At 73.6% G+C, this 57,671-nt stretch carries 46 protein-coding genes (2 of these 46 only partly in view); 31 read left to right on the top strand and 15 right to left on the bottom strand.

Annotation, left to right across the window (positions count from 1 at the left end):
- Window positions 1-144 carry the 5' portion of a class I SAM-dependent methyltransferase gene (locus GXW83_RS29935; protein ID WP_182446159.1) on the bottom strand. It extends 1,059 nt beyond the left edge of the window, so the window shows 144 of its 1,203 coding nt (coding positions 1-144); its start codon is at window positions 142-144; its stop codon lies off the left edge, out of view.
- 230 nt (window positions 145-374) lie between these two features.
- Here GXW83_RS29935 and groES point away from each other — a divergent pair, with 230 nt between their 5' ends.
- Both groES and groL read left to right on the top strand, forming a co-directional pair.
- On the top strand, window positions 375-683 hold the full coding sequence (gene groES / locus GXW83_RS29930; RefSeq protein ID WP_182446158.1) for a co-chaperone GroES: 309 nt from the start codon (window positions 375-377) through the stop codon (window positions 681-683).
- Window positions 684-800: 117 nt separating this feature from the next.
- Window positions 801-2,432: a chaperonin GroEL gene (gene groL / locus GXW83_RS29925; protein WP_182446157.1), complete on the top strand. Its 1,632-nt coding sequence runs from the start codon at window positions 801-803 to the stop codon at window positions 2,430-2,432.
- 101 nt (window positions 2,433-2,533) lie between these two features.
- On the opposite strand, the gene GXW83_RS29920 is transcribed toward groL, so the two are convergent.
- Window positions 2,534-3,196: an MOSC domain-containing protein gene (locus GXW83_RS29920; RefSeq protein ID WP_182446156.1), complete on the bottom strand. Its 663-nt coding sequence runs from the start codon at window positions 3,194-3,196 to the stop codon at window positions 2,534-2,536.
- An 88-nt stretch (window positions 3,197-3,284) separates the two neighbouring features.
- Between GXW83_RS29920 and GXW83_RS29915 the strand changes: the two genes are divergently transcribed.
- Window positions 3,285-4,376, top strand: coding sequence for a LysR family transcriptional regulator (locus GXW83_RS29915; RefSeq protein WP_182446155.1), 1,092 nt, complete (start codon window positions 3,285-3,287; stop codon window positions 4,374-4,376).
- Between the two features lie 60 nt (window positions 4,377-4,436).
- On the opposite strand, the gene GXW83_RS29910 is transcribed toward GXW83_RS29915, so the two are convergent.
- Window positions 4,437-4,751 (bottom strand): WhiB family transcriptional regulator, encoded by a 315-nt coding sequence (locus GXW83_RS29910; protein WP_182446154.1) that lies wholly within the window; start codon window positions 4,749-4,751, stop codon window positions 4,437-4,439.
- A 396-nt stretch (window positions 4,752-5,147) separates the two neighbouring features.
- Between GXW83_RS29910 and GXW83_RS29905 the strand changes: the two genes are divergently transcribed.
- From GXW83_RS29905 to GXW83_RS29890, 4 genes are all read left to right on the top strand, one after another.
- A complete protein-coding gene (locus GXW83_RS29905; protein ID WP_030251459.1) occupies window positions 5,148-5,759 on the top strand; it encodes a response regulator transcription factor in 612 nt (203 codons plus the stop codon).
- 195 nt (window positions 5,760-5,954) lie between these two features.
- Entirely contained in the window at window positions 5,955-6,593 is a 639-nt protein-coding gene (shbA, locus tag GXW83_RS29900) for an RNA polymerase sigma factor ShbA (RefSeq protein WP_225447330.1), read from the top strand.
- 185 nt (window positions 6,594-6,778) lie between these two features.
- Window positions 6,779-8,281, top strand: a complete 1,503-nt coding sequence (gene guaB, locus GXW83_RS29895) for an IMP dehydrogenase (protein WP_182446152.1) — start codon at window positions 6,779-6,781, stop codon at window positions 8,279-8,281.
- 107 nt (window positions 8,282-8,388) lie between these two features.
- Entirely contained in the window at window positions 8,389-9,504 is a 1,116-nt protein-coding gene (locus GXW83_RS29890; RefSeq protein WP_182446151.1) for a GuaB3 family IMP dehydrogenase-related protein, read from the top strand.
- An 84-nt stretch (window positions 9,505-9,588) separates the two neighbouring features.
- Here GXW83_RS29890 and GXW83_RS29885 read toward each other — a convergent pair whose 3' ends face one another.
- Entirely contained in the window at window positions 9,589-10,221 is a 633-nt protein-coding gene (locus tag GXW83_RS29885; RefSeq protein ID WP_182446150.1) for a hypothetical protein, read from the bottom strand.
- Between the two features lie 258 nt (window positions 10,222-10,479).
- On the opposite strand from GXW83_RS29885, the gene GXW83_RS29880 reads away from it, so the two are divergent.
- From GXW83_RS29880 to GXW83_RS29860, 5 genes are all read left to right on the top strand, one after another.
- A complete protein-coding gene (locus tag GXW83_RS29880; protein WP_182446149.1) occupies window positions 10,480-12,189 on the top strand; it encodes a glycerol-3-phosphate dehydrogenase/oxidase in 1,710 nt (569 codons plus the stop codon).
- A 47-nt stretch (window positions 12,190-12,236) separates the two neighbouring features.
- Window positions 12,237-13,886, top strand: a complete 1,650-nt coding sequence (locus tag GXW83_RS29875) for a serine/threonine-protein kinase (RefSeq protein WP_182446148.1) — start codon at window positions 12,237-12,239, stop codon at window positions 13,884-13,886.
- A gap of 64 nt (window positions 13,887-13,950) precedes the next feature.
- Window positions 13,951-15,165: a hypothetical protein gene (locus GXW83_RS29870; protein WP_182446147.1), complete on the top strand. Its 1,215-nt coding sequence runs from the start codon at window positions 13,951-13,953 to the stop codon at window positions 15,163-15,165.
- A gap of 150 nt (window positions 15,166-15,315) precedes the next feature.
- Window positions 15,316-17,130 (top strand): serine/threonine-protein kinase, encoded by a 1,815-nt coding sequence (locus tag GXW83_RS29865; RefSeq protein ID WP_225447329.1) that lies wholly within the window; start codon window positions 15,316-15,318, stop codon window positions 17,128-17,130.
- Between the two features lie 110 nt (window positions 17,131-17,240).
- On the top strand, window positions 17,241-18,632 hold the full coding sequence (locus tag GXW83_RS29860; protein WP_182446146.1) for an NAD(P)/FAD-dependent oxidoreductase: 1,392 nt from the start codon (window positions 17,241-17,243) through the stop codon (window positions 18,630-18,632).
- A gap of 29 nt (window positions 18,633-18,661) precedes the next feature.
- Here GXW83_RS29860 and GXW83_RS29855 read toward each other — a convergent pair whose 3' ends face one another.
- Together GXW83_RS29855 and GXW83_RS29850 are read right to left on the bottom strand one after the other, a co-directional pair.
- Complete coding sequence (locus GXW83_RS29855; protein WP_182446145.1) at window positions 18,662-19,825, bottom strand: hypothetical protein; 1,164 nt, start codon at window positions 19,823-19,825, stop codon at window positions 18,662-18,664.
- An 88-nt stretch (window positions 19,826-19,913) separates the two neighbouring features.
- Complete coding sequence (locus tag GXW83_RS29850; protein WP_182446144.1) at window positions 19,914-21,233, bottom strand: UDP-glucose/GDP-mannose dehydrogenase family protein; 1,320 nt, start codon at window positions 21,231-21,233, stop codon at window positions 19,914-19,916.
- A 403-nt stretch (window positions 21,234-21,636) separates the two neighbouring features.
- On the opposite strand from GXW83_RS29850, the gene GXW83_RS29845 reads away from it, so the two are divergent.
- The 3 genes from GXW83_RS29845 (at window position 21,637) to GXW83_RS29835 (ending at window position 25,626) form a co-directional block, all read left to right on the top strand.
- The gene (locus GXW83_RS29845; protein ID WP_182446143.1) at window positions 21,637-22,956 is read left to right on the top strand and encodes a glycosyltransferase family 2 protein; all 1,320 of its coding nucleotides are present in this window, start codon (window positions 21,637-21,639) and stop codon (window positions 22,954-22,956) included.
- A 67-nt stretch (window positions 22,957-23,023) separates the two neighbouring features.
- Window positions 23,024-24,172 (top strand): glycoside hydrolase family 26 protein, encoded by a 1,149-nt coding sequence (locus tag GXW83_RS29840; protein ID WP_182446142.1) that lies wholly within the window; start codon window positions 23,024-23,026, stop codon window positions 24,170-24,172.
- The gene (locus tag GXW83_RS29835; RefSeq protein ID WP_182446141.1) at window positions 24,169-25,626 is read left to right on the top strand and encodes a glycosyltransferase family 39 protein; all 1,458 of its coding nucleotides are present in this window, start codon (window positions 24,169-24,171) and stop codon (window positions 25,624-25,626) included. The genes GXW83_RS29840 and GXW83_RS29835 overlap by 4 nt, the downstream gene beginning before the upstream one ends.
- 95 nt (window positions 25,627-25,721) lie before the next feature.
- On the opposite strand, the gene GXW83_RS29830 is transcribed toward GXW83_RS29835, so the two are convergent.
- A complete protein-coding gene (locus tag GXW83_RS29830) occupies window positions 25,722-26,912 on the bottom strand; it encodes a glycoside hydrolase family 26 protein (RefSeq protein ID WP_182446140.1) in 1,191 nt (396 codons plus the stop codon).
- A 100-nt stretch (window positions 26,913-27,012) separates the two neighbouring features.
- Between GXW83_RS29830 and GXW83_RS29825 the strand changes: the two genes are divergently transcribed.
- From GXW83_RS29825 to GXW83_RS29795, 7 genes are all read left to right on the top strand, one after another.
- Window positions 27,013-28,608, top strand: a complete 1,596-nt coding sequence (locus tag GXW83_RS29825) for a glycosyltransferase family 39 protein (RefSeq protein ID WP_182446139.1) — start codon at window positions 27,013-27,015, stop codon at window positions 28,606-28,608.
- A gap of 103 nt (window positions 28,609-28,711) precedes the next feature.
- The gene (locus tag GXW83_RS29820; protein WP_182446138.1) at window positions 28,712-30,331 is read left to right on the top strand and encodes a succinic semialdehyde dehydrogenase; all 1,620 of its coding nucleotides are present in this window, start codon (window positions 28,712-28,714) and stop codon (window positions 30,329-30,331) included.
- A 71-nt stretch (window positions 30,332-30,402) separates the two neighbouring features.
- Window positions 30,403-32,229, top strand: coding sequence for a GMC family oxidoreductase (locus GXW83_RS29815; protein WP_182446137.1), 1,827 nt, complete (start codon window positions 30,403-30,405; stop codon window positions 32,227-32,229).
- Window positions 32,230-33,445: 1,216 nt separating this feature from the next.
- Window positions 33,446-33,760, top strand: coding sequence for a chorismate mutase (locus tag GXW83_RS29810; protein ID WP_182446136.1), 315 nt, complete (start codon window positions 33,446-33,448; stop codon window positions 33,758-33,760).
- A 112-nt stretch (window positions 33,761-33,872) separates the two neighbouring features.
- The gene (gene guaA, locus GXW83_RS29805) at window positions 33,873-35,477 is read left to right on the top strand and encodes a glutamine-hydrolyzing GMP synthase (RefSeq protein WP_182446135.1); all 1,605 of its coding nucleotides are present in this window, start codon (window positions 33,873-33,875) and stop codon (window positions 35,475-35,477) included.
- A gap of 183 nt (window positions 35,478-35,660) precedes the next feature.
- Window positions 35,661-36,452: a class II aldolase/adducin family protein gene (locus tag GXW83_RS29800; RefSeq protein ID WP_182446134.1), complete on the top strand. Its 792-nt coding sequence runs from the start codon at window positions 35,661-35,663 to the stop codon at window positions 36,450-36,452.
- 119 nt (window positions 36,453-36,571) lie between these two features.
- Window positions 36,572-37,111, top strand: coding sequence for a DoxX family protein (locus GXW83_RS29795; RefSeq protein WP_182446133.1), 540 nt, complete (start codon window positions 36,572-36,574; stop codon window positions 37,109-37,111).
- Between the two features lie 6 nt (window positions 37,112-37,117).
- Here GXW83_RS29795 and GXW83_RS29790 read toward each other — a convergent pair whose 3' ends face one another.
- Together GXW83_RS29790 and GXW83_RS29785 are read right to left on the bottom strand one after the other, a co-directional pair.
- The gene (locus GXW83_RS29790) at window positions 37,118-37,348 is read right to left on the bottom strand and encodes a hypothetical protein (protein ID WP_182446132.1); all 231 of its coding nucleotides are present in this window, start codon (window positions 37,346-37,348) and stop codon (window positions 37,118-37,120) included.
- On the bottom strand, window positions 37,345-38,793 hold the full coding sequence (locus GXW83_RS29785; protein WP_182446131.1) for a PspC domain-containing protein: 1,449 nt from the start codon (window positions 38,791-38,793) through the stop codon (window positions 37,345-37,347). The genes GXW83_RS29790 and GXW83_RS29785 overlap by 4 nt, the downstream gene beginning before the upstream one ends.
- Window positions 38,794-38,946: 153 nt before the next feature.
- Between GXW83_RS29785 and GXW83_RS29780 the strand changes: the two genes are divergently transcribed.
- Both GXW83_RS29780 and GXW83_RS29775 read left to right on the top strand, forming a co-directional pair.
- Window positions 38,947-40,326 (top strand): ATP-binding protein, encoded by a 1,380-nt coding sequence (locus tag GXW83_RS29780; protein WP_225447328.1) that lies wholly within the window; start codon window positions 38,947-38,949, stop codon window positions 40,324-40,326.
- A complete protein-coding gene (locus tag GXW83_RS29775) occupies window positions 40,323-41,099 on the top strand; it encodes a response regulator transcription factor (RefSeq protein WP_225447327.1) in 777 nt (258 codons plus the stop codon). Before GXW83_RS29780 ends, GXW83_RS29775 begins: the two co-directional genes overlap by 4 nt.
- A gap of 50 nt (window positions 41,100-41,149) precedes the next feature.
- On the opposite strand, the gene GXW83_RS29770 is transcribed toward GXW83_RS29775, so the two are convergent.
- Complete coding sequence (locus GXW83_RS29770; protein WP_182446129.1) at window positions 41,150-42,184, bottom strand: C40 family peptidase; 1,035 nt, start codon at window positions 42,182-42,184, stop codon at window positions 41,150-41,152.
- A 354-nt stretch (window positions 42,185-42,538) separates the two neighbouring features.
- Complete coding sequence (locus GXW83_RS29765) at window positions 42,539-43,111, bottom strand: RNA 2'-phosphotransferase (RefSeq protein ID WP_182446128.1); 573 nt, start codon at window positions 43,109-43,111, stop codon at window positions 42,539-42,541.
- Between the two features lie 139 nt (window positions 43,112-43,250).
- Between GXW83_RS29765 and pcrA the strand changes: the two genes are divergently transcribed.
- On the top strand, window positions 43,251-45,857 hold the full coding sequence (pcrA, locus tag GXW83_RS29760; protein WP_182446127.1) for a DNA helicase PcrA: 2,607 nt from the start codon (window positions 43,251-43,253) through the stop codon (window positions 45,855-45,857).
- A 4-nt stretch (window positions 45,858-45,861) separates the two neighbouring features.
- Here the strand turns inward: pcrA and GXW83_RS29755 are convergent, their stop codons facing one another.
- The gene (locus GXW83_RS29755) at window positions 45,862-46,683 is read right to left on the bottom strand and encodes a triacylglycerol lipase (RefSeq protein ID WP_225447326.1); all 822 of its coding nucleotides are present in this window, start codon (window positions 46,681-46,683) and stop codon (window positions 45,862-45,864) included.
- A 332-nt stretch (window positions 46,684-47,015) separates the two neighbouring features.
- On the opposite strand from GXW83_RS29755, the gene GXW83_RS29750 reads away from it, so the two are divergent.
- Window positions 47,016-47,423 (top strand): cobalamin B12-binding domain-containing protein, encoded by a 408-nt coding sequence (locus tag GXW83_RS29750; RefSeq protein WP_182446126.1) that lies wholly within the window; start codon window positions 47,016-47,018, stop codon window positions 47,421-47,423.
- 25 nt (window positions 47,424-47,448) lie between these two features.
- Here the strand turns inward: GXW83_RS29750 and GXW83_RS29745 are convergent, their stop codons facing one another.
- Both GXW83_RS29745 and GXW83_RS29740 read right to left on the bottom strand, forming a co-directional pair.
- Window positions 47,449-48,999, bottom strand: coding sequence for a DUF5691 domain-containing protein (locus tag GXW83_RS29745; protein WP_182446125.1), 1,551 nt, complete (start codon window positions 48,997-48,999; stop codon window positions 47,449-47,451).
- Window positions 48,996-50,372 carry an SWIM zinc finger family protein gene (locus tag GXW83_RS29740; RefSeq protein WP_182446124.1) on the bottom strand — a complete coding sequence of 459 codons (1,377 nt, stop codon included), beginning with the start codon at window positions 50,370-50,372 and terminating at the stop codon, window positions 48,996-48,998. Before GXW83_RS29740 ends, GXW83_RS29745 begins: the two co-directional genes overlap by 4 nt.
- A 198-nt stretch (window positions 50,373-50,570) precedes the next feature.
- Here GXW83_RS29740 and GXW83_RS29735 point away from each other — a divergent pair, with 198 nt between their 5' ends.
- From GXW83_RS29735 to GXW83_RS29725, 3 genes are read left to right on the top strand one after another with little or no spacing between them, the layout of a single operon-like run.
- On the top strand, window positions 50,571-51,719 hold the full coding sequence (locus tag GXW83_RS29735) for an AAA family ATPase (protein WP_225447325.1): 1,149 nt from the start codon (window positions 50,571-50,573) through the stop codon (window positions 51,717-51,719).
- Window positions 51,720-51,752: 33 nt separating this feature from the next.
- On the top strand, window positions 51,753-54,134 hold the full coding sequence (locus tag GXW83_RS29730) for a DUF5682 family protein (RefSeq protein WP_182446123.1): 2,382 nt from the start codon (window positions 51,753-51,755) through the stop codon (window positions 54,132-54,134).
- Window positions 54,131-55,372, top strand: coding sequence for a VWA domain-containing protein (locus GXW83_RS29725; protein ID WP_182446122.1), 1,242 nt, complete (start codon window positions 54,131-54,133; stop codon window positions 55,370-55,372). The genes GXW83_RS29730 and GXW83_RS29725 overlap by 4 nt, the downstream gene beginning before the upstream one ends.
- Window positions 55,373-55,433: 61 nt before the next feature.
- Here GXW83_RS29725 and GXW83_RS29720 read toward each other — a convergent pair whose 3' ends face one another.
- Entirely contained in the window at window positions 55,434-55,952 is a 519-nt protein-coding gene (locus GXW83_RS29720; RefSeq protein WP_182446121.1) for an ATP-binding protein, read from the bottom strand.
- 519 nt (window positions 55,953-56,471) lie between these two features.
- Here GXW83_RS29720 and sucC point away from each other — a divergent pair.
- Together sucC and sucD are read left to right on the top strand one after the other, a co-directional pair.
- Entirely contained in the window at window positions 56,472-57,644 is a 1,173-nt protein-coding gene (gene sucC, locus GXW83_RS29715) for an ADP-forming succinate--CoA ligase subunit beta (RefSeq protein ID WP_182446120.1), read from the top strand.
- 21 nt (window positions 57,645-57,665) lie between these two features.
- Window positions 57,666-57,671 carry the start of a succinate--CoA ligase subunit alpha gene (gene sucD / locus GXW83_RS29710; RefSeq protein ID WP_182446119.1) on the top strand. The gene runs 876 nt beyond the window's last position, so 6 of the gene's 882 nt are visible here — the first part of the coding sequence; the start codon lies at window positions 57,666-57,668; its stop codon lies beyond the right edge, outside the window.

The raw sequence follows: 57,671 nt of genomic DNA, 5'->3' as shown, positions 1-57,671 counted from the left end.
GGCGGCCGACACCAGCGCGGCCGGGTGGGTGCGGCGCAGCCGGGTCGCCACCGCCAGCTCCTGCCCGGGCGCGTGGTCGCGCAGCTCGGCCAGCAGTGCCTGGCCCTCGTCGGTCAGCAGCGCCCGGAAGTCGTCGATCTCCACGCGCCCATTGTCCACGGGGGCACCGGAGCGGAGGAGTTCGGGCGCGTCGTTGGCACTCTGGTTGACTGAGTGCTAACGGCGGCCTAGTGTCGTCGTTGGCACTCTCCACTGGAGAGCGCTAACCCGCGAAGAGGGCGCGTCCGGCACCGCGACGACGGCTGCGCCATACCAATCTCTCCGCGACCCAAGACATGAATCACCCCGTGATCTCCGAAGGGGGAGGTCGGAACGTGACGACCACCAGCTCCAAGGTTGCCATCAAGCCGCTCGAGGACCGCATTGTGGTCCAGCCGCTCGAAGCCGAGCAGACCACGGCCTCTGGCCTGGTCATCCCGGACACTGCCAAGGAGAAGCCCCAGGAGGGCGTCGTCCTGGCCGTGGGTCCGGGCCGGTTCGAGGACGGCCAGCGCCTGCCGCTCGACGTCGCCGTCGGCGATGTCGTGCTGTACAGCAAGTACGGCGGCACCGAGGTCAAGTACAACGGCGAGGAGTACCTCGTCCTCTCGGCGCGCGACGTCCTCGCAATCGTCCAGAAGTAAGACCCAGCTGTCTGCAGCTGCGACGCTGACCGCAGAGTCGTGACCAACCCGGGCCCCAGTAGTCACTGAGTGATACCGGGTGCCCGGGTTCGGTTGTTTGAGAGGGAAACCCTAAGCATGGCGAAGATCCTGAAGTTCGACGAGGACGCCCGCCGCTCGCTCGAGCGCGGCGTCAACAAGCTGGCCGACACCGTGAAGGTGACGATCGGCCCCAAGGGCCGCAACGTCGTCATCGACAAGAAGTTCGGCGCTCCGACCATCACCAACGACGGCGTCACCATCGCCCGTGAGGTCGAGCTCGACGACCCGTACGAGAACCTTGGCGCGCAGCTCGTCAAGGAGGTCGCCACCAAGACCAATGACATCGCGGGTGACGGCACCACCACCGCGACCGTCCTGGCCCAGGCGCTGGTCAACGAGGGTCTGCGCAACGTCGCCGCCGGCGCCGGCCCGTCCGGGCTGAAGAAGGGCATCGACGCCGCCGTCAAGGCCGTGTCGGACCACCTGCTCTCGGTCGCCCGCGAGATCGACGGCAAGGAGGACATCGCCGCCGTCGCCGCGCTGTCCGCCCAGGACCAGCAGGTCGGCGACCTGATCGCCGAGGCCATGGACAAGGTCGGCAAGGACGGCGTCATCACCGTCGAGGAGTCGAACACCTTCGGGCTGGAGCTCGAGTTCACCGAGGGCATGCAGTTCGACAAGGGCTACCTCTCGCCCTACATGGTCACCGACCAGGAGCGGATGGAGGCGGTCCTGGAGGACCCGTACATCCTCATCCACCAGGGCAAGATCTCCTCGATCCAGGACCTGCTCCCGCTGCTGGAGAAGATCCTCCAGGGCGGCGCCAGCAAGCCGCTGCTGATCATCGCCGAGGACGTCGACGGCGAGGCGCTGTCCACCCTCGTGGTGAACAAGATCCGCGGCACCTTCAACGCGGTCGCGGTCAAGGCCCCCGGCTTCGGCGACCGCCGCAAGGCCATGCTCGGCGACCTGGCCACCCTCACCGGTGCCACCGTCATCGCCGAGGAGGTCGGCCTCAAGCTCGACCAGGCCGGTCTGGACGTGCTGGGCACTGCCCGCCGCGTCACCATCAGCAAGGACAACACCACCGTCGTCGACGGTGCCGGTGACGCCTCCGAGGTGGCCGGGCGGGTCGCGCAGATCAAGGCCGAGATCGAGAACACCGACTCGGACTGGGACCGCGAGAAGCTGCAGGAGCGACTGGCCAAGCTGGCCGGCGGCGTCTGCGTGATCAAGGTCGGCGCGGCCACCGAGGTCGAGCTCAAGGAGAAGAAGCACCGTCTCGAGGACGCCATCTCGGCGACCCGCGCGGCGGTCGAGGAGGGCATCGTCGCCGGTGGCGGCGCCTCCCTCGTGCACGCCCAGAAGGCGCTCGACGGCGGCCTGGGCCTGACCGGCGACGAGGCCGTCGGCGTCGCGGTGGTCCGCCGCGCGCTGGTCGAGCCGCTGCGCTGGATCGCCCAGAACGCGGGCCTCGAGGGCTACGTCATCACCACCAAGGTGGCGGAGCTGGAAGAGGGCCAGGGCTACAACGCGGCGACCGGCGAGTACGGCGACCTGCTCAAGGCCGGCGTCATCGACCCGGTCAAGGTCACCCGCTCCGCCCTGCAGAACGCCGCGTCCATCGCGTCGCTGCTGCTCACCACCGAGACCCTGGTGGTCGAGAAGCCGGCCGAGGAAGAGGCTGCCGCGGGCCACTCGCACGGCGGCCACGGCCACAGCCACTGACCTCGGTCAGTACCGCCGCCGACCTGGGGTCGGCGGCCACGGCACGCGCCTGACCAGGGGCGCGGCGGACGGAACCCCGTCCGCCGCGCCCCTCGGGCTTTTCAGCGGCGCAGCCGCTGGGCGGCGTGCTCGCGCTGGTGCGCGCCCAGCTCCCGGACGTCCAGCAGCAGCGGCAGCAGGTCGGGCTCCAGCGTCAGCGCGCGGAACACCATGCCGCTGGTCAGCGCGTGGTCCGGGCGGGAGAGCACGGTCACCTCGTCCCCGGCGGTGATCTCGCCGGGGGTGATCACCCGCAGGTACGCGCCGGGGAGCGCGCGCTGGGTGAAGCGCTTCATCCACCCCCGCTCCTCCAGCCAGCCCGCGAAGGTGCGGCAGGGGATGCGGGTCGCGCACACCTCCAGCACCACCTGCGGGCCGATCCGCCAGCGTTCGCCGATCAGCGCGTCGCTGGTGGCCACGCCCAGCGTGGTCAGGTTCTCGCCGAAGACGCCGTTCGCCAGCTCCCGGCCCAGCTCGCGCTGCCACAGGTCCAGCTCCTCGCGGCCGTAGGCGTAGACGGCCTGGTCGTCGCCGCCGTGGAAGCGGTGGTCGCAGACCTCGTCGCCGGCGATGCCGCTGCCGCTGCTGCCCGCGGTGCCGCGCGGGCCCGGCGCGGCGACGGCGACGCTGCCCCGGGCCGGGCGCTTGTCGATGGCGGTGCGGCCGATGTCGGTGTGGGCCGAGGCCCGCGCGCGGCCGAGGTTGAGAGAGAGCAGCTTCCCCATGGGCCGAGGGTAGTCCGGCCGCGCCCGGCGGGTATAAGCCTGTGGACAACTTTTACCCGGTGTCCCAAGCCGGGCTTATGCTGAAGCCGTGATCGAGGCCCGCCATCTCCGCGTGCTCCGCGCCGTCGCCCGGACCGGTTCGCTTTCGGCGGCCGCCCGCGAGCTGGGCTACACCCAGCCCGCGGTGAGCCAGCAGATGCGGGCGCTGGAGAAGACGGTGGGGACGCCCGTGGTGGTGCGGGCGGGCCGGGGCGTGCGGCTGAGCGAGGCGGGGGAGGTGCTGGTTCGGCACGCGGGCGTGATCCTGGCCGGGCTGACGGCGGCGGAGGAGGAGCTGGCGGCGATCACCGGGCTGCGCTCGGGGCGGGTGCGGCTGTCGTCCTTCCCCACGGCCAACTCGGCGCTGGTGCCGTCGGCGGTGGCCGAGGTGCGCTCGGCCGAGCCGGGGGTGCGGGTGTCGCTGACCGAGGCCGAGCCGCCGCAGGCGCTGGCGCTGCTGCGCGGCGGCGACTGCGATGTCGCGCTGGCGTTCCGCTATCCGGGTGAGCCGGGCCGTCCGGGCGGGCCGGGCGGGGTGCGGCTGCCGGGCGGCGTCGCCGGATCGCGGTGGCAGGCGCGGGCGGCGGCGGTGGTCGAGGCCGCGGCCTCGGCGGCGGGCTGCGACTGGGGCGGGCTGGCGGTGCGGCCGCTGCTGCGGGACCGGCTGGTCTGCGTCGTCCCGTCCGGCCACCCGCTGGCCGGACGCGCCCTGCCGCAGCGGGCGGACGGGCCGGACGGGCGCGACGGGCCTGGCGGGTCGGACGGGCCTGGCGGTGCCGGGCCCGCGCCGGTGCGGCTGGCGGAGCTGGCCGGGGAGCAGTGGATCGCGGGCTGCCCGCAGTGCCGGGGCCATCTGGTGGAGCTGTGCGAGGGGGAGGGCTTCACCCCGCGCATCGACTTCGCCACCGACGACTACCCGGCGGTGTTCGGGCTGGTCGCCGCCGGGCTGGGGGTGGCCGTGCTGCCGGAGCTGGCGCTGGCGTCGGTGCACCCGTCCGGGGTGGAGGTGCTGCCGCTGGCCCCCGTCGTCCACCGGGAGGTGGTCGCGCTGACCCTGCCGGATCTGCTGCCGGTTCCGGCGGTGGCGCTGATGCTGGACCGGTTGGCCCTGGTCGCCGCGCGGCGCGCGGACGCCGGCTGAGGCGTCCGGGCGCAGGGGTGCCCCGTCGGGCGGGTCGCACCCCGGCGCGCTGGGGGTCCGTCAGTTGCTGATCAGGGTGGCCGGGTCCATCGGACGCTGCCGGGCGCGTCCGAGGAGTTCCTCGCGCTCGTCCTCGGTGAGCCCGCCCCAGACGCCGTAGGGCTCGCGGACGGTCAGGGCGTGGGCCGCGCACTGGGCGCGGACGGGGCAGCGAGAGCAAACCTCCTTGGCGGACTGCTCGCGCGAGCTGCGGGCCGCCCCGCGCTCGCCTTCCGGGTGGAAGAACAGCGAGCTGTCGACACCGCGGCAGGCGGCGGCAAGTTGCCAGTCCCAGAGGTCCGCGTTCGGGCCGGGGAGGCGGGAGAAGTCTGCCATTGCTCATTCCCTCAGGGGTTCAGGTGCGACGGTCAGCGGTGGATACAAGTCATATAACCCCAAAAAGTGAGGGAAAGGGACAAAAGGCACGTAAATCCCGCCACTCGGCGGGGTTACCGCCGGGTTGCGCCGAAGGGCCGCCGCCCGAACCGGGCGCGTACCTCCGCATGCAGGACCGATTGCCCGACGTGGTGCAGCGTCTGTAGTGGTGTGACCACGTAGAGTGCTGAAGGCGGTTGCCGACCCCGTAACTCATTCGAGTGACGGTCGTTGGGAGTGCTGAGGCGGTCGACAGCGCTGGCGTCGGGGAAGACCCCAGCCGTCGTGATCGCATCGGTGACGATTCGTACCAGCCAGGAGGCTCAACGTGACGCGGATCAGCTGCGGAGGACGATCATGACATCCGTTCTCGTCTGTGATGATTCACCGCTTGCCCGCGAGGCGCTGCGCCGCGCGGTGGCGACTGTTCCCGGAGTGGACCGGGTGACCACGGCGACCAACGGCGAGGAGGTGCTGCGCCGCTGGGTGGCCGACCGCTCCGACCTGGTCCTGATGGACGTGCGGATGCCCGGCCTCGGCGGGGTGGAGACCGTGCGGCGGCTGCTGTCCGCCGACCCGGGCGCGCGCATCATCATGCTCACCGTCGCCGAGGACCTCGACGGCGTCGCGCTCGCGGTCGCCGCCGGCGCCCGCGGCTACCTGCACAAGGACGCCTCCCGCGCCGAGCTGCGGGCCACCGTCACGCAGGCGCTGGCCGACCCGACCTGGCGGCTCGCCCCGCGTCGGCTCCGCTGCGCCGAGATGGGCGCCGCGCCGACCCTCACCGCCCGTGAGATCCAGGTGCTCGAAGGCATGAGCCACGGCCGCAGCAACGCCGAGATCGGGCGGGAGCTGTTCCTCTCCGAGGACACCGTCAAGACGCACGCCCGGCGCCTGTTCAAGAAGCTCGGCGCCTCCGACCGCGCGCACGCGGTGGCGCTGGGCTTCCGCTGGGGCCTGGTCCGCTGAGTACCGCGGTCGCCGCGGGGAATCCTCGTTGAGAGGAAGCGGGCATGGCCCGCTTCCTCGTCGAGGACGCACCATGGGGGTATGAGTCTCTCAGGCAGTGGCTGGCGGGGGTGGGCGGCGGTGGCGCATAACGTTCCGATGCACAAGTCGGGGTCCGGTGCCACGTTTCCTGATGTGACCAGGCACCATGGAGCAGTGCGCGACGACGACGTGACTGCTGCCCCCGGCAGCGGACAGCCTGCCGGTGGGGTGCCCGTGCCCATCGGCGCCTTGGTGGTCCGCGCCGTCGGCGGCGACGCCGGCGCGACCGACGCACTGCTGGCCCAGGTCCACCCGCTGGTGCTGCGCTACTGCCGGGCCCGGCTGGTCCGGCTCCCGGGCGGCGCCCGGCACCACGTGGACGACGTCGCCCAGGAGGTCTGCCTGGCGGTGCTCTGCGCGCTGCCGCGCTACCGCGACGAGGGCCGCCCGTTCGAGGCGTTCGTCTACGGCATCGCCGCGCACAAGATCGCCGACCTGCAGCGGGCCGCGATGAAGGGCCCCGGCCAGCCGCTCTCGCTCGCCGAGGAGCTCCCGGAGAAGCCGGACGACGCGCTCGGCCCCGAGGAGCGCGCCCTGCTCAGCAGCGACGCCGCCTGGGCCCGGGAGCTCCTGGCCTGCCTGCCCGACCGGCAGCGCGAGCTGGTGCTGCTGCGGGTCGCCGCCGGGCTCACCGCCGAGGAGACCGGGGAGGTCCTGGGCATGTCCGCCGGGGCCGTCCGGGTGGCCCAGCACCGCGCGCTGAGCCGGCTGCGCGCCCTCGCCGGCGACAACCACGAGGGCCTGTCGGCCTGACGCCCCCGCCCCGGCCGCCCTGCTCGCGGGCCGGAAGGAGAGCCGCCGGGTACCGGTAGACTGAGTTATCGGTGCCGAGCTGCTCACCCAGCGGCCCCCGGTGGCGCCGTGTTGCGCGGGCGGGTGCGGCCAACAGTCTTCCCCCCGTCCCCTTGGTTTCCGGGTCGGTACGGGAAGGTGCCCCAATGTCTTTGAATGCCGCAGGTGTCCCCGAGAAGTTCGCCATGCTCGGGCTCACCTACGACGATGTGCTGTTGCTGCCCGGTGCCTCCGACGTGCTGCCCAACCAGGTGGACACTTCCTCACGGGTCTCGCGCAACGTCCGGGTGAACATCCCTCTGCTGTCCGCCGCCATGGACAAGGTCACCGAGGCCCGGATGGCGATCGCCATGGCCCGCCAGGGCGGCGTCGGCGTCCTGCACCGCAACCTCTCCATCGAGGACCAGGTCAACCAGGTCGACCTGGTCAAGCGCTCCGAGTCGGGCATGGTCACCGACCCGATCACGGTGCTGCCGGAGGCCACCCTGGCCGAGGCGGACGCGCTCTGCGCCAAGTTCCGCATCAGCGGCGTCCCCGTCACCGACCACGGCGGGCGGCTGCTGGGCATCGTCACCAACCGCGACATGGCCTTCGAGTCCGACCGCAGCCGCCAGGTCCGCGAGATCATGACCCCGATGCCGCTGATCACCGGCGAGGTGGGGATCAGCGGCGAGGACGCCATCGCCCGGCTGCGCCGCCACAAGATCGAGAAGCTGCCGCTGGTCGACTCCGACGGCGTGCTCAAGGGCCTGATCACGGTCAAGGACTTCGTCAAGGCCGAGAAGTACCCCAACGCCGCCAAGGACGCCGAGGGCCGGCTGCTGGTCGGCGCGGCCGTCGGCACCGGGCCGGAGTCGCTGGAGCGGGCCCAGGCGCTGGCCGCCGTGGGCGTCGACTTCCTGATCGTGGACACCTCGCACGGCCACAACGGCAACGCGCTGAACTGGATGGCCAAGATCAAGGCCGCCGTGGACGTGGACGTGATCGGCGGCAACGTCGCCACCCGCGACGGCGCCCAGGCGCTGATCGACGCCGGCATGGACGGCGTCAAGGTCGGCGTCGGCCCCGGCTCCATCTGCACCACCCGGGTCGTCGCCGGTATCGGCGTCCCGCAGGTCACCGCGATCTACGAGGCGGCCGTGGCCTGCCGCGAGGCGGGCGTGCCGGTCATCGGCGACGGCGGCCTGCAGTACTCCGGCGACATCGGCAAGGCGCTGGCCGCCGGCGCCGACACGGTCATGCTGGGGAGCCTGCTCGCGGGCTGCGAGGAGTCCCCGGGCGAGCTGCTGTTCATCAACGGCAAGCAGTTCAAGTCCTACCGCGGCATGGGCTCGCTGGGCGCCATGCAGTCCCGCGGCCAGGCCAAGTCCTTCTCCAAGGACCGCTACTTCCAGGGCGACGTCACCTCGGACGAGAAGCTGATCGCCGAGGGCATCGAGGGCCAGGTGCCGTTCCGCGGCCCGCTGTCCGCGGTGCTGTACCAGCTGGTCGGCGGGCTGCGGCAGACCATGGGCTACGTGGGCGCGTCCACCATCGCCGAGATGGAGTCCAAGGGCCGGTTCGTCCGGATCACCTCCGCGGGCCTGCGCGAGAGCCACCCGCACGACATCCAGATGACGGTCGAGGCCCCGAACTACCACGGCCAGTAGCCGCACACCGTCCCGGCTTCGCGGCGCGGGGGGCTGCCCAGGCGGCCCCCGCGCCGCGTGCGGGATACTGGTCCACGGCAGTAGCAGGCTGAACGAAGGGCTGGGACGTGACCGAGATCGAGATCGGGCGGGGCAAGCGGGGCCGGCGGGCGTACGCCTTCGACGACATCGCCGTCGTACCCAGCCGCCGGACCCGGGACCCGAAGGAGGTCTCGATCGCCTGGCAGATCGACGCCTACCGCTTCGAACTGCCCTTCCTGGCCGCGCCCATGGACAGTGTGGTCTCGCCCGAGCAGGCCATCGCCTTCGGCCGGCTCGGTGGCCTCGGCGTGCTCAACCTCGAGGGCCTGTGGACCCGCTACGAGGACCCGCGGCCGCTGCTGCAGGAGATCACCGAGGTCAAGGACGAGGCGCTGGCGACCCGCCGGCTCCAGGAGATCTACCGCGAGCCGATCAAGGCCGAGCTGATCGGCCGCCGGCTCAAGGAGATCCGCGACTCCGGCGTGGTCACCGCCGCCGCGCTGTCCCCGCAGCGCACCGCCGAGTTCTCCAAGGTGGTCGTGGACGCCGGGGTGGACATCTTCGTCATCCGCGGCACCACCGTCTCCGCCGAGCACGTCTCCGGCGCGGCCGAGCCGCTCAACCTCAAGCAGTTCATCTACGAGCTCGACGTCCCGGTGATCGTCGGCGGCTGCGCCACGTACACCGCGGCGCTGCACCTGATGCGCACCGGCGCGGCCGGCGTCCTGGTCGGCTTCGGCGGCGGCGCGGCGCACACCACCCGCACCGTGCTCGGCATCCAGGTGCCGATGGCGACCGCGGTCGCGGACGTGGCCGCGGCCCGGCGCGACTACATGGACGAGTCCGGCGGCCGGTACGTCCACGTCATCGCCGACGGCGGCGTCGGCTACAGCGGCGACCTGGCCAAGGCCGTGGCCTGCGGCGCGGACGCGGTCATGATCGGCGCGGCGCTGGCCCGGGCCAACGACGCCCCCGGCCGGGGCTTCCACTGGGGCGCCGAGGCCGTGCACGAGGAGCTGCCGCGCGGCAAGCGGGTGGACCTGGGCACCGTCGGCACCACCGAGGAGATCCTCTCCGGCCCCTCGCACACCCCCGACGGCACCATGAACCTGTTCGGCGCGCTGCGCCGGGCGATGGCCACCACCGGCTACTCGGAGCTCAAGGAGTTCCAGCGGGTCGAGGTCACGGTCGCGCACAAGTAGCCCGCGCGGACGGCACCCGGAGGCCCCCGGCGCGCATCGCGCCGGGGGCCTCCGCCGCGTCCGGGAGCGGACGCCGCGCGGGGGTCAGCGGCGGCGGCGCCGGGTCGGCACCGCGGCCCCGCTGAAGCGGCGGGTGAAGACGAACGCCTCCAGGCCGCCGATGGCGAAGAACAGCAAGGACATGGCGTCCGAGCTCTCCTTCCAGGCCGAGAACAGGTCGCCGGGGTGGCCGAGGACGGTGCCCAGCGGCACCCCGTCCAGCTTGTTGGCCAGCAGGGCGATGCCGAGCATCTCGCCCAGGAAGATGCCGAGCAGCGCCAGCACCACGCCGACCACCGGCAGCGCCGGGTGCCTGCCGCCGAGCTTGCCCAGGGCCAGGCCGATCAGCAGGCCCACGGCCAGGGCCAGGTAGCCGATCTCGTGCTTGGTGAGGTCGATGACCCCGGCGTAGACGGCGGCCGAGACCAGCATGGCCCCGATCCCGGCGACGACCGCCAGGCCCGGCCGGCCGGTCTCCTGCTCCGGACGGCCGGCGGCGGTGACCGGGTAGCCGCCGTAGGGGGTCTGCGGCTGCCCCGGCCCGCCCCAGCCCTGCGGCCCGCCCTGCGGCGGGACGGCGGCGGCCTGCGGCGGCACGGGCGCGCCGAAGCCCTGCGGGGCCGGCCCGGCGGCCGGTGCTGCGGCCGGTGCTGCGGGCGGCGTGGTGGAGTCGGTCATGTGGTGTCCCCCGGGGGTGAAGAGAGCATGGGCGTGCCACGGAAAGCGGCCCGCGAGGGGCCCTGCGCCGTGGAGTCGCCGCAGGCTAGCAGCTACGGCCTGGTGTTCCCGAGTGGATTACGGGTTCGATGCCCGGCTGTGCCCCCGGCCGTGACTGGCACCGCCCCGAGTGGGCAGATACCGGGCAGACTGGTGATCAGTGACCAGCGGAACCGGCCGCCGGAGCACGGGGCCGGTCGGCACAGTGCGGAGGCAGTCATGCGCAGCTCGGAACTGGGACCTGACCAGCGGGCGGAGTCCCTCGCCCGGATGGCCGAGCGGGAGCTCGACGTGCTGGTCGTCGGCGGCGGCGTGGTCGGCGCGGGGACGGCCCTGGACGCGGTGACCCGAGGCTTGGCCACCGGGATCGTCGAGGCCAGGGACTGGGCCTCGGGCACCTCCAGCCGCTCCAGCAAGCTGATCCACGGCGGCCTGAGATACCTGGAGATGCTGGACTTCGCGCTGGTCCAGGAGGCCCTGAAGGAGCGCGGCCTGCTGCTGCAGACGCTGGCCCCGCACCTGGTGAAGCCGGTGCCGTTCCTCTACCCCTTGCAGCACCGCGGCTGGGAGCGCCCGTACGTGGGCTCCGGCGTCGCCCTGTACGACGCCATGTCGGTCTCCGGCGGCCACGGCACCGACCTGCCGCTGCACCGGCACCTGAGCCGCCGCCGGGCCCTGCGGCTGGCGCCCTGCCTGCGCAAGGACGCCCTGGTCGGCGCGGTGCAGTACTACGACGCGCAGATGGACGACGCCCGGTTCGTCACCACCCTGGTCCGCACCGCCGCCGGGTACGGCGCGCTGGCCGCCAACCGGGCCCGGGTGGTGGGCTTCCTGCGCGAGGGGGAGCGGGTTGTCGGTGCCCGGGTGCATGATCTGGAGCAGGGGGGTGAGTTCGAGGTACGCGCCCGGCAGGTCGTCAACGCGACCGGCGTGTGGACGGACGAGACGCAGGCGCTGGTCGGCGAGCGCGGGCAGTTCCACGTCCGCGCGTCCAAGGGCATCCACCTGGTCGTCCCGCGTGACCGGATCCACTCGGCCACCGGGCTGATCCTGCGGACCGAGAAGAGCGTGCTGTTCGTCATCCCCTGGGGGCGGCACTGGATCGTCGGCACCACCGACACCGAGTGGACGCTGGGCAAGGACCACCCGGCGGCCAGCAGCGCCGACATCGAGTACCTGCTCGACCACGTGAACTCGGTCCTGGCGGTCCCGCTGACCAGGGAGGACGTCGAGGGCGTGTACGCCGGGCTGCGTCCGCTGCTGGCCGGGGAGTCCGAGGCGACGTCCAAGCTCAGCCGGGAGCACGTGGTGCAGCACGCCGTCCCCGGCCTGGTGGTGGTGGCCGGCGGCAAGTACACCACCTACCGGGTGATGGCCCGGGACGCGGTGGACGAGGCGGTGCACGGCCTGGACCAGCGGGTGCCGCCGAGCTGCACCGAGAAGGTGCCGCTGGCCGGGGCCGAGGGCTACCAGGCGCTGTGGAACGGCCGGGCCGAACTGGCCCGCGGCAGCGGCCTGCACATCGCCCGGGTCGAGCATCTGCTGAACCGTTACGGCTCGTTGGTCGGCGAACTGCTGCAACTCGTCGCCGAGGACCCGTCGCTGGCCGAGCCGCTGGGCGGGGCCGACGACTACCTGCGGGCCGAGGTCGTCCACGCCGCCCGCAGCGAGGGCGCCCGGCACCTGGACGACGTGCTGGCCCGGCGCACCCGGATCTCCATGGAGACCTTCGACCGGGGCACCGTCTGCATGCGCGAGGCCGCCGAGCTCATGGCCCGTGAACTGGCCTGGGACAAGGGTCAGATCGACCGCGAGGTGGAGCACTACCGCAAGCGGGTGGAGGCCGAGCGGGAGTCCCAGCAGCAGCCGGACGACCTCACCGCCGACGCCGCCAGACTGGGGGCGGAGGACATCGTCCCGCTCCGGTAGGGGACGATGGGGGCGGGAGTTTCATACGCGGAGGGGACCTCAGCCAGATGACCGCTTATCAGGACACGTCGGGGAGGCTGCTGGCGGAGCGCTACCGGCTCGTGTCCGAGCTGGGGCGCGGGGGGATGGGCACGGTCTGGCGGGCCGTGGACGAGATCCTGGGCCGCCCGGTCGCGGTGAAGGAGCTGCGCTTCGCCGCAGGCATGGACGAGGACGAGCGGCGGCGGCTGATCGCCCGCACCCTGACCGAGGCCAAGGCCATCGCCCGGGTCCGGCACACCGCCGCCATCACCGTCTACGACGTGGTCGAGGAGGACGACCGGCCGTGGATCGTGATGGAGCTGGTGGAGTCCCGCTCGCTGAGCGAGGTCATCGCCACCGACGGCGTGCTGCCGCCGAAGCGCGCGGCGGAGATCGGCCTGGAGCTGCTGGCGGTGCTCTCGCAGGCGCACCGCTCCGGCATCCTGCACCGCGACGTCAAACCCTCCAACGTGCTGATCGGGCACGACGGGCGGGTCGTGCTCACCGACTTCGGCATCGCCCGGGTCGAGGGCGACCCCTCGGTGACCTCCACCGGCATGCTGGTCGGCGCGCCCTCCTACATCTCGCCGGAGCGCGCGCGGGGCCGGATCCCGGGCGCGCCCTCCGACCTGTGGTCGCTCGGGGCGACCCTGTACGCGATGGTCGAGGGGCGGCCGCCGTACGACAAGGGCTCGGCACTGTCCACGCTCACCGCGGTGATGACCGAGGAGCTGACGCCCCCGGCCAACGGCGGCCCGCTGGTCCCGGTGATCGCCGGGCTGCTGCGCAAGGACCCGCAGGAGCGCTTCGACGAGAACACCGCCCGGCACCTGCTGCTGCAGGTGCTGAACCAGGACGACAGCTCCCCGCAGCCGGCACAGCCGCCCGCGCCGTCCGCCGCGCAGCAGGCCGCCGGGCCCTCCGCCCGCCCGCCGTTCGGGGCGGCCCCCGCGACCGCCGCCGACGGCCCGGCGTACCCGGGCGGGGCGCGGCCGCGCGACCCCTTCCCGGCGCCCGGGCCCGCGCCGCGCCCGCGCTCGCAGTCCGCCACCGCGGCCATGCCGATGCCCGGCACCGGCTTCGAGCCGCTGCCGACCACCGAGTCGGTGACCGTGCTCGGCACCCGCAGCGGGCGGCGCGCGGCCCGGCTGCTGGTGGCCCTGCTGGTGCTGCTGGTGGTGGCGGGCGGCGGGGTGTGGGTGGCGATGGCGCAGCAGGACAAGCCGAACACCCCGCTCCCCGGCTACGAGCGGGTGGCCATGCCCGGCGGCGCCACCATCGAGATCCCCCAGGGCTGGACGCTGACCCGGCTGTCGGCCGAGCACTGGCGCTACCGGGGCCCGTCCGGCTACCTGGACGTGGCCTGGACCGGTACGCCCGGCAGCAGCGCGGTCGCGGCGCTGCGCACCGAGGAGAGCCGGACCGCTGCGAGCTACCCGCACTACCACCGGGTGGACCTGCAGAAGGTCGGCTACCGGGGCTGGGACGCCGCCGACTGGGAGTGGACCTACACCGGCGGCGACGGCTCGGCCCTGCGCTCGCTCGACCGCGGCTTCGCCACCGACGGCCACCACGGCTACACCATCGACTGGACGTCCGCCGCCGCCGGCTGGGGCGGCGCCCGCAACCACGAACTGATGAACGCCTTCTTCAGCAGTTTTCAGCCCGCGACCTGACATGGTGGCAGCAGCACCGCACGGCAGTACGACAGCACCACCGCACCGCACAGGGAGGGACGGCGTGGGCAGAGCAGCGAACCCCGGCGTCCCCGGCGTCCCCGGCGACGGCTCCGGGCGGCTGCTGGCGTCCCGCTACCGGCTCACCGGCCGCCAGGTAGCCACCGGCGTCGCGGCGGTGGACACCCGCAGCGGCGCGGCGGTGCAGCTGGACGCGGTGCCGCTGCCGGAGCTGGTCACCCCCTTCGACCAGGACCGGCAGCCGGTCCGGGGCGACGACACGGCCGAACGGGCCCTGGTCCAGGCCGCTTTCGTGGCCGGGGCGGTGCCCGACCACCCCCGGCTGAGCCAGGTGTTCCAGGTCTTCGACGAGGACGGCTACCTGTGGGTCGCCGGGGAGGCGGTGCCGGGCGCGCCGCTGGGCGCGGTGCTGGAGCGCGGCGGCCCGCTCGGGCCGTACCGGGCGGCCGAGTTGGCAGGGGATCTGGTGGCGGCGCTGCGCGCGGTGCACGCGGTGGGCCTGGTGCACGGCAATGTCACCGCGGACACCGTCCTGGTCTGCGACGACGGCACGGCACTGCTGGGCGGGCTGGCCGTGGGCGCGGCGCAGGAGGCGCTGTGCGGCGGCCCGGGCGGCGACACCCCGGGAGCGGGCGTCCCGTCATCCCCTTGGAGCCCGGCGCGGGTTCGGGCCCGGGACGCGCGGGCGGTGGTGGTCGGCGAGGCCCCCGAGCGCTGGGCGCCGGAGCAGCGCGGCCCCGGCGGACCGGCCGGGGCGGTCGCGGCGGTGGGCCCGGCGGCGGACGCCTGGGCGCTGGGCGCGCTGCTGCACCGGGCGCTGACCGGCGAACCGCTGCCAGGGGCGGACCCGGAAACACCGTTGGACGCGCTGCCGGAAGCGGCCCGGGAGCCGGCGGAGGCGGTGTCGGGGCCACTGGGCCCGCTGGTCGGCCGGCTGCTGGCGGCGGATCCGCAGGCCCGGCCGTCGCTGCCGGAAGTCCAGCAGGAGATAAGGGAGTTGCTGCTGCGCGCGCCGGAGCCGGTGAACCAGGAGGCGGTGCTGGCGGTGGCCGCGCTGCTGCCCGGCCCGCGCCGGACCGAGCTGCCCGGGCGGTCCGACCGCGCGGCGGCGGCCGACCGGGCCGTGGTGGCGCGCCAGGACGCGCACCACCACGCCGCGCCCCGGCGACACGCGGGACGGTTGGGCGTTGTTCTGGTGACGGCAATACTTCTGATCGTCACATCGGCTCTGGTCATGGCCGCGCTGATCGGGAAGTGAGCATCACAGCGGGATCACATGGCCGCCCCGCCGTTCCCGTCGGGCCGACCGTTCCCTAGTCTGTCCCCAGAGCAACGGGGATTACGCGCGGCGTCTGGCGCCCTGCCGCTGGCTCGACACGCGGCGGGGATCAGGCAAGGGGGAGCAGGGGTGGGCACGGAAGAAGGTTCGGCCGGCGAGTCGGTGCGCGGAGGGACGCCACCGCACGGCACCGCGTCGGGGGGCGCGGCCACCGTGGAGCCGCCCGCGAGAATGCTGGCCGGGCGCTACCGGCTGGGCACGCGGCTGGGGCGCGGCGGCATGGGCACGGTCTGGCACGCCGTGGACGAGATGCTGGACCGCGAGGTCGCGGTCAAGGAGCTGTCCGTGGGTCACCTCGCCGAGGAGGACCTGCAGATCGTCCAGTCCCGGATGAAGCAGGAGGCCCGCGCCGCCGCACGCATCCGGCACCCCGGTGTGATCACCATCCACGACGTGCTGGAGCAGGACGGCAAGCCGTGGATCGTGATGGAGCTGATCAGCGGCCGCTCGCTGGCCGAACTGGTCGAGCAGGAAGGCACGCTGAACCCGCGTGAGGCCGCCGGGATCGGCGCGCAGGTGCTGGCCGCGCTGCACCGGGGCCACCTGGTCGGGGTGATCCACCGCGATGTGAAGCCCGCCAACGTGCTGCTGGAGCAGGGCACCGGCCGGGTCGTGCTGACCGACTTCGGCATAGCCACCTACGAGGGCGACTCCGCCCTCACCCGCACCGGCGACCTGATCGGCTCGCCGGACTACCTCGCCCCCGAGCGCGTCCACGGCTCGCGCCCCGGCCCCTCCTCGGACCTCTGGGGCCTGGGCGCGACCCTGTTCGCGGCGGTCGAGGGCGAGTCGCCGTTCCGCCGCGACTCGCCGCTGACCACGCTCACCGCCGTGGTCACCGATCCGCTGCCGGAGCCGCGCAACGCGGGCGCGCTCACCCCGGTGCTGCAGGCGCTGCTCAGCAAGGACCCGGACGAGCGCCCCTCGGCGCCGGAGGCGATCCGGATGCTGCAGCGGGTCGCCGCCGGGGACACCACCACCATCGGCCAGCCGCCGAGCCCGCTGCGCACCCCCACCAGCACCGTCCCGCTGGTGGACCGCAACGAGCACACCCCGGCCCCGGCCGTGCGCACCGAGCCGACCCGCCCGGCGCTGGTCGAGTCCGAGTACCGGACCGAGCCGGTGCGCGCGGTGTCCCAGCAGCCGACGCTGGAGCAGCCGGCCGGGCCGCAGCACCAGCAGCCGCACCAGCACCCGTACCAGCAGTCCCAGCAGAACGAGCAGTCGTACCAGCGGCCGCAGCCGCGCCGCCGTCGCCGCCGGCTCTGGCCGTGGCTGGTGGTGGCCGCGCTGCTGGCGGCGCTGGCCGGCGGCGGGGTGGCGTACGACTACACGATCATGAGGCACCGCTCCGCCTCCGGCGGCGGCACGCCGAGACCCGGCGGCAGCCCCTCCGCCTCGGCCTCGCCCTCGGCCCCGGTGGTCCCGGCCGGCTTCGTGCTGACCAAGGACCCGGACGGCTTCAGCTTCCCGCTGCCGATCACCTCGCCGCCGTTCCAGCGGGTGGCCGGGAGCACGCTGACCACCACCGACTACTCGCCGGAGAGCGACGAGGACCACCTGATCCGCTTCGGCGTGACCGCCGGGCAGAACCTCACCCCGATCCAGCACCTGCTGCAGATGAAGCAGAGCGTCAAGGACAAGACCTTCGTCGTGCAGGACTCCGGCCAGGACGTCTTCCACGGCTACCCGGGCGCGCGCTGGGACTGGACGTACGTGAAGCTGCTCCCGGACGGCAGCCAGGAGGAGCACCACGCCATCGAGCAGCTGTACAAGGACGGCACCGGCACCGAGTACGACATCATGGTCGACTACCCGGCCGACCAGTGGACCACCTGCTACGAGCGCTTCCTGGCCGTCCTGAACGGCTTCAGCACGCCCTGACCGCCCGCGCGACCGCCCGCGCGGAAGTCCCCGCCGACGGCGAGACGCCCCGCCCGGTCCCGAGTACGGTGGAACGACAAGGCCAAACCCCCCACCCCAGGGAGCCGGTCATGGTCGTCCTCGCTGTTCCCACCCCTGATGTCGTCGTGATCGGCCTGGGCCCCGGCGGTGAGGAGGTCGCCGGGCGCCTCGCGGACGCGGGCCTGGAGGTCGTCGGCGTCGACGAACGCCTGGTCGGCGGGGAGTGCCCGTACTGGGGCTGCATCCCCTCGAAGATCATGGTGCGGGCCGGGAACCTGGTCGGCGAGGCCCACCGCATCCCCGGCAACGCCGGCATCTGCCGGGTGCAGCCGGACTGGCGGCCGGTCGCCCGGCGGGTGCGCGCCGCCACCGACGGGTGGGACGACAAGGCCGCGGTGGACAGGCTGAACACCCGCGGCGCCACCGTCCTGCACGGCACCGGACGGCTGACCGGCCCGCACGAGGTCACCGTGCTGCACAGCGGCGGCGACGACGAGACGGTGCTGCGGCCGCGCCGGGCGGTGGTGCTGGCGGTCGGCTCGCAGCCCGTCGCCCCGCCCGTGCCCGGCCTGGCGGGCACCCCGTACTGGACCAACCGCGAGCTGGTCGAGACCCCGGAGCTGCCGGAGTCGCTGCTGGTCCTCGGCGGCGGCGCGGTCGGCCTGGAACTGGGGCAGGCGCTCCAGCGGATGGGCTGCGCGGTCACCGTGCTGGAGGCCCGGTCGCGGCTGCTGCCGAGGGAGGAGCCGGAGGCCGCCGAGCTGCTCACCCGGGTGCTGGCCACCGACGGCCTGGACGTCCGCACCGGCGCCGAGGTGGCCTCGGTGACCCACGCCGACGGGCGCTTCCACGTCGCCTGCCGCCGGGGCGACCGGCTGAGCGCGCAGCGGCTGATGGTCGCCGTCGGACGCCTGGTCGACCTGGACCGGATCGGCGCGGACGTGCTGGGCCTGCCGCCCGGTGCGCGGGCGCTGCCGGTGGACGAGCGGATGCGGGTGACCGGTGTGCCCGGGGTGTGGGCGGTCGGCGACGCCACCGGCCGGGGCGCCTTCACGCACCTGGCCGTGTACCAGGCGGACATCGCCGTCCGGGCCATCCTCGGCCAAGGCGGGCGCACCGCCGAGTACCACGCCGTGCCCAGGGTCACCTTCACCGATCCGGAGATCGGCGCGGTCGGCCTCACCGAGGCCCAGGCCCGGGACGAGGGGCTGGCGGTGCGCACCGGCTGGACCGAGCTGGCCTCCGGCAGCCGGGGCTTCGTCCACGGCAGGGGCAGCGACGGCTTCGTCAAGCTGGTCGCCGCCGACGGCCACCTGGTCGGCGCGACCGCCGCCGGGCCGTCCGGCGGCGAGATCCTGGGCCTGCTCACCCTCGCGGTGCAGACCCGGACGCCGCTGGCGGAGCTGGACGCGACCATCTGGGCCTACCCGACCTTCCACCGCTCGGTGGGGCAGGCCCTGCAGGACCTGGTCGCGGCCTGACGCGGGCGGCCTGACGCGACCGCCTGAGGTCAGCCGCCGACCAGCTGCTTGATCCGGGTCAGTGCGTACGCGGCCAGGTCGTTGGAGGCCGTCGTCGCGGCGCCGTCCTTGGCCCCGGCGGCGCCGCTGGTGGGCCCGGCGACGGTGTAGTAGGTGAAGTGGCTGTACGCGGAGTGCGAGACCGCGCAGGCCGCCTTCTGGCAGAAGGCGTCCACTCCGGCGTTGTCGCCGTAGAGCGGGTCAAGCGTGCCGGTGTTGTGGGCCGCCGCTGCGGCGGAGTCGGTCCGGGAGCTGAAGACGCCGATGCCGACGGTGACAGCCACGCCGCCCGAGATGTAGGTGGCGCGCAGCAGCTGGGTGCAGTGGTCGGTGTTCAGCACGGTGCCCAGACCGCTGCCGGTCGCCTTCCAGCAGGGCGAGGCGGTGTCGGTGAGCTTGCGGGTGAAGGTGGTGCTGCCCACGGTCAGCGTCTGCGCGCTGAACACCCCGGCCCCGGTCAGGGTGCCGGTCTGGGCCGGGGGAGTGGGCGCGGCTGAGCCGGTGGGCTTGGCCGGGGGCGTCTGCGAGGGGCTGGGGGCGGCGGTGGCGGTGGTGTGTCCCTGTGCCTGCTGGTGCTTGCCCTTGGAGCCGCCGAGGGCGCCGGAGGCGTACACCGCCCCGCCCGCGACCAGTGCCAGGACGACCACGCCGCTCACCGTCAGCAGCACCCGCCTGCGCTTGCCGCGGGACTCGTTGGCGGCGGCCAGCGCCGACCAGTCCGGCTCGGCGGGGCCGGTGCCGAGCTGCGCCGGGAGCTGGTTGGGCAGGGCCTGCGGCGGGGGCGTCGGCTGCACGTACGGCGGCAGGTACGGCCCCGGGGCCGGGGAGCCGGGCTGGGGGTAGCCGTAGCCCGGCTGGGCGGCGGGCGCGGACGGCTGGGCCGGGGGCTGCGGCGCGGGCGGCTGGACCGGCTGCTGGTGCGGCCGGCCCTGCGGCGTCGGGCGCGCGCCCATGACCAGGGTGTGGTCCGGGTTCTCCGGAACCCCCGGCTGTGCGGGGCGGGCCGGGTCGGTGGGCGGCGGCGTGCCGTACCCCTGCCAGACCGGCTGGTGCAGCGGCGGCGAGGGCTCGGGCTGGCGCGGGTCCGCGGGCTGTGCGTCGCCCGGGGGGATCCGCGGATCCTGGGGCTGACGCGGGTTCTGGGGATCGGTCACAGCCTCCGACACACCTTTCCAGTCGCTCGCTCGTACGAATCGGGCTGTCAGTCTCCCAGACCCGGAACCAACCGTCTCCGTGCGGGGATCAGGGCCTTCCCAGGGCCCGGTAGGTCCAGCCGGCGGCCCGCCAGCGCTCGCGGTCGAGGGCGTTGCGGCCGTCGATGATCTGCGGCCGGGCGACGTCCGGGCGCAGCTCCACCGGGTCGATGGCGCGGAACTCCGGCCACTCCGTCAGGTGCAGCACCACCTCGGCGCCCCGGGCCGCCTCCACCGCGCTCGCGGCGTAGCCGAGGCCCGGGTACATCTTGCGGGCGTTGTCCATGGCCTTGGGGTCGTAGACGGTGACCTCCGCGCCGAGCAGCTGCAGCCGGGCCGCGACGTTGAGCGCGGGCGAGTCGCGGATGTCGTCCGAGTCGGGCTTGAACGCCGCGCCCCAGACGGCGATCCGGCGACCGAGCAGGCTGCCTTCGCAGTGCTCCCGGGCCAGCTCCACCATCCGGTCGCGGCGGCGCATGTTGATCGAGTCGACCTCGCGCAGGAAGGTCAGCGCCTGGTCCACGCCCAGCTCCCCGGCACGGGCCATGAAGGCGCGGATGTCCTTGGGCAGGCAGCCGCCGCCGAAGCCGACGCCGGCGTTGAGGAAGCGTCCGCCGATCCGGGTGTCGTAGGAGAGCGAGGTGGACAGCAGCGTGACATCGGCTCCGGCCGCCTCGCAGACCTCGGCCATGGCGTTGATGAACGAGATCTTGGTGGCCAGGAAGGCGTTGGCGGCGGTCTTCACCAGCTCCGCGGTGGGGAAGTCGGCCACCACCAGCGGGACTTCGGCCTCCAGCAGCGGCGCGTACACCTGGCGCAGCACGGCCTCGGCGCGGGAGCCGCTCCCGGCGAGCCCGAACACCAGCCGGTCGGGACGCAGGGTGTCCTCGACCGCGAAGCCCTCGCGCAGGAACTCGGGGTTCCAGGCCAGTTCGGCCCCGGCCCCGGCGGGCGCCAGTTCGGCGAGCCGTTCGGCCAGCCGCTGGGCGGTGCCCACCGGCACGGTGGACTTGCCCACCAGCACGGTGGGCCGGGTCAGGTGCGGGGCCAGCGAGTCGATGACGGCGTCCACGTAGCGCAGGTCGGCGCCGGGCTCGCCCTTCTTCTGCGGGGTGCCCACACAGGAGAAGTGCACCTCGCCGAAGGCCGCGGCCTCCTGGTAGGAGGTGGTGAAGCGGAGCCGGCCGGTTGCCACGTGCTTGGCGAGCAACTCCTCGAGCCCGGGCTCGTAGAAGGGCACGCGCCCGGCCTGGAGCGCCGCGATCTTGTCCGGGTCGACATCGACGCCGAGGACCTCGTGGCCCAGCTCGGCCATGCAGGCGGCGTGGGTGGCCCCCAGGTAACCGGTGCCTATGACGGTGAGCTGCATCTCGGTGCGTCCCCTCTCCTGACGTGGATGGGCGGCTGCCCGCACGACGCCCGGGCGGGAGGCGCCGGGCCGCGTGGGCAGGGCGCGGACGCACCTGCCGCAGGGCGCTCATCAGCATAAGGAGCTGAGTGGCCGGAAATCACACCGAGCCCACACCGGCCAATCACCGAACCATAACGGTTCGCTGAGCGGCTGAGGTTTATGTGTACAAAGTCCGTATTTTTGACTTCAGTTCGTACGTACGATCGCTTCGTGTGCCGCATCGGGGCGGCTCTACTGCACCACCGGAGGCGGCAGGCGTCCCCTTGGTCGCAGTGCTCGTGCGGACGCTTCGTCAGCACGGACGGGGCTTAACTGTGTCGCGGTTCCCGGCTCGCGGACTCGAATTGGTGAAGAAGAAGTCATGCTGGCGTATCTGCTGGAGCTCCGTGAGTGGTGGAGCCACGGCGTGGTGTACCCCTTCGCCCTTTTCATGACCCTGATCTGGGTGCTCTGGGTGATAAAGATCGTCCTGGCGCGGCGCTACAAACCGTGGAAGCGCCGGTACGACACCACCACTTCAGTGATCATTCCCGTGGTGGACGAGCCCGAAGATCTTTTCCGCGATGTGCTGAGCCGGATCATCAAGCAGGGGCCGACGGAGATCATCGTCGTCATCAACGGCCCGGAGAACCCCGGCCTGGAGCGTATTTGCGACAGCCTGGGCGTGTGGTGGTGCTGGACCGAGATCCCCGGCAAGCGGAACGCGCTGCGCGAGGGCCTGGAGGTCTCCACCGGCGAGATCGCGGTGCTGGTCGACTCGGACACGCTGTGGACCCCGAACACCCTCTCCGAGCTGGTCAAGCCCTTCCGCGACGCCGAGGTCGGCGGGGTGACCACCCGCCAGCGGATCCTGGACCCGGGCCGCTCGGTGCTCACCCGCTGGGCCGACTGGCTGGAGAGCGTGCGCTGCCAGTACTCCATGCCCGCCATGAGCGTCCTGGGAACCGTCGGCTGCCTGCCCGGCCGCACCATCGCCTTCCGCAGCCAGATCCTGGTCGACTGCATGCACGACTTCCTCACCGAGAAGTTCCTGGGCGTGTTCCTGGAGGTCAGCGACGACCGCACGCTCACCAACTACGCGCTCAAGTACGGCTACCGGACCGTCTACCAGTCCACCTCGCTGGTCTACACCGACGCGCCGCTGCAGGTGAAGAAGCTGATCAAGCAGCAGTACCGGTGGGCCCGGGGCTCGCAGTACAACACCCTGCGGATGATGCCGTGGATGCTGCGCCGGGCCAAGATGCTGGCCCTGTTCTACTTCGCCGACGTCGCCGTGCCCTTCGTGCTGCTGGGCACCTTCGCCTCCTGGATCTCCGCGTTCTTCCACCGCAGCCGCCCCGGGCTGTACACCGAACTCCCGCTTCCGGCCTCGCCGTTGAAGGAGATGGCGGTGATCATCGGGCTGGCCGCGCTGATGTCGCTGCTGTCGATTGCGATCCGCTTCGGCCGCCACTTCGCCTACCGGCCCCAGGACATGGTCTTCCTGCCGGTGTTCATGATCATCAATACCCTGCTGCTGCTGCCGATCCGCCTGGTCGGCTTCTTCCGCTGCGCCCACAACGCGAGTTGGGGCACGCGCGCGAACAGCTTCGCGGGTGAGCGGGCGCACAGCCCGCTGGTCGTCGTCCCCTACATCCTTGGAACCCTCATGCTGGCAGGGTCGGTGATGATGAGTGTCTAGGTCGGTCCGGCGCAAGCGGAAACTGCACTGGTGGAACCGCGGGACCGGGATCAGGCTCCGGATCTGGATGCTGGTCAACGTCCTGCTGCTGTCCGTCTTCTCGGCCGGGGTGTACGCGGCGGTGGTCTCCAACGCCTCGCCCAAGTACAGCGGGCTGGGCACCGCCCAGAAGCCGCAGAGCCTGCTCTCGCGGCTGGACACCCTGGGCAAGCCCGCCCCGGTGCCGACCGCCGCGCAGTTCCTCGACCCGGACGGGGTCTACTTCGGCGCGGCCACCCAGCAGGCCCCGTTCTCCGCCTCCGAGGTGCAGGACGTCACCGCCTCGGCCGGGGCCGCCCCCTCGATGACCGAGTACTTCGTCAAGTGGACCCAGCCGTTCGACCCGGCCGCCGTCGCCGACGCCTACCGGCACGGCACGCTGCCGGTCATCTCCTGGGAGCCCTGGAGCGGCGGCGTGGAGAACAACGGCGCGCTCGCCGGGAGCATCCCCAAGGCCAACATCGACCAGCCGCAGTACAAGCTCTCCAACATCTACGGCGGCAAGTTCGACGCCTACATCACCACCTTCGCCAAGGCGGTGGCGGCGGACAAGTGGCCGGTGGCACTGCGCTTCGCGCACGAGATGAACGGCGTCTGGTACCCCTGGTCCGAGCAGGTCAACGGCAACGCGCCGGGCGACTACGTCAAGGCGTGGCAGCACGTGCACGACCTCTTCCAGCAGGCCGGGGCCACCAATGTGATCTGGGTCTGGAGCCCCAACATCATCCGCCCGGTGCCGCACACCTCGCTGGCCCAGCTCTACCCCGGCGACAAGTACGTCGACTGGATCGGTCTGACCGGCTACGGCGTCAACGAGACCAGCGCCGACCAGACCTTCGACCCCACCCTGAAGGAGCTGGCCGGCTTCACCAGGAAGCCGGTCCTGATCACCGAGACCGGCGCCCAGCCCGGCGCCGACAAGACCGAGTGGATCAGCAGCTTCTTCCCCTGGCTGCAGCAGCACCCGGACGTGATCGGCTACATCTGGACCGAGAAGGACCAGCAGTCCGGGGCCAACGCCGACTGGCGCTACTCCGACACCCCCGCCGACCAGGCCGCCTTCGCCAAGGGGCTGAAAAGCCTGAAGCTGGCCACCGGGCTGTCCTCCGCGCACCCGGCCTCCTCGCACGCGGCCTCCTCGGCCCCGGCCTCCTCGGCCCCGGCCGGTGGCCGGTGAGCCGGCAGGCGCAGGCGCCCCCGGCCGCCCGGCCCGGGCAGCACCGGCCGCGCGCGGCCCGGCGCGCCCCGGCGGTGCCGGTGGCCGTGGCCCCGACCCTGCTGATGCTGGTCCTCGGCCTGTCCGGCATCGGCCACCGACAGCCCTGGGACGACGAGCGGGCCACCTGGTGGGCGGCCACCCTCGGCTGGGGCGACCTGGCCAGGCTGATCCAGCACGTCGACATCGTGCTGGCCCCCTACTACGCGCTGATGCACCTGTGGATCGACCTCACCGGCACCTCCGGCGGCGCCATGCGGGTGCCCTCGGCGCTGGCCATGGCCGCCGCGGCGGGCGTCCTGGCGGTCCTGGGAACCCGGCTGTTCGACGCCGGTGTGGGCACCGCCGCGGGGCTGCTCTTCGCGGTCCTGCCGATCAGCACCCGCTACGCGCAGGAGGCCCGGCCGTATGCGTTCGCCGTGCTGGCGGCGCTCACCTCGACCCTGCTGCTGCTGCGCGCCCTGGACCGCCCGGCCGGTGAGCGCTGGGCCGCGTACGCCCTGACCATCCCCTGGATGGGCCTGGTCCAGCTGGTCACCCTGGGCGTGCTCGCGGCCCACCTGGCGCTGCTGCTCTCCCGCTCCGGCACCGGCGCCCGGCTGGGCCGGGGCCGGATGGGGGTGTGGACCACCGCCGTCGCCTTCGGCCTGCTCCCGCTGCTGCCGGTGCTGGTCCTGGGTGCGGGGCAGACCGGGCAGGTCGCCTGGATACCCACCGGCTGGCCCGCGCTCGCCTCCTTCCCGCAGCAGCTGTTCCACTCGCAGACCGCCGCCGACGCGGTGATCGGCGCGGCGCTGCTCGGGCTGCTGCTCGCCTCCAGGCGCTGGACCGGCTTCCTGCTGTGCTGGGCGCTGCTGCCGCCGCTGTTCCTGTTCGCGGTCCAGGGCGTGGTCAACCTCTTCCTGATGCGCTACGTGCTGTACACCTGCCCGGCCTGGGTGCTGCTGGCCGCCAACGGGCTGTGCTCGGGCGTCCGGCTGCTGCCGGAGCGGGCCGTCGCCTGGGCGGCGCCGGTCTCCCGCGACTGGCTGGCGGCCCTCGGCGCGGCGGTGCTGCTGACGCTGGTCTGCATCCCGGACCTCCAGGCGGTGCGCGCCGATCCGCTCCCGGGCGACCCCGACTGGCACGCGGCGGCACAGTGGATTATCAGCCATGATCGTCCCGGGGACGGCATCGCCTACTCGGGCAGCAGCGGCTACCGGCAGCTGTCCATGTCGTACGAGTTCCGCGACGTCGCGCGGCCGCCCCGGGACGTGTTCCTGAAGCAGACCCCGCAGGCGCTGGGCGAGTTCATGGCCACCGACTGCCTGCAGCCCGCCGCCTGCGCCCGGGGGCGGCCCGCATCTGGCTGGTGGCGAGCGGCGACCCGTCCGACCCGTACGCCAAGATGCCCAAGCGCGAGGCGGACCTGTTGAAGTCCTCGTACCACGACGGCGGTTCGCACCGGGTCGCCGGCGTGCGGGTGCTGCTGCTGATCAAGTCCCGCCACTAGGGCGGGCGTTCGGTCCGCTCAGCCGGCGTTCGGCGGCGGGTCGGCCACCGGCCAGTGCGCGAGCCGGAGCGAGGACAGCCCGGTCCGGAAGGCGGCCTGGGTCTGCGGGTCGACGGTGAAGCGGTAGTCGTGCATGCCGCCCTCGGCGACGCTGTGATTGAACCAGACGAATCCGATCGTCCGCTCGTGATAGCCGAGCCAGCTGAACAGGTCGGCCGTCCAACCGGGTTGTTCCGATCCCGGCTGCGACGCCGTCTCGGCGATCAGGATCGGCTTCTGGGTAATCCGCTCGATGACGGCGATGGTGGGGTCGAGCACCTCACTGGCGGTCTTCTCACCGAAGCCGTAGGCGTCCACTCCGGCCCAGTCCACGTAGTCGTCACCGGGGTAGAGCGGGGGCAGTTCGACGCCGCCGGTGCCGCGCACCACATTGGGGCACCACAGCCAGATCACATTGTCGGCGCCCACATCGGCAAAGACCTTGTGGATGTGCCGCCAGGCCGCCGCGTAGTCGCCCGGGCGGTTTCCGCTGTTCTGTTCCGACCAGGGATACCAGTCGCCGTTCATTTCGTGGGCAAAACGGAGGATTACCGGCCATTTCTGGTCGCGGATACCCCGTGCGAAACGTTTGACATACTCGTCGAACCGGCCGCCGGTGATGTGCCGCAGCGCGTACTCCGGCTGGTTCGCGGAATTGGACGTCCCCGAGGGCTCCCAGGTCAGCAGCGGGACCGCGCCCTCGGCATAGCATTCGCGGACGGTCGCGGCGCTGAACTCCTGATCCCAGTTCAGGAAGTACTCCAATATCGTCGGATGACGCCCCGCCGCCTGCGCCACCGCCGCCGTCTCGGCGGGCGTCGGCGTCCTGTAGGTGCTCACCCCGAAGTAGTCGCCCTGCGGGTGCAGCAGCGAATCCCGGCTGGGTATGCGCGGCTGCGCGCCGCCGGAGGGCGCCGTCGGCATTCCGCCGGATTTCCCGCTCCAGCGGGCGGTGCCACCGGAATTCGTTGTGAGACTGTTACTGCAGCCGGTTGCGGTCAGCCCTGCGGACAATCCCACCGCCAGCGCCGCGGAAATCCGTCGCAGTGCGGTCCGGCGGCTCAGTTCCGGTTTCCCGCCGGGCTTCCCGGGGCGGCCGGGGGAGCCGGGACGCTGATCATCGCGTACGCCGCCGGAGTCCGGGGCTTCGCGGCTTGAGTTGGGAACCATTGCCAGAGATAATCGCACAATCATTTGCGCCGAGGAGGCGCCAAGGAGGGCTGGAGCGTCCCGACGGCCTTCGTCATCCCGTGCCAGAAGCGGTGGACCTGTGCCCTGGAGTAGTACGCCCGAGACGGTCGGCACAGCCCCCGACGCCCCCGGCCGGGCAGCCCGCCGACGGCAGCAGGCGGCGGCCCGGCCGGCCGACGCCCCCCGCTGGGCCGCGCCCTGGCTCGGCATGCTCGCCCTGGTGCTGGCGCTCCAGATCGGCCTGGCGGTCCGGCTGCTGCGCAGCAACACCGCCTTCAGCGACGAGGCGCTCTACCTCTACGCCGGGCACGACGAGATCGCCCACCTGCTGCACGGCGCGGTGATCGGCAACTACCAGACCTACTTCTCCGGCGCGCCGACGATCTACCCGGTGCTGGGCGCGATGGCCGACTCGGTGGGCGGCCTGCTCGCCGCCCGGCTGCTCGGGCTGGCCTTCATGCTGGGCGCCACCGTGCTCCTCTACGACGCGGCCGGGCGCCTCTTCGACCGCCGTACCGGGCTGCTGGCGGCGGCCCTGTTCGTGGTGGCCGGGCCCACCCAGTTCCTCTCGGCCTTCGCCACCTACGACCCGATGGCGCTGTTCCTGCTGGTCCTCGCCGGCTGGCTGGCCGTCCGTGCGGCCGGCAGCGTGCCCTGGCTGCTGGCGTCCGGGCTGGCCCTGGCCCTGTCCGACGCCACCAAGTACGCCGCGGCGCTGTGGGATCCGGTGGTGCTGGCGCTGGCGGTGCTGCCGGCCGTGGAGCGCTACCGCTGGCGCGGGGCACTGCTGCGGGGCGCGGTGCTGCTGGCCGAGCTGGTCCTGCTGCTGGGCGGCGCGGTGCTGCTGGCCGGGCACTGGTACCAGTCCGGCATCGAGTCCACCACGCTGAAGCGGGCGGTCGGCACCACCCCGCGGCTGCGGATCATGGACGAGTCCTGGCACTGGGTCGGGCTGATCTGGGTCGGCGCGCTGCTGGCCCTGGTGCTGCTGCTGGCCGAGCGGCAGCGGCACCGACGGCTGGTGGCGGCGGTGCTGGTGCTGGCGGTCATGCTGGCGCCGATCAACCAGGCGCGCATCCAGGTCACCACCTCCCTGCACAAGCACGTGGACTTCGGCGCCTGGTTCGCGGCGGTGCTCGCGGGCTACCTGCTCTCCCGGCTGCTGGCCACGGCCAAGGGCCGGGCGCCGCTCTGGCAGGGCGCGGCGGTCGCCGCGATCGTCGGCTTCGCCCTCTACTGCGGGCTGGGCCAGGTCGGCTCGCTCTACCAGCGGGGCTGGCCCGACGCCACCGGGATGGTCGCCGCCCTGCGCGGGCAGCTGAGGCCCGGTGAGCCGATCCTCGCCGAGAACGACCCGGTCCCGCGCTACTACCTGCGCGCGCAGACCACCTGGCAGCAGTGGACCAGCACCTGGAACTTCAGCTACCGCGACCCGGTGACGCACCGCACCTACTCCGGCGACGCCGCCTACCAGAAGGCCATCGAGGCGCACTACTTCGGCGTGGTGGAGCTGGACCACGTGACCACGCCCGGGCTGGACGTCAAGATCGTGGCAGCGATGATGGCCACCCCCGGCTACCGCAAGGCAGCGGGCGTCTCCGGGGTGCACCAGGGCGTCGACTACTCCGTCTGGGTGTACCGGCCGAAGGCCGCCGCGACCTCCTCCGGCCACTGACCCCGCGGCTGAGCAGGGCAGGCGCGCGGCGGCCCGAGAAGCGCCCCCGATGGTTGTTACCGGCGGGTACCCAAGCCGCTGGAAACGGCTTACGCTGCACGCCATGACAGACATCAGCACGAGCGACGCGACCGGCCGGCGCAACCCCGTGGCGGCGCCCGGTCCCCGTACCGCCGCCGACGCCGTCACGCCGCAGCTGGTCGCCCGGCTGGTGCGCGGGGTCGTGGCGGGCGAGCAGCCGACCAAGGGCGTCAGCCGCAGTCCGTTCACCGGCGAGGTCCTCGCCGAGATCCCCGAGTCCACCCCCGAGGACGTCGCCACCGCCTTCGCCCGGGCCCGCGCCGCCCAGCGCGCCTGGGCCGAGCGCTCCTTCGCCGAGCGGGCGGGGGTGCTGCTGCGCTTCCACGACCGGATCCTCGCCGACCAGGCCGACCTGCTCGACCTGATCCAGGCCGAGACCGGCAAGACCCGCGCCCACGCCTTCGAAGAGGTCTCCGTCACCGCGATCGAGGCCCGGCACTACGCGCGCATGGGCGCGAAGTACCTGCGCCCGCGCCGACGGGTCGGCGTGCTGCCCACGCTCACCCAGGTCACCGAGGTCCGCCACGCCAAGGGCGTGATCGGCCAGATCTCCCCCTGGAACTACCCGCTGGCGCTGTTCGCCGGGGACGCCGTGCCCGCCTTCATGGCCGGGAACGCCGTGGTCACCAAGCCCGACACGCAGACCGCGCTGACCGCGCTGCGCACCCGTGAGCTGATCATCGAGGCCGGGCTGCCCGCCGAGCTGTGGCAGATCGTCGTCGGCGACGGGCCGGTCGTCGGCCCCGAGGTGGTCGACCGCGCCGACTACGTCTCCTTCACCGGCTCCACCCGCACCGGGCGCGACGTCGCCCAGCGCGCCGCCGCCCGGCTGGTCGGCGCCTCCATGGAGCTGGGCGGCAAGAACGCCATGCTGGTGCTGGCCGACGCCGACCTGGACAAGGCCGCCGAGGGCGCCGTCCGCGCCTGCTTCTCCTCCGCCGGGCAGCTCTGCGTCTCCATCGAGCGGCTCTACGTCGCCCGCGAGGTCGCCGACGCCTTCCTGGAGCGGTTCGCTGCCCGGACCAGCGCGCTGCGGCTCGGCAACACCCTCGGCTGGGGCGCCGACATGGGCTCGCTGGTCTCGCAGCGCCAGCTCGACACCGTCACCGCACACGTCGAGGAGGCCGTCTGCAACGGCGCCCGGGTGCTGGCCGGCGGCCGCGCCCGCCCGGACGTCGGCCCGCTGTTCTACGAGCCGACCATCCTCGACGGCGTGGACGCCGCCAGCGCCGTCTGCACCCAGGAGACCTTCGGCCCGGTCGTCTCCGTCTACCGCTTCGACAGCGAGGACGAGGCCGTCGCCCAGGCCAACAGCACCCCGTACGGCCTGAACTCCAGCGTCTGGAGCCGCAGCGCCGCCCACGGCCGCCGGATCGCCCAGCGGCTGCACTCCGGCACGGTCAACGTCAACGAGGGCTACGCCGCCGCGTACGGCAGCGTCGCCGCCCCCATGGGCGGCATGGGCGACTCCGGCGTCGGCCGCCGGCACGGCTCCGAGGGCATCCTCAAGTACACCGAGCCGCAGAACATCGCGGTCCAGCGGCTGGTCCCGATGGCGCCCTCGTTCGGCATGGACGACCAGGGCTACGCCGCGCTGCTCACCAGGGCGCTGGGGGCGATGCGGACGCTGCGGCTCAAGTAGCCGCCCGCCCCGCCCGGCACACCCGCACGGTCCGGTTCCAGATCCAGAACGAGGAAGAGGGAGCGACGTCGATGGTGACGGAAGGTCAGGACGGCCCCCGGGCGGAGCCCGGCTACGACTACGACGTGGTCGTCGTCGGCTCCGGCTTCGGCGGCTCGGTCTCCGCGCTGCGGCTGACCGAGAAGGGCTACAAGGTCGCCGTGCTGGAGGCCGGGCGGCGGTTCACCCCGCAGACCCTGCCGAAGAACTCCTGGGACACCCGCAACTACCTGTGGGCCCCGGCCCTGGGCATGTACGGCATCCAGCGCTTCCACGTGCTCAAGAACGTCATGGTGCTCGGCGGCGCCGGTGTCGGCGGCGGCTCGCTGAACTACGCCAACACCCTCTACGTGCCGCCGAAGGCGTTCTTCCAGGACCCGCAGTGGAAGGACATCACCGACTGGTCGCAGGAGCTGGCCCCCTTCTACGACCAGGCCGCGCGCATGCTCGGGGTGCGCACCAACCCCACCGTCACCCCCTCCGACGTGCACCTGCGCGACGCCGCCGACAAGCTCGGCTACGGCGACACCTTCCACCTCGCCCCGGTCGGCGTCTTCTTCGGCGACGGCGGCGACGCCGAGGGCCGGGACGCCCCCGGCCGGGGCCCGAAGGCCGATCCGGGCGCCGAGACGGACGACCCGTACTTCGGCGGCGAGGGCCCGCGCCGCCGGGCCTGCACCGAGTGCGGCGAGTGCATGACCGGCTGCCGCCACGGCGCCAAGAACACCCTCACCGAGAACTACCTCTACCTGGCCGAGAAGAACGGCGCCGAGATCCTGCCGATGACCACCGTGGTCTGCGTCCGCGAGGACGGCGAGGGCTTCGCGGTGGACGTCCGGGCCACCGACGGGCGCTCCAGGAACCCGGCCAGGAACGGCTCCCGGACCATCCGGGCCCGCCGCGTCGTCGTCTCCGCGGGCACCTACGGCACCCAGAAGCTGCTGCACCGGCTGCGCGACACCGGCCACCTGCCGCGGATCTCCGCCCGGCTCGGCGAGCTGACCCGCACCAACTCCGAGGCCCTGGTCGGCTCGCTCACCACCGACCGCCGCTACGGCCGACGCGCCGACTTCACCCGCGGCGTCGCCATCACCTCCTCCGTCCACCCGGACGAGCACACCCACATCGAGCCGGTCCGCTACGGCAAGGGCTCCAACGCCATGGGCCTGATGTCCATCGTCCAGGTCACCGGCGCGGGCCGGACGCCCCCGCTGCTGCGCTTGCTCGGCAACGCGCTGCGCCGCCCGGACCTGCTGCTGCGGTCGATGAACAAGCGGCGCTGGTCCGAGCGCGTCATCATCGGCCTGGTCATGCAGTCGCTGGACAACTCGGTGGTCGTGGAGCGGAAGAAGTCCGGCCTCGGCAAGGGCACGCTGACCTCCCGGCAGGGCCACGGCGCGCCCAACCCCACCTGGATCCCGGCGGCGGAGGAGTCGGCCCGGGCGGTCGCCGACGAGATCAACGGCTTCCCCGGCAGCGCCGCCAGCGACCTGTTCGGCCGCACCCTCACCGCGCACTTCCTCGGCGGCTGCGTGATCGGCGACTCGCCCGCGACCGGCGTCATCGACCCCTACCAGCGGCTCTACGGCTACCCGGGGATCACCGTCGCGGACGGCTCCAGCGTCTCCGCCAACCTCGGCGTCAACCCCTCGCTGACGATCACCGCCCAGGCCGAGCGGGCCATGTCCATGTGGCCCAACAAGGGCGAGCCCGACCCGCGCCCGGCCCAGGACGAGCCCTACCGCGAGGTCCCGCCAGTGGCCCCGCACCGCCCGGCCGTCCCCGAGGGCGCCTTCGCCGCGCTCAGCCTGCCGCTGCTGCCCGTCCCGGCGGTCCCGCCCAGATCCCTGGCCGACTGAGGACACATCTGTGTGAGGCGCGCGTCACATTCGCGTGAATCTCCGTCATCGAGCGGTCAACACAGATAAGTTCCCGATCAGAACCCGCCCGCGCCGACGAACCACCGTCGCCGCGGGCGGTGTCATGTCCGCGGGCGCGCTGCCATGGCCAGAGGGCCCCGCGGGGGAAGACGGGGCCCTCTGCCTTGCACGCACACGGCGCCAGGGCTGCGCCGGTGCTGCGGGAAACGGCACCAGGGGGAGGGCGCCGTTCGTCGGTCGGTTCGGGGGCGGGTCGTGGGTCGGCCCGACGCCGGAGGAGGTGGGACATACCCGGGGCGCGCGCGGACCTTGTGCGCCCCCCTGGACGTGGCAGCACGCACGGCGGTCGGTCGCTGTCACTCAGTGTGATGACGTGGGCGAGCCGCTCGCACGGGGATCGTCCGGGCGGAAGCGGTGACCGGCTCTGCTCCGCGGTGCCTCTGGTCCACCCCCTCTACCAGCAATCGTGGGGGATACGCACCGTTCTCCGCAAGCAGTTCGGCCGAGATCGGCATAGTCGTTTTTTCGGCGCGAAGCGGGCGGGCGGGCCCGGGAGGCGGTAGGTGCAGGTGGGTGGCTGTCACGCTCCGCAAGGACGCACCGTCGGTAGTGCGGAAACCGCGCGCGCCGGGCACGCGCCCGGGGCCCGGACCGTCGGGGACGATCAGCCACGGACGATTACAGGCAGGGGAGACGATCAGGGGTGGAGCGGAACCCGGCGTCCCCGGCTCCGATCCACCCCCTCACGTCAGTCGCAACCGGGCCGCTGTCCCCTGCTGTCCGGTCACAGCGTCGACACGAGGTCCCACGACGGGCCGCAGTACGGCACGTCTCATCGCATCGGCGGACTGTCCTGCACACTCCACGCGTGGTCCTGCCTGCCGTACGGAACCCCCGACGAGCTGGGGCCGGCGCACGTCCCTGGCGGAGACATGAACCCTGCACGGTCATCGGGCACAACGATTCTGCTGACGAGGAGTCACGCCGCAGCGCCCGGGCCGAACGGGTGAAGCGCTATGCTGTCGCCCATGTTCACCACGGCGTACGTCTTTACCTATGGCACCGGAGGCTCCGGTTGCCATGGTGATGCCGCCTGCTGAACCCACGAACAGGCATCGCACGGCGCCCCGGGCCACTCGGCCCGGGGCGCCGTGTCGTCTCCCCGGGTCGGCCCGCCGACCACCAGGGAGACCCCATGACCACCAGCACCCCCGCCGCCCCCGCCCCGACCCTTGCTCTGACCGACCCGGCCGCCGCCCCGACCGACCCGGCCGCCGTCATCGCCGGCGCCCGGAGCCGGATCGACGACCTCGACCGGCGCATCCTGGACCTGGTCCAGCAGCGGATGGCGGTCTCGGCCGAGGTCCAGGCCGCCCGGATCGGCAGCGGCGGCACCCGACTCGCGCTCTCCCGCGAGCTGGAGATCCTCGCCCGCTACCGCTCCGCGCTCGGCCCCCAGGGCACCGAGGTGGCCATGCAACTGCTGCAGCTCTGCCGGGGCCGCGCCTGACCAGGCGCTGCCCGCCGGGGCGCCCGCCGACCACCGGCGGGCGTTCACCCGGGCGGCCGGTACCATGGAGGCAGCTTCGTCAACCCCCACCGCACCGCCGGAAGGCCGCCCTGTGGCATCAGCGACCCCCGACCACCAGGCTGTGACCGCGCACTCGGAAGGCGCCGTCCTCGTCGTCGACTTCGGCGCGCAGTACGCCCAGCTCATCGCCCGCCGGGTCCGTGAGGCCCGCGTGTACAGCGAGATCGTCCCCTCCACCATGCCGGTGGCGGAGATGCTGGCCAAGCAGCCGAAGGCGATCATCCTCTCCGGTGGTCCCTCCTCCGTCTACGCCGACGGCGCGCCCGCGCTGGACCGCTCGCTGTTCGAGGCCGGGGTGCCGGTCTTCGGCATGTGCTACGGCTTCCAGCTGATGGCCCAGGCCCTGGGCGGCACGGTCGACAACAGCGGCGCGCGCGAGTACGGCCGGACCGCGCTCGCGGTGTCGCAGCCCGGATCGACGCTGTTCGCGGGCACCCCCGAGGAGCAGTCGGTGTGGATGTCGCACGGCGACGCCTGCTCCGCCGCGCCCCCCGGCTTCACCGTCACCGCCTCCACCGAGGTCGTCCCGGTCGCCGCCTTCGAGAACGACGAGCGCAAGCTCTACGGCGTCCAGTACCACCCCGAGGTGCTGCACTCCACCCACGGCCAGGCCGTGCTGGAGCACTTCCTGTACCGGGGTGCGGGCATCGCCCCCGACTGGACCACCACCAACGTCGTCGACGAGCAGGTCGCGCTGATCAAGGCGCAGGTCGGCGACGCGCGCGCGATCTGCGGGCTGTCCGGCGGGGTGGACTCCGCGGTCGCCGCCGCCCTGGTGCAGAAGGCCATCGGCTCCCAGCTGACCTGCGTCTACGTCGACCACGGGCTGATGCGCAAGGGCGAGTCGGAGCAGGTCGAGAAGGACTTCGTGGCGGCCACCGGCGTCAAGCTGAAGGTCGTCGACGCCGAGGAGCGCTTCCTGACCGCGCTGGCCGGGGTGTCCGACCCCGAGCAGAAGCGCAAGATCATCGGCCGGGAGTTCATCCGGGTCTTCGAGCAGGCCGCGAGCGAGATCGTGGCCGAGGCCGGAGCCGACGGCGCGTCCGTGGAGTTCCTGGTCCAGGGCACCCTGTACCCGGACGTGGTGGAGTCCGGCGGCGGCACCGGCACCGCCAACATCAAGTCCCACCACAACGTCGGCGGCCTGCCCGAGGACCTCCAGTTCCAGCTGGTCGAGCCGCTGCGCAAGCTGTTCAAGGACGAGGTCAGGGCGGTCGGCGCGGAGCTGGGCCTGCCCGACGAGATCGTCCACCGGCAGCCGTTCCCCGGCCCGGGCCTGGGCATCCGCATCGTCGGCGAGGTCACCAAGGAGCGGCTGGACCTGCTCCGCGAGGCCGACGCCATCGCCCGCGCCGAGCTGACCGCGGCCGGCCTGGACCGCAGCATCTGGCAGTGCCCGGTGGTCCTGCTCGCGGACGTCCGCTCGGTCGGCGTCCAGGGCGACGGCCGCACCTACGGCCACCCGATCGTGCTGCGCCCGGTCTCCTCCGAGGACGCCATGACCGCCGACTGGTCGCGGGTGCCGTACGAGGTGCTCGCCAAGATCTCCACCCGGATCACCAACGAGGTCCCGGACGTCAACCGCGTCGTGCTGGACGTCACCAGCAAGCCCCCGGGCACCATCGAGTGGGAGTGACCGGGCAGCTCCCGCAGCCCGCGCTGCTTTCCGCAGCGCCGCCGGTGCCGTCACCCCGCTGGGGTGGCGGCACCGCCGTTTCCGGGCCCGGGAGCGCAGAGCGGGTGGCGGAGGCTCTGGCCATCGGGCCTACCGGGGAGTAGCTTCCAGGGCGAGGACACGACCCCGCCGAGGAGAGCCGAGATGACCAACCCGCCGCCCCAGCCCGTGCCCGTGGACCAGTTGCAGTTCGCGCTGCCGCAGACGTTCGAGACGGTCGAGGAGGAACGGCAGCACCGCAAGGAGCGGCTGGTCGTGGCGCTGCGCCTGTTCGGGCGCCTCGGCTTCGAGGAGGGCGTGGCCGGTCACATCACCGCCCGCGACCCCGAGTGGACCGACCACTTCTGGGTCAACCCCTTCGGCATGTCCTTCAAGCACATCAGGGTGAGCGACCTCATCCTGGTCAACCACGAGGGGCAGGTCGTCGCCGGGCGGCACCACGTCAACCAGGCCGCGTTCGCCATCCACGCCCAGGTCCACGCCGCCCGCCCGGACGTGGTCGCCGCCGCCCACAGCCACTCCGTCCACGGCAAGACGCTGTCCTCGCTGGGGGAGCTGCTGGAGCCGCTGACCCAGGACGTCTGCGCCTTCTACGAGGACCACGCGCTGTTCGACGACTACACTGGCGTCGTCCTGGACATCGAGGAGGGCCGCCGGATCGCCGCCGCGCTGGGCGGCCACAAGGCCGTCATCCTGCGCAACCACGGCCTGCTCACGGTCGGCGACAGCGTCGACGCGGCCGCCTGGTGGTTCGTCACCATGGAGCGGTCCTGCCAGGTCCAGCTCGCCGCCAAGGCGGCCGGCAAGCCGGTGCACATCAGCCACGAGAACGCCCTGCACACCCGCGAGCAGCTGGGCAACGACCTGGTGGCGTGGATCAACTACCAGCCGCTGTCGCAGCAGATCCTGCGCACCGAGACGGACCTCTTCGACTAGCCCGCGCCGGGCCGGGTCCGGCTGAACCCGGGGCGCTGAACCCGGGGCCCGCCGACCGCGTAAGCAGGGGGACGCCGCACAGCCGTGCGGTCGGCGCGCGGACAGAGGGAGTACCGGCCATGGCGGAGCAGCGGAACGGACTACGGGCACTCGGCAGGGCCTACGCGCTGCTGCCGCTGAGGATCTTCCTCGGGGTGACCTTCGTCTACGCGGGCCTGGACAAGCTGACCGACCCGCACTACCTGGGCGGCCTGGGCGATCCGCTCTCCTTCGCCGCGATGACCCAGGGCGTCAAGGCGTCCAGCCCGATAGCGCCGCTGCTCGGGCTGGCGCTGCACGCCCCGGCCGGCTTCGCGCTGGCGGTCGCGCTCGGCGAGCTCGCCGTGGGCCTGGGCACCCTGGCCGGGCTGCTGGGGCGGGTCGCCGCCGTGGGCGGGGCGCTGCTGAACCTGAGCTTCTTCCTCACCGTCAGCTGGCAGGTCACCCCGTACTACCTGGGCAACGACCTGATCTACCTGATGGCCTGGCTGCCGCTGGTGCTCGCCGGAACCCCGTACCTGTCGCTGGACGCCTGGTGGGCGGCGCGTCGACGGGGGCAGGCCGCCCCGGCGCGGCCGGAGCCGGAGCCGGAGCGCCAGGGGGCGCGGCGAGCGGGCTGAGCGCCCTCAGAAGTCCTCGGGCTCCGGCTCGCGCTCCTGCTCCGCGCGCCCTTCGCGGGCCATCCGGTAGAGCGCCCCGGCCAGCCCGCCGACGCCCAGGCCGATCAGCAGCAGCGGGATCACCAGCCGCGCCTGGACGCTGAGCACCCCGGCCGAGTCCAGCAGGTACAGCACCGCCACGGTGACGAAGGCCGCCCCGGTGACCAGCGAGAACAGATCCAGCTCATGGCGCTTCACCGGGTGACCTCCGCCTGTCCCGCCCCGACGGACACGTCGAGGTCGATCGTTCCGTGCGCCGCGGCCCCGGCGGGGTTCAGCACCTCCGTGTGCGAGGACGAGACCCCGCCGCTCTCCAGCCCGTCCGGCAGCCGCATCGCCCCCACGCCCACCGAGACGTGCAGCCGCACCTCGGGCCCGGACGGCAGCTCCACCGTCAGCCTGCCCGCCCCCAGCCGGACGTCGCTGGCCACCGTCTGCCCGGCGGCGGGGGCCACCGTGCCCAGGTCGAGCACGGCCGCCCCGGTGCTCAGCCGGTACGAGGGCAGCAGCGCCGCCGCCCCGGCCGGGGCCCAGTCCACGTGCTGGTAGGTGGTGCTGAGCCGGACCGGGCTGGCGCCGACGGCGGCGACCGCCAGCGTCAGCAGCACCCCCCACAGCACCAGCGACCGGGCCCGCCCCCAGCGCGCCCCCAGCAGCAGGCCCACGCCCAGCACCAGCAGCGCGGAGGCCAGCACCGCCTCCAGGTCGACGCCGGGCCGACTGTGCTCGCCGACGATCCACACCACGCCGCCGGTGATCACCGCCAGGCAGAAGAAGACCGCGCCCAGGTGCGAGCGGCTGCGGCGCGGCGGGCGCTCGGCGCGCGGCGCGGTCCGCTCCCACGGCTGCTGCCCAGGCTGTTGCCCCGGCTGCGCCGGCCACGGGCCCGGCCCGGGGGCAGCGGGCGGCTCGGGCGGTTCCGGCGGCAGCGCGCCCAGCCGCAGCTCCTCCTCCAGCTCCCGCTCGGCCTGCGCCTGGGCGTCCAGCAGCGTACGCGGCTCCGGCGGCTCCGCCACCCCCGTTCCGGGCGCTGCTGCTGCCGCCGTGGCTGTCGCGGTGGCCGCCTCCCGCTTCAGCAGCGGGTCCGGGCGCTGCCACCAGGCCGGGGCCGGGGGCGTCGTCGCGTCCGGCGCCACCGGGCCCGCGGCGGCCTGCGCGGCGGCGGGCTGCGACTGCCGTCGGCGGGCCTCGAAGGCGTCCGGGTCGTAGCGCAGCGCGGCGAAGGCCAGCAGCGCGATCAGCAGCAGCGGAAAGAGGTGCCCGCTGCTGCCCATGTAGGAGAAGAAGATCCCGGTGCCCAGCACGGTGACCAGCACCGCGCCCAGCGACTGGCCGTCCACCTTGCCGGAGAGCAGCCGCTGGAGCTCGTTCCGCCCGGTCCGCTCCACCGGGATGATCAGCCACGCCATGCCGTAGATGAACAGGCCCACCCCGCCGGACAGGCACAGCACCGCCACGACCACCCGGAACACCACCGGGTCGATGTCCAGGTGGCGTCCGACGCCGCCGCAGACGCCGGTCACCACGCGGTGGCTGGCGCTGCGCTCCAGCGGCGGCCGGGAGGTGCGCACCGGCGGATCGGAGGGACGGCCCGGGGGCGGAGGTGCCTGCCCGTCCTCGGGCGGCACGGCGTCTTCGGTCATGCCACCATCCTCCGGCCCGCCCCGTGCTCCGCCCATCCGTCATCTCCCTGGTCCGACCCTGAGACCAACCCTGACACAGCCCGGGGGGATGCCCGGGAAGGTTCCTGCACGACCCTGATGCCCGGCGCACCCCGGACATGTGACGATCGAGGTGTGGCAGCAGCAGACGTCCCGTCCGAGAACCCCGAGCCGACGCCCGCGCGCGTCCGCAAGCTCTACCGCATCCCCGAGGGGCGGATGATCAGCGGCGTGGCCAACGGGCTCGCCGCGCACCTCGGCGTGCCCGTGTTCTGGGTCAGAGCCGCCTTCGTGGTGCTGCTGCTCGGCAACGGCCTGGGGGCGCTGCTCTACGCGGCGTTCTGGTTCGCCGTCCCCATGGGCCTGCGCGCCGACAGCCCGCCGACGACCTGGCAGTACGGCTCCATCGGGCCGTACTCGCTGGTGAAGGAGCCGCAGGGCTGGCGGCGCGGGCTGCGCGCGGTGCAGCAGACGCTGCAGGGCGAGCCGCTCACCGGGGCGGCCCCGGCCGACGGCTCCCGGCCCCGCCCGGCCGACGCCGAGGCGCACCGGGGGCCGCTGCTGGCCCTGATAGCGCTGGTCGCCGGGGTGCTGGTGCTGTTCAACACCCTGACCAGGCAGTCGAGTTCGCCCTACATCTGGCCGTTCCTGGTGGCCGGGCTGGGGGTGGCCGTGGTCTGGCGGCAGGCCGACGACGCCCGCTGGGCGCGCTGGTTCTCGCTGGGCGACAGCCGCCGCAGCTCGGCGGTGGCGCGGTTGTCGGCCGGGGTGGCGCTGGTCGTCGCCGGGGTGGTCGGCTTCCTGATCGTCTCCGGCTCCTTCGACGACTTCGCCAAGGTCGCCCAGGCCGTGCTGGCGGTCCTGGCCGGGGTGCTGCTGCTGGCCGGGCCCTACCTGCTGCGGATGTGGCAGGACCTCAGCACCGAGCGCCGGGAGCGGATCCGGGCCCAGGAGCGGGCCGAGGTCGCCGCGCACATCCACGACTCGGTGCTGCACACGCTCACCCTGATCCTGCGCAACGCCGACGACCCCAAGGAGGTCTCCCGGCTGGCCCGCGCGCAGGAGCGCGACCTGCGGCAGTGGCTCTACCGCCCGACCGGCGCGGACGAGCCCGCCGACACCCCGGACACCCTCGCCGAGAGCCTGCGCCGGGTCGCCGCCGAGGTCGAGGACGCCCACGGCATCCCGGTGGAGGTCGTCTGCGTCGGCGACTGCCCGATGGACGAGAAGCTGGCCGCGCAGCTCCAGGCCGCCCGGGAGGCGCTGGTCAACGCCGCCAAGTACGGTGGCGGCGAACCGGTCTCGGTCTACGCGGAGGTCGAGGGGAATACGGTGTGGGTGTTCGTCCGCGACCGGGGCCCCGGCTTCGACCTGGCCGCGGTCCCCGAGGACCGGATGGGCGTGCGCGGGTCGATCATCGGCCGGATGCAGCGCCACGGCGGGCACGCCCGGGTACGCCCGGCGCCGGCCGGCGGCACCGAGGTGGAACTTGAGATGGAGAGGGCGAGCGGATGACGGGCGGGGAAGAGCAGATCGAGGCCACCGGTGCGGCCGGCGGCGGCGCGCAGGACGGCACGGCGGAGGCGGCGGCCGGGCCGGGCCGTCGGGCGCGGGTGGTGCTGGTGGACGACCACCGGATGTTCCGCACCGGCGTGCGCGCCGAGATCGGCCAGACCTCCGCCACCGGCGTGGACGTCGTGGGCGAGGCCGCCGACGTGGAGGAGGCCGTCGCGGTGGTGACCGCCACCCGGCCCGACGTCGTGCTGCTGGACGTCCACCTGCCGGGCGGCGGCGGGGTCGAGGTGCTGCGCCGCTGCGCCCCGCTGATGCCGGGCGGCACCGCGCCCGCGAGCTCGGCCGAGGGCGCCGGGGCGGTGCGCTTCCTGGCGCTCTCGGTCTCCGACGCCGCCGAGGACGTCATCGGGGTGATCCGGGGCGGTGCGCGCGGCTACGTCACCAAGACCATCACCGGCGTGGACCTGGTGGACGCGATCTTCCGGGTGGCCGACGGCGACGCGGTCTTCTCGCCGCGCCTGGCCGGCTTCGTCCTGGACGCCTTCGCCGCGACCGACACCCCGCCGGTGGACGAGGACCTCGACCGGTTGACCACCCGCGAACGCGAGGTGCTGCGGCTGATCGCGCGCGGATACGCCTACAAGGAGATCGCCAAGCAGCTTTTCATCTCGGTGAAAACCGTTGAGAGTCACGTCTCCGCGGTGCTGCGCAAGCTGCAGTTGAGCAACCGTCACGAACTGACCCGCTGGGCGACCGCCCGCCGCCTGGTCTGACCCCGGCCCGGTCCCGGCCTGCCCGGGCTCACCCCGGTCTCAGCTTGGCCTCAGTCCGGCCGGACCGCGCCCACGATCGGCATCTCGCCCACCGGCGCGTACTCCACCCGCGCGCCGGGGTGCGGGGCGTGCACGATCTCGCCGTCGCCGACGTACATGCCTACGTGGCTGACGCCGGAGAAGTAGAAGACCAGGTCGCCCGGGCGCAGTTGGTTCACCGGGATCCGCTGCCCGGCGTCGATCTGCTGGTACGTCGTGCGCGGCAGCGACACCCCGGCGGCCGCCCAGGCGGCCTGGGTCAGCCCCGAGCAGTCGTACGCGCCGGGCCCGGTCGCGCCCCAGACGTAGGGCTTGCCGACCTGAGCCTCGGCGAAGGCCACGGCCGCCGCAGCCGGGCCGGTGACCGGCAGCGACTGCAGACCGGGCGGGGGCTGCAGCCCGCCCCAGGCGCCCGACTGCTGCCAGGAGTCGCGCTGGGCGGCGGTCAGCGTGTCCAGCAGCTGCTGGGCGTGCGCCAGCTTCGCCTGCACCTGCGCCTTGGCGGCGGACAGGCTCTGCTGCTCCGCGCGGAGCGCCCGCAGCTCGGTCTCGGTGGCGGCCTGCTGGCGGTGCAGCGTCTGCTCCTGTGCGCCGTACTGGTCGAGCAGCTGCTGTTCGGCCCCGGCGGCCTGGTCGATCGATCCGGCCAGCTGCAGGAACTGGTCCGGGTGGGCGCTGGTGAGCAGCTGCAGCACAGCGGGCGTCCCGCCGTCCCGGTACTGCGCGGCGGCGGCCGCCCCGAGCCGGGTGAGGACCGCGTTCATGGCGGCGCTGGTTCCGGCGGCCTGCTGCTCCAGCCGGCCGACCCGGCCCTGGAGCGCGGTGGTCTCGGCGACCGCGCCGTCGTAGTTCTGCGTGGCGACCTCCGCCTGCTGGTAGAGCGCGCCGACCTGGGCGGTGACGTCGGCGACGCTGGTCTGCGGGTCCGCCTGGGCGGCGTGCACCAGCACGGTGGCGGAGGCGGCGGCAGCCGTGACCAGCGTGACAGCGGTACGCGTCGCGGTTCCGGACCGCAGAGCGGGAGGGGGTTTTCGGTGCGACGCCATCGGCGGGCGCGTTCCTTCCGGGGAGCGGCGCCGGGGGTGTACGGGGGGTGAGGGGCGGATCCCGGCTGGAGCGCGACGCTAGCCTGCCCGGAGGGGGTGTGGATGTGGGCGGAGCGCGAATGGCCGGAGATTTCCGGAACTGGCCCACCCGCTCCCGGTTTGGCTGTCCGTATCTGGCGGGATCGGCTCGACAAACGACCGATCAACCGATCCATCGGATCATCCGATTGCGTTCTCTGTCCGTGGCCGACCCCCCCGCGCCTGCGGGAAGCACCCGTGCGCCCCTCCTGAGCCCCGAACCTCCCGGAGCTCCGAACTTCCCGGGGTCTCCCGGCGGGGGCTGCCTGCCCGGGCTCACGGCGTCAGGTAGCCGGGCGGGACCGCCTGCGTCAGCCAGACACCGTTGGCGCTGAGCCGGAAGGTGTGCCCGTCCCCGGCCATCCGGGCGGCGTCCACCACCAGGACGATCGGGCTTCCCCGCCGCGCCCCGACCCGGGTGGCCGTCTCGCGGTCGGGCGACAGGTGGACGTCGTGCCGCCGCATGGGCCGCAGCCCCTCGCGGCGGATCGCGGCCAGCGCGCCCGGGTGCGTGCCGTGGAACAGCACGGCCGGGGGCTCGGCGACGGCGCAGCCCAGGTCGACCGGGACGGTGTGGCCCTGGTTCGCCCGGATGCGGGTGCCGGTCGGGTCGAAGGCGAAGCGCTGCTTGTCGCTCTCCGCCACCAGCCGCTCCAGCCGGGCGCGCGACATCGGGTGCCGGTGCGCGGCGAGCCCGGCCAGCAGTGCGTCGACGGCCACCCAGCCGGCCGGGTCCAGGGTCAGGCCGATGCGGCCCGGGTCGTGCCGCAGCACCCGCGACAGGAAGCGGGACTGCTGCACCATCCGGGCCTCGTCATGGGGGTGATTGGGTTCATCTGTGCCTTTCATTCCGGCGACGGTAGCGCCGCCCGGCCTGCCCTGTCCGCTTCATTTCCGTCCGCCGGGGCCCGCCCCCTGGTGCGGGCCCGGGCCCCGGTCTGCCGGTTCCGGCCAAGGCTGTCGGTGCAGCGCCCTAGACTCGGTGACGATGAGCAGCCTCTTTGACGACATCCCCCTGCCCGGTCTGGACGCCACCGCCACGCAGCCGCCGGTCGGCGATGCCGCCTACCACGACGTCCCCGAGTACGCCCCGGACGAGCACGCCCCCTACGAGGAGGAGCTGCCCGCCGACCTGTTCTCGGGCCGCTTCGACGTGCCCGTGCCCGACCGGGACGCCTACCACCGCGACGGCGCGGCGCGCACGGTCACCGACCCGGCGCAGCTGCTGGACGGGATGAACCCGCAGCAGCGGGAGGCCGTCGTCCACGCGGGATCGCCGCTGCTCATCGTCGCCGGGGCCGGCTCGGGCAAGACCCGGGTGCTGACCCACCGCATCGCCTACCTGCTGGCCGCGCGCCGGGTGCAGCCGGGGGAGATCCTGGCGATCACCTTCACCAACAAGGCCGCCGGCGAGATGCGGGAGCGCGTCGCCGACCTGGTGGGCCCGCGTGCCAAGGCGATGTGGGTGTCCACCTTCCACAGCGCCTGCGTGCGCATCCTGCGCCGGGAGAGCAAGCAGCTCGGCTTCACCTCCAGCTTCTCCATCTACGACTCGGCGGACTCGCAGCGGCTGATGGCGCTGTGCTGCCGGGATCTGGACCTGGACCCCAAGCAGTTCCCGCCGAAGTCGTTCACCGCCAAGGTGTCCAACCTCAAGAACGAGCTGATCGACGAGGAGACCTTCGCCGCCCGGGCCGAGAACCCGATGGAGCGCAAGCTCGCCGAGGCGTACGCGCTCTACCAGCGGCGGCTGCGCGAGGCCAACGCGCTGGACTTCGACGACATCATCATGACCACCGTGCACCTGCTGCAGGCGTTCCCGGACGTCGCCGAGCACTACCGCCGGCGCTTCCGGCACATCCTGGTGGACGAGTACCAGGACACCAACCACGCCCAGTACATGCTGGTCAGGGAGTTGAGCGGGGGCGCGGCCGGTTCCGCGCCGAAGATGACGGCGGACGGCGACTTCGTCAATCCGGCCGCCGCCGGACTGGCCACGGTGCCCCCGGCGGAGCTGTGCGTGGTCGGTGACGCGGACCAGTCGATCTACGCCTTCCGCGGCGCGACCATCCGCAACATCCTCGACTTCGAGGAGGACTACCCGAACGCCACGACGATCCTGCTGGAGCAGAACTACCGCTCCACCCAGACCATCCTCAGCGCCGCCAACGCGGTGATCGAGCGCAACACCAACCGCCGGGCCAAGAACCTGTGGACGGCGGGCGCGGACGGCAGCCGGATCGTCGCCTACGTCGCCGACGACGAGCACGGCGAGGCCCAGTTCGTCGCCGACGAGGTGGACCGGCTCTGCGACGCGGGCGACGCCCGGCCGGGCGACGTGGCCGTGTTCTACCGCACCAACGCCCAGTCCCGGGTGTTCGAGGAGGTGTTCATCCGGGTCGGCCTGCCCTACAAGGTCGTCGGCGGGGTGCGCTTCTACGAGCGCAAGGAGGTCCGGGACGTCTTGGCGTACCTGCGGGTGCTGGCCAACCCCGAGGACACCGTGCCGCTGCGGCGCATCCTCAACGTCCCCAAGCGCGGCATCGGCGACCGCGCCGAGGCCATGATCGACGCACTGGCGCAGCGCGAGCGGATCTCCTTCGCGGAGGCGCTCCGCCGGGTGGACGAGGCGTACGGCATGGCCGCGCGCTCGGTCAACGCGGTCAAGAAGTTCAATGAGCTGCTGGCCAAGCTGCGTGGCGTGGTGGACTCGGGCGCGGGCGCCGCCGCCGTGCTGGAAGCCGTCCTGGAGGAGACCGGCTACCTGGCCGAACTCCAGGCGTCGACCGATCCGCAGGACGAGACCCGGGTCGAGAACCTCCAGGAACTCGCCGCTGTGGCACTGGAGTTCGAGCAGCTGGAGGCCGCCGCCGAGCCTGCCGAGGGCGATGCGGAGGCGGAGGCGGACGCCGAGCCGGTGGCGACCGGCCTCGCCGGGTTCCTGGAGCGGGTCGCCCTGGTCGCCGACTCCGACCAGATCCCGGACGACGACGGGACCGGCGAGAGCAAGGGCGTCATCACGCTGATGACCCTGCACACCGCCAAGGGCCTGGAATTCCCGGTGGTCTTCCTCACCGGCATGGAGGACGGCGTCTTCCCGCACCTGCGCGCCCTCGGCCAGCCCAAGGAGCTGGAGGAGGAGCGCCGACTGGCGTACGTCGGGCTGACCCGCGCCCGCGAGCGGCTGTACGTCTCCCGGGCCGTGCTGCGCAGCGCCTGGGGCCAGCCCTCGTACAACCCGGCCTCCCGCTTCCTGGAGGAGATCCCGGCGACGCTGGTCGACGAGAAGCGCTCGGCGGCGTCGGCCTCCCCCTCGGCGCGCGGCGGCTTCGGCTCGTCCGGCGGCTTGGGCGGCGGCTTCGGCGGCTCGGGCAAGCGGCAGGCCCCGGCGGGCTGGGGCAAGAACGCGGGCCGGATGAAGGACCGTCCAATGGTCTCGCTCGCCGTCGGCGACCGGGTCACCCACGACCGCTTCGGCCTCGGCACGGTCGTCGCCGTCTCCGGACCGGCCGACGACGCCAAGGCCAGCATCGATTTCGGCTCCGAAGGCGTCAAGCAGCTCCTGCTGCGCTACGCGCCGGTGGAGAAGCTCTGACCCGTCAGGCGCTCAACAGCGTGTCCGGACCCGGCGCGCCGGGGCGGTCGGCCTCGACCGCCTCGGCGAGCGCCCGGCCGGCCCGGGCCAGTACCCCGGGGTGGACCGTCAGCTCCAGATGGCCCGCGCCGGGCACCCGGACGTTCTCCACCAGCAGGTCCGGGTGGTGCAGCCGACCGTTGCCCGACGGCAGGACCAGCGGGTCGCGGTCGCCCCAGAACACCAGGAACCGGGTGCCGCAGCCGGGCGCGGGCGAATCCAGCGCCGCCAGCACCGGGCTGCCCGGCAGCAGTTGACGGGCGCTCGGCAGCACCGGCAGCAGCAGCGCACTGCGGGTGCCCTGGTGCGGTGTGCCCAGCGTGACCACGGTGTGCACATGCTCGTCGCCGCCCAGTCGCTGCACGTAGTAACGCGCGATCAGGCCGCCCAGGCTGTGGCCGACCACGCCCACCCGCTCGCCGCCGTAGGCGTCCCGGGCCCGCACCACCAGGGTGGCGAAGCGCACGGCCGCGTCATGGACGTCCCCGGCCAGCGGGCCGTGGTTGACCGCGTGCACATGCCGGTGGCCGTGGGCGCGCAGCGAGCGCCGCAGCGGGAGGAACACGGCCCGGTTGTCGAACAGGCCGTGCAGCAGCAGGACCGGGCCGTGCGGCCGTCCCGTCGCGGCGTGCCCGCAGCCGGGCGGGGGCGGCCACTCCGGCCAGGGCTCGGGCCCCAGGCCGGACGGGTACAGCAGCAGGTGCCCGGCGAGGGCGGCGGCCTCCACGGCGGCGGTGCGGACGACGGCGGACGTGTCGCACAGGGTGCGACGCAGGGGCAGGCTCACGGCTCCGGACTCCCAGGCGCTGGCGCACGGAGGCGGGTGGACGGCCCGTACGCGGACAGGGGGGCGCACCGCGCCGGGCGGCGTCGGCGGACTTCCGGGTGGATGCTGTGCGGCTCTGGCTCCCGCACGCAGTGAACGATCGTTCTGGTGTGATTCTCCCCTCGCTGGGGGCCTCGAAACGGCGTTCGGCGGCCAGTGGCGATAACGTTCGTCCGCCGGACGCGAACGCCTGTTAACGTCGGGCGCGCAGGGCGGTAGAAGTGCAGAGCCGTAGAGATGAAGTGGACGCGGGTGTCCGGCGTGGACAGCCCGCTCTTACGCAGGAGGCAGCGATGGGCGTGTCCGGACCGATCCGCGTGGTGGTGGCCAAGCCGGGCCTGGACGGCCACGACCGGGGCGCGAAGGTGATCGCCCGCGCCCTGCGCGACGCGGGTATGGAGGTCATCTACACCGGCCTGCACCAGACCCCGGAGCAGATCGTCGACACCGCGATCCAGGAGGACGCGGACGGCATCGGCCTGTCCATCCTCTCCGGCGCGCACATGACGCTCTGCGCCAAGGTCGTCGCCCTGCTCCGCGAGCGCGACGCGGCCGACATCAAGGTCTTCGGCGGCGGCATCATCCCCGACGACGACATCCCCCTCCTCAAGGACCTCGGCGTAGCCGAGATCTTCACGCCCGGGGCGTCCACGCGCGACGTGGTGGCGTGGGTGGAGGGCAACCTGCGCGGCGCGGCCTGACCCCCCGGGGCCTGGGCTCCCGGGGTCAGGGCTGGAGTTCGGCGAGCATGGTGGCGCGCAGGTGCAGGGTGGCGCCGAGGCGGGTGAAGGTCTCGGACCAGGCCGGGACGGCCCCCTCGGCGAGGGCCGCGAGCTCGGCCGCCGCCTCCGGCGGGAGCGACCGCTCGGCGACGCCGATCACCCCGCTGTGGCTCCACGGGTAGCCGCCCGCCGCGGCGACCTGCGCCAGTGCGCCCAGCACCGCCCGGCCCAGCGGCTGCGGCCAGGGCGCGGTGCAGGCCACCAGCAGTTGGAAGGCGTCCGCCAGCCCGTGGCCGGCCAGGAACCCCGTGGTCCAGTCCGCCCGCTCCTCCGGCCCCAGGACGGCCAGCAGCTTGGCCGCGCTGCCGACCGGTATGGAGTCCTCGGCGGGCAGCGCCAGCAGTGCCCGCGCCCAGCGGGCATCCCCCTGCCGGACGGCCGCCCGGGCCCAGGCGTCCCGCAGGTCCTGCTGCCAGGCGTCCGACACCGGCAGGGCGAGCAGCTCGTCCGGCGATCCGTACGCGCCGGTCCAGGCGTCCAGCGGGGTGGCGGCGACGATCTCGCCGAGCCAGAACGCCCGGTCGGCGCGGCCGGTGGGCGAGGCGGCGGCGATGCCGTCCCGCTGCATGGCCGCGTCGCAGGCGGTGGGCGGATGGACGGTCAGCCGTGGCCCGTCCGCGGTCCCGCTGAGAACCACGCAGGCCAGGGCACGTTGGGCCATCCGCCGGGCCAGCGCCGAGCCGGGCAGGGTCGACAGCAGTTCGGCGGCGGTGAGCCGGACGTTCTTGGCGCGGTCGCTCAGGGCCGCCTCCAGGAACGGCTCGTCCTCGGCGCCCAGGCCCTCCTGCAGGGCGTCCAGGAACAGCAGCCGGTCCTCGGCCCGCTCGCTGGACCAGGTGCTCCGCAGCAGCTCCAGCGCCGTAGCCGGGTCGCGTCGGCGCAGCCGGGTGAGGTGCGTGACGCGCTCGGCGAACAGGCCCTCCTGCCACAGCTGCCGGTCGGGTTCCGGCAGGCCCTCGTCGGGCAGCGGGGTCCGCAGGACGTAGCGCCAGTCGGGGTTGCGGTGCGCCAGCCAGTAGCCGAGCGGCCCGGCCAGGGCGACCGCGTCGGCGCGCAGCTCGCTGCGGACGCGGGCGGCGTCCAGCAGCGGCGGCACCAGCTCGGCGGGGCAGCGGTAGCCGTGGCGGTCGGCGTCGGCGAGCCACTGCGGGAGCAGTTCGTTGAGGTTGGCCAGACTGCCCGAGCCGCCGCTCGAGCTGCTGCCCGAGTAGCCGCCCGCGCCGGTCGAGCCGCTCCCGCCGCGGGGCGGCAGCAGCATGCCCAGCCGCAGCCGGGCGGCCTCGGGCAGCGCGGGGCGGGCGTCGGCCGGTGCGGCGGCCGGGAGCGGGGAGGCGGGCCCCGGCCGCAGCCCGGCGCGGCGGGCCACCGCCTGGAGCGCGGCCTGGTCGAGCAGGTCGGCGACGGGCCGCCGGTCGGTGCCGAGGAGTGCGGCGGTAACCAGGTCGGACCAGGAGTCCGTGGGCCGGTCCAGGGTCGGTTCCGGTGCGTGCGTCATGCGGTCACCCCCAGGGTGCGGATACGGGTGTCGTCGGTGTACCAGGCGGTGATCGGGGTGAAGCCCCGGTGCCCGCACTCCCCGAAGACCGTCAGCGGGCGGCCTCCGGAGGCCGCGGCGAGCCGCCACAGCCCGGAGTCGGGCGTGCCCCGCCGGTCCACCGGTATCGCCGTCGGGGTCGGGCCGTTGTGGTCGGCGAGCTCCCAGCCCAGGGCGCCCGGCAGCGGGACCACCCGCTCCAGCACCACCGGCCAGGACTGCAGCCAGGGGTCGTCGCCCAGGGCCTGCCCGTAGGCGTCCAGCGCGGCGTCCAGGCTCAGGCCGGGCGGGACGGCCTCGTCGGCGGGCGGGGCGGCCGGGGCGGAGAAGCGGGTGCCGAGCGCCGCCCGCAGCGGGCGCGCGCCGGGGTGGTAGGCCAGCTCGGCGTCGATCAACAGCCCGGTGGGCAGGGCCAGGTCGGGGGCGGTCCCGGGGCGGCCGAACGACAGCAGCAGCGCGGGCTGTCCGCTGCCGCTGCCGCGCAGCCAGATCCGCCGGGTCGTCAGCCGGTCGTCGGTGCTGTCGCTGCTGCCCAGGACCAGCCAGCGGTCGCGTACCCGCGGCCCGCGCAGCACTTCGGCGGTGTCGGAGGTGAAGCCGACCCGGGCCCTGACCGTCGCCGCCAGCGGCTCCGGCAGTGCGTCCACCCGGCGGTAGCCGCAGGCCAGCAGGTGCAGCAGGCCGTACTCCTCCAGCAGCCGGCCGGGCCAGCCCGGACCGGACGCGGGCACCAGGCCCAGCTCCCGGGCGCGCGCGGCCAGGCCGGGGGCCTGGGCGTCGATCATCCGGGCGGCGACGTCGGACCAGGCGGACGGCCCGTGGCCGGGGGCGTCGGCGAGGCCGCCGCGCAGCTGGTCGGCCAGGCGCGACTGCAGCTCGGCGGCCCCGGCTGCGACCCGCTCGGCCCGGCGGGCCAGCCGTTTGGACGCGGCGAGCTGCGCTGCGTCGTCGGGCGCGGCCGTGCCCGCCGCCTGCTCGGCGCTGCGCTCGGCCTTCTGCCGGTCCTTCTCCCGGCGGGCGTCGAGCCACTCGGTGGCCCAGTCGGGGGTGGGCGCCTGTCCGGTGCCGTGCGCGGCCCAGAGCAGCAGCAGGCCCAGCCCGTGCTTGCAGGGGAACTTCCGGCTCGGGCAGCTGCACTGGTAGGCGGGGCCGGCCAGGTCGACCACGGTCCGGTACGGCGTGCCGCCGCTGCCCTGGCACCGGCCCCACAGGGCGGTGTGGTCCGAGCCCGTGCCCGACCAGGGCCCGGGGCTCGAGAGTTTGGACGCCGCCTTGCGTGACGCGGCGTCAGGGGCGAGTGAGAGAACGTGCTCCGGTGTCCAGCGATCCTCCATGGGCACGACCGTAGATCGCGGGTCTGACAATCCGGCCCGCCGATCCGCCCGTCCGTTCGGCCTCGGGGACGGATTGTCAGTGGCTCGGTGCAGAGTGGTGGATGCAGGCAGCGCCGAGCTCCGGCGCGGGCCCTTTGCCGACTTCTGACGTGCACTCACCCCTCACCCAGCCCCACCTCTACGGACCGAGGAGTTGCCATGCCCACGACTATCGATCCCGCGGCCGAAGCCCCAGCCCAAGCCACAGCCCCAGCCGAGACCCCGGCCGAGGCCCTCCGGCCGCATGCGGAGACCGCCTACGCCGCCGAGCTCGCCGCCCTGGCCGCCGCCGACGACCGGCCCCGGCCGGCCCGTTGGCGGCTCTCGCCCTGGGCCGTGGCCACCTACCTGCTCGGCGGGGCCCTCCCCGACGGCACGGTGATCACCCCCAAGTACGTGGGCCCGCGCCGCATCGTCGAGGTCGCCGTCACCACCCTCGCCACCGATCGCGCCCTGCTGCTGCTCGGCGTCCCCGGCACCGCCAAGACGTGGGTGTCCGAACACCTCGCCGCCGCCGTCAGCGGCGATTCGACGCTGCTGGTCCAGGGCACCGCCGGAACCCCGGAGGAGGCTATCCGCTACGGCTGGAACTACGCCCGGCTGCTGGCCGAGGGGCCGAGCCGGGGCGCGCTCGTGCCGAGCCCGGTGATGCGGGCCATGGCCGAGGGCATGACCGCCAGGGTCGAGGAGCTCACCCGCATCCCGGCCGACGTCCAGGACACCCTGATCACCATCCTCTCCGAGAAGACCCTGCCCATACCCGAGCTGGGCGAGGAGGTGCAGGCGGTGCGCGGCTTCAACCTGATAGCCACCGCCAACGACCGCGACCGGGGCGTCAACGAGCTGTCCAGCGCGCTGCGCCGCCGCTTCAACACGGTGGTGCTGCCGCTGCCCGCCTCGCTGGAGGACGAGGTGGACATCGTCGCCCGGCGCGTCACCGAGCTGGGCCGCTCGCTGGAGCTGCCCGAGGTCCCCAGCGGCTCCGCCGAGATCCGCCGGGTGGTCACCGTCTTCCGCGAACTGCGCGACGGGGTCACCGCCGACGGCCGCACCAAGGTCAAGTCGCCCTCGGGCAGCCTGTCCACGGCCGAGGCGATCTCCGTCGTCACCAGCGGGCTGGCGCTGGCCGCGCACTTCGGCGACGGCGTGCTGCGCCCCGGCGACGTCGCCTCCGGGCTGCTCGGCGCGGTCGTCCGGGATCCGGCCGCCGACCGGCTCGTCTGGCACGAGTACCTGGAGAGCGTCGTGCGCGAGCGCGACGACTGGAAGGACTTCTACCGCAGCTGCCGCGCCGCCGAGCAGCGCTGACCACGGAGCGAGTGCAGAGGGGGTGGACCTACCTTGACGAAACGAGAAGCCGAGGGCGTGGCGCTGCTGGGGGTGCGCCACCACGGCCCCGGATCGGCCCGCGCGGTGGCCGCCGCGCTGGAGCAGTACCGACCTGACATCGTCCTGATCGAGGGCCCTCCGGAGGCCGACGCACTGCTGGGCTTCGCCGCCGACAAGGCCATGGTCCCGCCGGTGGCACTGCTCGCGCACGTCGTGGACGACCCGGCGCGCGCCGCGTTCTGGCCCTTCGCCGGCTTCTCGCCGGAGTGGGTCGCGCTGCGCCACGCGCTCGACCGGGACCTGCCCGTCCACTTCATCGACCTCCCGGCCGGGCACAGCCTCGCCCTCGGCCGGGAGCGGCAGCAGGACGCTGGGCTGGACGCCGAGCAGCACGCGGAGCAGGACGGGCACCGGGAGCAGCCGCCCGGCCGGGATCCGATCGCCGAACTCGCCCTGGCCGCAGGCCACGACGATCCCGAGCAGTGGTGGGAGGACGCGGTGGAGCACCGCCTGCCCGAGCCGGGCGGCGACGCGCTCGCGCCGTTCCAGGCCGTCGCCGAGGCCATGGCCGAGCTGCGGACCGGCGCGGCCGAGGGCTCCGACGCGCTGCGCGAGGCCCACATGCGCAAGCAGCTGCGGGCCGCCCGCCGTGCCGGGCACCAGCGGATCGCCGTGGTCTGCGGAGCCTGGCACGTGCCCGCGCTGGCCGCGCGCCCGCCCGTCGCCGAGGACAACGCCCTGCTCAAGGGCGTGCCCAAGGCCAAGGTGGAGCTGACCTGGGTGCCCTGGACCAACCGCCGCCTGGGCCGGCACACCGGCTACGGCGCCGGGATCGCCTCGCCCGGCTGGTACCAGCACCTGTTCGAGGCCCCCGACCGCACGGTGGTCCGCTGGCTCACCCGGGTGGCCGCGCTGCTGCGCGCCGAGGACTACTCGGTCTCCTCCGCGCACGTCATCGAGGCCGCCCGGCTCGCCGAGACGCTGGCCGCCGTGCGCGGCCGTCCGCTGCCCGGTCTGGCGGAGGCCACCGACGCCGTGCGGGCGGTCCTGTGCGAGGGCTCGGACGTCCCGCTGGCGCTGGTGCACGACCGGCTGGTCGTCGGCGACCGCCTGGGCGAGGTGCCCGAGGACGCCCCGGCCGTCCCGCTCCACCGTGACCTGGCCCGGCTCCAGCGGACGCTGCGGCTCAAGCCCGATCCGGACGAGCGCGAGCTCGACCTGGACCTGCGCAGGGATCTCGACGCCGCCCGCAGCCGCCTGCTGCACCGGCTGCGGCTGCTGGGCATCCACTGGGGCCGGCCGGCCGAGTCCCGTACCGCCTCCACCGGGACGTTCCGCGAGTGCTGGCGGCTGCGCTGGGAGCCGGAACTCGCCGTCAGCATCGCCGAAGCCGGGATCTGGGGCACCACCGTGGAGGCCGCGGCCTGCGCCCGGGCGATCGACCGCGCCATCAGCGCCGCCTCGCTCGGCGAGGTCACCGCGCTGGCCGAGACCTGCCTGCTGGCCGACCTGCCGGAGGCACTGGGGGCGGTGCTCAAGGCCCTCGCCGACCGGGCCGCGCTCGACGCGGACGTCGCCCACCTGGCCGAGGCGCTGCCCGCGCTGGTGCGCTCGCTGCGCTACGGCGACGTGCGCGGTACCGACGCCTCCGCGCTGCGGCGGCTGGCCGAGGGGCTGGCCGTGCGGGTGTGCGTCGGCCTCCCACCGGCCTGCGCCAACCTCGACGCCGACGGCGCCACCGCGATGGCCGTCCATCTGGCCGCGACCCACACCGCCGTCGCCCTGCTCACCGACGCCCCGCCCACCGCCGGAGCCGCTGACGCCCCGGACACCGTCGGAGCGGCCGACGCCGCGCGGGCGCCGGACGGCGGAGGCCTGGCCGGGCGCTGGTCCGGCACGCTGCGGGCGCTCGCCCGCCGGGACACCGTCCCGGGCCTGCTGCGCGGCCGGGCCGTGCGGCTGCTGCTGGACGACAACCAGTGGGACGCCGACGAGGCCGCCCGGCAGCTGGGGCTGGCCCTCTCGGCGGCGAGCCAGCCGACCGACGCGGCGGGCTGGATCGAGGGCTTCCTGGCCGGCGGCGGCATGCTCCTCGTCCACGACACCCGGCTGCTGGGCCTGGTGGACGACTGGATCACCACCGTGCCCGAGGCCGCCTTCCCCGACGTGCTGCCGCTGCTGCGGCGCACCTTCTCCGGCTTCGAGGCGGCCGTGCGGCGCACCGTCGGCGAGCGGATACGCGCCGTCGGCGGGGCGTCCGGAGCGTCCGGGGCCCCCGGCGGCGAGGGCGGCGCGGACCGCCCGGGCTTCGCCGCAGAGCCGGATCCGGCGCGCGCCGCCCGCGCCCGCGCCACCGCCGCACTGCTGCTCGGACTGACGGAGGCTCAGCCATGACACCCGCACCCCAAACCACCCCCGACGCCCCGGCCCAGCCGCCCGCACACCCGCAACCCGCACCACCGCAGGCCGCGGAGGAGCGGCTGCGCCGATGGCGGCTGGTGCTCGGCGGCGACGCCGACGGCACCGGCTGCCGGCTCACCGGCCGCGACGAGGCGATGGACCGTGCCCTGGCCGCCCTCTACCGGGGCGGCGGCTCCACCGCCCCCGAGTCCGGCCGCCCGCGCGGGGCCGGACTGGGCGGTTCCGCTCCGCAGGTCGCCCGCTGGCTGGGGGACATCCGCGAGTACTTCCCCACCAGCGTCGTCCAGGTGATGCAGCAGGACGCCATCGAGCGGCTGGGGCTGGCCCAGCTGCTGACGGAGCCGGAGATGCTGGAGGCCGTCGAGCCCGACGTCCACCTGGTCGGGACGCTGCTGTCGCTCGGCCGCGCCCTGCCGGAGACCACCCGGGAGACCGCCCGCGCCGTCGTCCGCGCGGTCGTGGCGCAGCTGGAGCGCAGGATCGCCACCCGGACCCGCTCGCTGGTCGGCGGCGCGCTCGACCGCAGCGCCCGGGTCAACCGGCCGCGCCACCGGGACATCGACTGGGACCGCACCATCCGCGCCAACCTCAAGAACTACATCGAGCCCGAGGGGGCGCAGGGCCACGGCACGGTCGTGCCGGAGCGGCTGGTGGGCTACGCCCGGGCGGCCAACGCCGTGCGCAAGGAGGTCATCCTCTGCATCGACCAGTCGGGGTCGATGGCCGCCTCGGTCGTGCACTCGTCCGTCTTCGGCGCGGTGCTGGCCTCCATGGCCTCGCTCCGCACCCGGCTGGTGGTCTTCGACACCGCCGTCGTGGACCTCACCGAGCAGCTCGCCGACCCGGTGGACGTGCTGTTCGGCGTCCAGCTCGGCGGCGGGACCGACATCAACCGGGCGCTGGCGTACTGCCAGTCCCGGATCACCCGCCCGGCCGACACCGTCGTCGTACTGATCAGCGACCTGTACGAAGGCGGTATCCGGGACGGGATGCTCAAGCGGGTGGCCGCGATGAAGGCCGCCGGGGTGCAGTTCATCGCGCTGCTGGCGCTGTCCGACGAGGGGGCTCCGGCGTACGACCGCTCGCATGCCGCAGCGCTCGCGGCCCTGGGCGCTCCCGCCTTCGCCTGCACCCCCGACCTGTTCCCGGAGGTGATGGCCGCCGCCATCCAGAAGCTGCCGCTGCCGGTACCCGAGGACCGGACGGGGTGACCGGGCCCGTGCACAGTGCCGCCGGGGGACGGCGCCGCCGGGCACGATCGCTCCGTGGCGGTCAGCCGCGCGGCAGCAGCAGCGCGGCCCAGACCGTCTTGCCGCCGTAGCCCGGCCGGGGGAGGGTGCCCCAGGCGGCGGTGAAGGTCTCGACCAGGACCATGCCGCGCCCGTGCTCGTCCTCCTCACCGGCGGCCCCCGCCTGCGGGCGGTCCCGCACGCCCTCGTCGTCCACCTCCAGGAAGAGCACGCCCCGGGCGCTCCACAGCCGGCAGTGCACCCGTCGGCTGGCGGTGTGCGTCACGGCGTTGGTCACCAGCTCCGACATGCACAGCTCGACATCGGCCACGGTCTCCGCCGACAGCCGCCACATGGCGGCGGTGATCCGCACGAAACGGCGGGCGACCGCGGCCGAGGCGGGCCGGCCGGGCAGGGTCGCGGCGGCCTGGCGGTCCATCGGCCAGTCGCTCCGGGCCGTGCCCAGCTGGGCGAGGAACGCCGCCGGCGCGGGCTGCGCGTCCTCGGCGTCGCCGGTGCCCTCGGCGGGAGGGCTCTGGACGCGGTGGCGAGCGCTGTGCATCGAACATCCGCTTCTCGAGCAGTCGTGTCCCTGGGTCGTCCCGGGAGTCGTCCGGCTGCTCACGTCCGCTGCTACTACCGTCCGCGCATGCCCCGTTACTTGAGACGGTCCCGGAGAGGGAGATCGAAAGCAAGCGACTTCACAGGATTGGCGGCCCCGGCATTGGCCGTCCGGGCGTGCGGGCGGTGCGCGTGCTCCCCCGTTCGGGGGACGCTGCGCCCGTTGTGATGGTTATCACCGCCTCCAGTCGGCTGCAGGGCGGAATCCCCCCTTCCACGGGGATAGCCTGCGAGGCGGACATGCCTGCCCGCCCGGTGTCAGGCTGTGGGCTCCCCGTAGCGATGGCGCTGGACGCAAGCTCCCACTCGTAGTCGTTCGCCGAGTGATCCGAGCTGCGTACCGCCGGCCACGACGGCGCACAGCGGCATTCCCGCGGGCGGTTGGCTGGGAAGATATTGGAGTGGCCGGCCCTCCCGTGACCGACCACTTCTGAAGTCGCGATCACAAGGACGGACGCGCGTGGACCTGTTCGAATACCAGGCGAGGGACATCTTCGCCAAGCACGGTGTACCGGTGCTGGGCGGTGCAGTCATCGAGAGCGCTGAAGAGGCGCGTGCGATCGCTGAGGAATGGGGCGGCCGGGCCGTCGTCAAGGCGCAGGTCAAGGTCGGTGGCCGCGGCAAGGCCGGCGGCGTCAAGCTGGCCTCGGACCCGGCGGACGCCGTGGCCAAGGCCGAGGCGATCCTGGGCATGGACATCAAGGGCCACACGGTCCACAAGGTCATGCTCGCCCAGACGGCGGACATCAAGGACGAGTACTACGTCTCGTTCCTGCTGGACCGGACCAACCGGACCTTCCTCGCCATGGCGTCCGTCGAGGGCGGTGTGGAGATCGAGGTCGTCGCCGTCGAGAAGCCCGAGGCGCTCGCCAAGATCGCGGTCGACGCCAACGAGGGCGTCACCGACGCCAAGGCCCGCGAGATCGTCGAGGCGGCGAAGTTCCCCGCCGACGTCGCGGACCAGATCGCCGAGGTCCTGAAGAGCCTGTGGAAGGTCTTCATCGCCGAGGACGCCCTGCTGGTCGAGGTGAACCCGCTGGTCAAGACCGGTGACGGCAAGATCGTCGCGCTTGACGGCAAGGTCTCCCTGGACGAGAACGCCGACTTCCGCCAGCCCGAGCACGAGGCGCTGGTCGACCACGCCGCCGCCAACCCGCTCGAGGCCAAGGCCAAGGCCAAGAACCTCAACTACGTCAAGCTCGACGGCGAGGTCGGCATCATCGGCAACGGCGCGGGTCTCGTCATGAGCACCCTGGACGTCGTCGCCTACGCCGGTGAGAAGCACGGCAACGTGAAGCCCGCCAACTTCCTCGACATCGGCGGCGGCGCGTCCGCCGAGGTCATGGCGAACGGCCTGGAGATCATCCTCGGCGACCCGGACGTCAAGTCCGTCTTCGTCAACGTCTTCGGTGGCATCACCGCCTGCGACGAGGTCGCCAACGGCATCGTCCAGGCCCTGGAGCTGCTCACGTCCAAGGGCGAGGCCGTCACCAAGCCCCTGGTCGTGCGCCTCGACGGCAACAACGCGGAGCTGGGTCGCAAGATCCTGTCCGACGCCAACCACCCGCTCGTGCAGCGCGTGGACACCATGGACGACGCGGCCGACAAGGCCGCCGAGCTGGCAGCGAAGTAAGGGACGAGGACTCCACACACCATGGCT

Origin of the sequence: Streptacidiphilus sp. PB12-B1b (genome assembly GCF_014084125.1) — a bacterium.
Classification (GTDB): Bacteria; Actinomycetota; Actinomycetes; order Streptomycetales; family Streptomycetaceae; genus Streptacidiphilus.
This window is presented reverse-complemented; position numbering and strand designations above follow the sequence as displayed.

Excerpts from the sequence above, each read along its gene's own strand:
- GXW83_RS29770 (WP_182446129.1), bottom strand. The coding sequence starts at position 42,184 with ATGGCGTCGCACCGAAAACCCCCTCCCGCTCTGCGGTCCGGAACCGCG.
- GXW83_RS29725 (WP_182446122.1), top strand. The coding sequence starts at position 54,131 with ATGACACCCGCACCCCAAACCACCCCCGACGCCCCGGCCCAGCCGCCC.
- GXW83_RS29740 (WP_182446124.1), bottom strand. The coding sequence starts at position 50,372 with ATGGAGGATCGCTGGACACCGGAGCACGTTCTCTCACTCGCCCCTGAC.
- GXW83_RS29880 (WP_182446149.1), top strand. The coding sequence starts at position 10,480 with ATGCGCAGCTCGGAACTGGGACCTGACCAGCGGGCGGAGTCCCTCGCC.
- GXW83_RS29920 (WP_182446156.1), bottom strand. The coding sequence starts at position 3,196 with ATGGGGAAGCTGCTCTCTCTCAACCTCGGCCGCGCGCGGGCCTCGGCC.
- GXW83_RS29785 (WP_182446131.1), bottom strand. The coding sequence starts at position 38,793 with ATGACCGAAGACGCCGTGCCGCCCGAGGACGGGCAGGCACCTCCGCCC.
- GXW83_RS29910 (WP_182446154.1), bottom strand. The coding sequence starts at position 4,751 with ATGGCAGACTTCTCCCGCCTCCCCGGCCCGAACGCGGACCTCTGGGAC.
- GXW83_RS29765 (WP_182446128.1), bottom strand. The coding sequence starts at position 43,111 with ATGAAAGGCACAGATGAACCCAATCACCCCCATGACGAGGCCCGGATG.
- GXW83_RS29885 (WP_182446150.1), bottom strand. The coding sequence starts at position 10,221 with ATGACCGACTCCACCACGCCGCCCGCAGCACCGGCCGCAGCACCGGCC.
- GXW83_RS29720 (WP_182446121.1), bottom strand. The coding sequence starts at position 55,952 with ATGCACAGCGCTCGCCACCGCGTCCAGAGCCCTCCCGCCGAGGGCACC.
- GXW83_RS29840 (WP_182446142.1), top strand. The coding sequence starts at position 23,024 with ATGCTGGTCAACGTCCTGCTGCTGTCCGTCTTCTCGGCCGGGGTGTAC.
- GXW83_RS29735 (WP_225447325.1), top strand. The coding sequence starts at position 50,571 with ATGCCCACGACTATCGATCCCGCGGCCGAAGCCCCAGCCCAAGCCACA.
- pcrA (WP_182446127.1), top strand. The coding sequence starts at position 43,251 with ATGAGCAGCCTCTTTGACGACATCCCCCTGCCCGGTCTGGACGCCACC.
- GXW83_RS29775 (WP_225447327.1), top strand. The coding sequence starts at position 40,323 with ATGACGGGCGGGGAAGAGCAGATCGAGGCCACCGGTGCGGCCGGCGGC.
- GXW83_RS29820 (WP_182446138.1), top strand. The coding sequence starts at position 28,712 with ATGACAGACATCAGCACGAGCGACGCGACCGGCCGGCGCAACCCCGTG.
- GXW83_RS29750 (WP_182446126.1), top strand. The coding sequence starts at position 47,016 with ATGGGCGTGTCCGGACCGATCCGCGTGGTGGTGGCCAAGCCGGGCCTG.
- GXW83_RS29860 (WP_182446146.1), top strand. The coding sequence starts at position 17,241 with ATGGTCGTCCTCGCTGTTCCCACCCCTGATGTCGTCGTGATCGGCCTG.
- GXW83_RS29810 (WP_182446136.1), top strand. The coding sequence starts at position 33,446 with ATGACCACCAGCACCCCCGCCGCCCCCGCCCCGACCCTTGCTCTGACC.
- GXW83_RS29815 (WP_182446137.1), top strand. The coding sequence starts at position 30,403 with ATGGTGACGGAAGGTCAGGACGGCCCCCGGGCGGAGCCCGGCTACGAC.
- GXW83_RS29795 (WP_182446133.1), top strand. The coding sequence starts at position 36,572 with ATGGCGGAGCAGCGGAACGGACTACGGGCACTCGGCAGGGCCTACGCG.
- GXW83_RS29800 (WP_182446134.1), top strand. The coding sequence starts at position 35,661 with ATGACCAACCCGCCGCCCCAGCCCGTGCCCGTGGACCAGTTGCAGTTC.
- GXW83_RS29850 (WP_182446144.1), bottom strand. The coding sequence starts at position 21,233 with ATGCAGCTCACCGTCATAGGCACCGGTTACCTGGGGGCCACCCACGCC.
- GXW83_RS29875 (WP_182446148.1), top strand. The coding sequence starts at position 12,237 with ATGACCGCTTATCAGGACACGTCGGGGAGGCTGCTGGCGGAGCGCTAC.
- groL (WP_182446157.1), top strand. The coding sequence starts at position 801 with ATGGCGAAGATCCTGAAGTTCGACGAGGACGCCCGCCGCTCGCTCGAG.
- guaB (WP_182446152.1), top strand. The coding sequence starts at position 6,779 with ATGTCTTTGAATGCCGCAGGTGTCCCCGAGAAGTTCGCCATGCTCGGG.
- GXW83_RS29830 (WP_182446140.1), bottom strand. The coding sequence starts at position 26,912 with ATGGTTCCCAACTCAAGCCGCGAAGCCCCGGACTCCGGCGGCGTACGC.
- GXW83_RS29845 (WP_182446143.1), top strand. The coding sequence starts at position 21,637 with ATGCTGGCGTATCTGCTGGAGCTCCGTGAGTGGTGGAGCCACGGCGTG.
- GXW83_RS29745 (WP_182446125.1), bottom strand. The coding sequence starts at position 48,999 with ATGACGCACGCACCGGAACCGACCCTGGACCGGCCCACGGACTCCTGG.
- GXW83_RS29905 (WP_030251459.1), top strand. The coding sequence starts at position 5,148 with ATGACATCCGTTCTCGTCTGTGATGATTCACCGCTTGCCCGCGAGGCG.